Genomic DNA, 53,938 nt, shown 5'->3' with positions numbered 1-53,938 from the left:
ACCACGTGCGCCCGCACCGCTCCCTCCTGACCGCAGCCGCCCTCTCCGGGCTGCTCCTCGTCACCGCCTGCGGATCGGCCGACCCGGCGGGTTCCGGAAAGTCCGGCGGGCTCAACCCGCCCGACCTGAAGGCGCCGACCGCGCTCGGCAAGACCGAGGGCGAGGTCGATCTGATCGCCTGGGCCGGATACGTCGAGGACGGCTCCAACGACCCGAAGGTCGACTGGGTCAGCGCCTTCGAGAAGCAGACCGGCTGCCAGGTCAACACCAAGACGGCCGCGACCTCCGACGAGATGGTCTCGCTGATGAAGACCGGCGCGTACGACGCCGTCTCGGCCTCCGGCGACGCCTCCCTCCGCCTGATCGCCTCCGGCGACGCCGCCCCCGTGAACACCTCGCTCGTGCCGAACTACGCCGACGTGTTCGCCGGGCTCAAGAACAAGGAGTGGAACTCCGTCAAGGGCGTCGCCTACGGCATCCCGCACGGCCGCGGCGCCAACCTCCTCATGTACGACACGGACAAGGTGAAGCCCGCCCCCGACTCCTGGTCCGCCGTCTTCGACAAGGCCTCGGCGCACAGCGGCAGGGTCACCGCCTACGACTCCCCGATCTACCTCGCGGACGCGGCCCTGTACCTCAAGGCCACCAAGCCCGAGCTGGGGATCGAGAGCCCGTACGCCCTCGACCAGAAGCAGTTCGACGCCTCCGTCGCCCTGCTCAAGGAGCAGAACGCGCACATCGGCGAGTACTGGAGCGACTACCTCAAGGAGATCTCCGCCTTCAAGAGCGGCGACTCGGTCGTCGGCACCAGCTGGCAGGTGATCGCCAACCTCTCCCGGGCCGAGGGCGCGAAGGTCGAGGCGGTCCTGCCGAAGGAGGGCTCCACCGGCTGGTCCGACACCTGGATGGTCTCGGCGAAGGCCAAGCACCCCGCCTGCGCCTACAAGTGGCTCGACTGGATCGTCTCGCCGAAGACCAACGCGCAGGTCGCCGAGTACTTCGGCGAGGCCCCGGCCAACGCGAAGTCGTGCGCCGAGACCGCCGACAAGAACCACTGCGCCGTCTTCCACGCCGCCGACGAGGCGTACTGGAAGCGGGTCCACTTCTGGACCACGCCCATCGAGCAGTGCCTGGACGGGCGGACGGACACGCGCTGCGTCCCGTACGCCAAGTGGGTCCAGGCCTGGACCGAGATCAAGGGCTGACCCCGGCGCCATGACCGCACTCTCCCCCGGACTCTCCCCCGAGTCCGCGACCCGGGCCGCCGACCCCGGCCGGAGCGCCGTCCGGCGGTTCGCCGGGGCCCTGCACCGGCGGCCCCGGCTGCGCCTGGCGGCCCTGCTCACGGCCCCGCTGCTGTGGCTGGTCCTCGCCTACCTCGGCTCCCTCGCGGCGCTGTTCCTCTCCGCCTTCTGGTCGACCGACACCTTCACCTCCGAGGTCGTCCGGATCTGGACCTCGCAGAACTTCGAGGAGCTCGTCACCTCCCCCGTCTACCGGACGGTCGCCCTGCGCACGATCGGCGTCGCGGTCGCCGTGACCGCGCTCTGCGCCGTCATCGCCTTCCCGATCGCCTTCTACACCGCGCGGGTCGCGCGACCGCGCCGCCGGCCGCTCTTCGTGGTGGCGATGCTGATGCCGCTGTGGGCGGGCTACCTCGTGAAGGTGTACGCGTGGCGGCTGATCCTCTCCGAAGGGGGGCCGCTGGACTGGGCGCTGCGGCCGTTCGGTCTGAGCGGACCGGGGTACGGGCTCACGGCGACGGTGCTCGTCCTCACGTACCTGTGGTTGCCGTACATGGTGCTGCCGATCCACACCGCGCTCGCCCAGCTCCCCGACAGCCTGCTGCACGCCTCGGCGGACCTCGGAGCGAGGACCTGGCGGACGTTCGTCTCGGTGGTGCTGCCGCTGGTGTGGCCGGCGGTGGCCGCCGGGTCCGTCTTCACCTTCTCCCTCAGCCTCGGCGACTACATCACCGTGCAGATCGTCGGCGGCAAGACCCAGCTGATCGGCAACCTCGTCTACTCCAACGTCACCCTGAACCTGCCGCTGGCGGCCGCGCTCGGCACCGTGCCGGTCGCCGTCATCGTGGTGTACCTGCTCGCGGTGCGGCGCTCCGGTGCGCTGCGCAGCCTGTGACCGGCCGGAAGGACCGCGACCGATGAACCTCTCCCGACCCGCGCGGATCGCGCTGCGCACCGCCGCCGGTCTCGGCTTCGCGGCGATCTACCTGCCGCTGCTGCTCGTCCTGCTCGGCTCGCTCAACCCGGACCGCTCGGCGAGCTGGCCGCCGCCGGGTCTCACGCTCGACTGGTGGGCGGCGGCCTGGGACAACGAGGGCGCCCGCGCGGCGCTGTGGACCTCGGTCCGGGCCGGTGTCGCGGCGACGGCGGTCGCGCTCGTCCTGGGCACGCTCATCGCCTTCGCGGTGCAGCGGTACTCCTTCTTCGGACGCGAGGCCGTCTCCTTCGCGGTGGTGCTGCCGATCGCGCTGCCCGGCATCGTCACGGGCATCGCGCTCAACTCGGCCTTCGGGACGGTCCTGGAACCCCTCGGCGTGGGGCTCGGGATGTTCACGGTGGTCGTCGGCCACGCCACCTTCTGCATCGTGGTCGTCTTCAACAACGTGGTGGCGCGGCTGCGACGGCTGCCCGGCTCGTACGAGGAGGCGGCGATGGACCTCGGGGCGCACACCTTCCGCGTCTTCTGGGACATCACCTTCCCGCTGCTGCGCTCGGCACTGCTCGCGGGCGGGCTGCTCGCCTTCGCGCTGTCCTTCGACGAGATCGTGGTGACGACCTTCACGGCGGGACCCGGGGTGCAGACCCTGCCGGTGTGGATCTTCAACAACATGACCCGCCCCCAGCAGGCGCCCGTGGTGAACGTGGTGGCGGCGGCGCTCGTCCTGCTCTCGGTGGTCCCCATCTACGCGGCGCAGCGGCTCTCCTCGGACACGCAGGGCGGCGGGCGGGTGTGAGTGGCGGCGGGACAGCGGCGGATAGCGGGGCGGTTCCAGTCGCAGGCCGGGGACAGCGGCGGGTGGCGGGGCGGCGCAGGCGCAGGCCCGGGACAGCGACGGGTGGCGGGGCGGCGCAGGCGCAGGCGCAGGCCCGGGGCCGCGGCGGGGCGGTTCCAGGCGCGGGAGTGCCAGGACGGCGGCACCGCTCCTGTCCTGCTAGTTTTCCCGAATGCGGCTTTCGCCCCGTCTTGACATGCGTGCCCTCGCCCGGCGGGCCGCCGCGCTGCGGCCACGCCGGCGCGGCGGGGGCACCGTCACCGTGCCGGAGGCCGAGAGCGCCGGCCGCGAACGGCTGCGGGACCTGGCCGCGTTGCTGTGCGAGCTCGGCGCCGAACTGCTGCGCGCCGGGGACCGGACCGCCGAGGTGGAGCGGGTGCTGCACGACGTGGCCGCCCGCTACGGGATGCGGGTGCGCTCCTTCGTGGTCCCCACGGGCCTCTTCGTACGGGTCGGCGGCGGCCCCGACGGGCGGGGCGGCGAGCTGGACTTCGCCCCGGTCGAAGGCCCCGCCCTCCGCCTCGACCAGGTGGAGGCGCTGCAGTCGCTGGTCGAGCGGATGCGGACGGAGGAGGTGCCGTTCGAGGACGCGCGGCAGGCCCTGCGGGAGGTCAGGGAACGGCCCGAGCGCTTCAGCCCGGCCGCCACCGTCCTCGGGTACGTGCTCCTCACCGTCGGCCTCGGCGCGATGCGGCACGCGACCGTCCCGGCCGTCGTCGGGTACGCCGTGCTCGGTGCGGGCGTCGGTCTGCTGCGGCTCTTCGGCGACCGGCTCCCGTCGGCCCGCACCGCCCTGCCGGTGATCGCCGCGATCCTGGTCACGGCGGTCTCGCTGCGCTGGGCGGGACCGCTTCTGCACGAGAACCCCACCGTCCTGTACATCCCGCCGCTGATCGCCTTCCTGCCCGGTGCCGCACTGACCCTCGGCGCCATCGAACTCGCCACCGGAGCCGCGCTGTCGGGCATCGCGCGGCTCGCCGGGGCCGTGAACGTCCTGCTGCTCCTGGCCCTCGGCATCCTGGTCGGCACAGAACTCCTGCGGGCCCGTCCGGCGGGCGGGCCCTCGGCCGGGACACTCGGCGCCTGGGCCGCGTGGGCCGGGGTGCTGCTGCTCGGCTTCGGCTTCCTGCTGTACTTCTCCGCCCCGCCGCGCGTCACCGGCTGGCTCCTGGGCGCACTGCTCGTCGAACGTCTCGTGCAGTCGGTGGCATCGGAGTTCGCCGGGCCGACCTTCGGCGCCTTCGCGGCGGGCATGCTCCTACCGCCGATGGCGACCTGGATCGAGCGGCGGTCGCACACGCCGGACCAGGTCGTGTTCCTGCCGTGCTTCTGGCTCCTCGTGCCCGGCGCGGTCGGCCTCACCAGCGTCTCGGAGATCATCGTGCAGGGCGACACGGCGGGCGGTCTCGACAGCCTGGTGACGATGGTCATCACGGTGGCGTCGATCGCCCTGGGCGTCCTGGTGGGCGCCGGGCTCCAGCGGCGGCCCCTGCTGAGCCTCGGCGAACCCGCGCCCACGACGCCCCTGCCGGCCCCTGAGGACGCGGCGACGGAGCCGGCGGGGACGGAGCCCGGCCGCTGACCGGTCAGCGGGGCTGCTTCACCCATTCCAGGGTCACGCGCAGGCTGGCGTTCGCGGTGCCCTGCACGACGAGCGCGGTGAGCCTGCCGGCCTCCAGGCCGAGCTGGCAGCCGAACTCGACGGTCGCGCGGTCCGGGGCCGCCTGCTGGAGCGCCTCGCCGATGCGCCCCGCGAAGGAGGAGAGGGCCTCGGTGACCCCGGAGAGATCGGGGAGACGGTCGCCCAGCCCTTCGAGCTCGGTGCCGGGGCCGATGCTCCGTGTCTCCACGAAGATCGTCGCCTCCCCGGCCTCGACCTTGGTGATGTCCTGCATCGAAACTCCCTGGGGTCGGAGGGGCAGAGGGTCAGAGGGTCGGGCTGAGGCCGCCCGCGACAGACCTGACATCAGCGCCCGTGGCGTCGGTGATGCGGGTGGTGCCGGTGGTGCCGGTGGTGAGGGCACTGCCCCGGAGCCACTCGGGCCAGCCGAGGTTCCAGTCGCCGAAGCCGTTGTCGAAGGGCGTCATCGGCTCCCCGTACCCGTGGACGACCCGTACGAGGTCCCCCTCGCGCACCGTCCGGAAGAGCCAGGCGGCGTCCTCGGTGCTCATCCCCGTGCAGCCGTGGCTGACGTCCTCGCTGCCCTGGGAGTCGAGCGACCAGGGCGCGGCGTGCAGGTACTCGCCGCTCCACGTCACCCGGGTGGCCCAGCGGACCTTGAGGTCGTAGAAGTCCTTGCTGGCCTTGGTGATGCCGATGGAGTCGCCGCGCATGCGGACGAGGGGTTCCTTGCCGAGGACGACCTTGATGCCGCTCCGGGTGCGGTACCCGGCCTTGCCGGTGGTGACCGGGAGCGCGCGCAGGAGTTCCCCGTCGCGGAACACGGTCATCTCGTGCGCGGAGACGTCGGTGACGGCCTCGATCCTGGGCCCGGTGGTGAAGGTGAGGGGGCGTGAGGGGCCTCCGTACAGGCCGCCACCGATCCGGGCGCCGTCGAGCCCGCTGTGGACGCGGACCGTGGCGCGGGCGGGCCAGTACGTGCGGGGCCGGTAGTGGAGGGTGCTGTCGTCGACCCAGTGCCAGGCGCCCTCGACGTGGGGCTCGGCCCGGACGTCGAGCGCGCGTTCCACGGCGCGACGGGCGCCCTCCGGCACGGGTCGGCTGAGCTCGGCGGTGACCGGCCGGCCCACCCCGTACCTGCCGCCGTCCTCCGGTCCGAAGGTGACGGTGAGCCGCTCCCCGGCCGGGACCGGGGCGGTCCGGAAGTCGAGGCGGGCGCGGCGCGGGCTGCCGGGCCGCACCCCGTCGACGACGAGCCGGGCCGCGTAGCGGGCGCCGGCCGGCAGTGGGGCGGCGCTGGTCCACCGGGTGTGGTCCGCGCTCTGCGCTCCGGCGATCCGCCGGCCGCGCTGGTCGGTGACGGTGACGTCGGCGAGCGCTCCGGGGGTGCGGAGCACGAGCTCCACGGGCCCGGAGGCCTTCGGGTCCAGCGTGAACGGGCGGCCCGTCAGGACGCGGTCGCCGCCGAGCACGACGGCGTGGGCCGGGGCGGAGCACAGGCCGTCGGCGGCGGCGCAGCCGTCCACCGAGACGACGGCGCCGACGTCCAGGGCCGCGGCGCCCCACTGCTCGCGTTCGGCGTCCCGGTCCGGGGACTGGGCGGCCGTGCTGACGAGAACGGCACCGACGGCCAGGGAGAGCGCCCCCCACCCTCGTGCGTATCGGCGTGACGACACGTCGGACACCCTCCCCTTCTCCTTCGGTGGGGTCGGCGGACGGTGCCGACCCCCGCATCAAAACGGATGAGAGGAGGATCAGATGATCAAGGCGCCGGGCGTGGCGGCGGAGTCGGGGGCGAGACGACTCGAATGGGCCAGCGGAGCGGCCGGACGGGTCCGGCCCACGGTTCGAACGGGGCCGGCGGGCGGCTCGAACGCGTCAGCGGGGCGGCTCCGGGAGCTCCTCGCCCGTCTCCAGAAGGGACTTGAGGCTGGAGATCAGCGCGGGCCAGCCCTCGCCGATCAGGCCCTTGATGATGCCGCCGGGCTCCAGGCCACCGTGGGTGACCGTGAGCCTGACGGTGTCGCCGGACGGCTCGATCACGAAGGTCACACGGGAGCGCGGCTCACGGGCGAGGCGCTCGTACGCCTCCTGTTCGAGACGGACGGCGTCCGCCCAGTCCTTGGTGAAGGTGTGCCAGGTGTACGAGAGGAGGCGGCCGGGCCTGGCCTCGAGGACCACCTGATCCGGGTCCACGGTCCTGCGGCCGTTCTCGTCCCAGACCATCGACGCGCCCGGGGTCCACGTCGTCTCGAAGGACACGCCCCAGTAGCGGCGGGTGAGCTCCGGCTCGGTGAGGGCCTGCCACAGCTCATCGGGGGTGGTCCGGATGTAGGTGGTGTAGACGAACGTGTCACTGTCCATCGCGCTGCCCCTCGGATCTGCTCCCCCGCGGCCTGCCCCCCTCCAGCCTAGGCGGCCGCCGGACGGACGTGCCAGCGAAGGGCGGCCGTCCGGCGCCGACGCATGCCGCACCGGTTGAATAGGTGCGGAGGAAACTATTAAACGTGCTGCTAGCGTGTCCGGATGTCCCTCAAGCACGCCGTCCTCGCAGCTCTCCTGGAGGGCGAGGCCTCCGGATACGACCTGGCCAAGATCTTCGACGTGTCCGTCGCCAACTTCTGGGCCGCCACCCCGCAGCAGCTCTACCGCGAGCTGGAGCGGCTCGCCGATGCCGGTCTGATCACGGCCCGCGTGGTGGAGCAGGAACGGCGCCCCAACAAACGGATGTTCAGCCTCACGGAGCCGGGCCGGCAGGATCTGGTCGCCTACACGTCGGCGCCGCCGCGTCCCAGCGCCGTCCGTGACGAACTGCTGGTCCAGGTGCAGGCCTGCGACGAGGGCGACACCGAGGCCGTCCGTGGGTTCGTCGCCCAGCGGATGGAGACGGCCCGGGCGAAGCTGGCCCGATACGACCGGCTGCGGGAGTGGATGCTCGACGGACGGGACGAGGACACGTACCTGGGCGAGGCGGACCGCATCGGTCCCTACCTCACGCTGATGCGCGGGCGGTTCTTCGAGGAGGAGAACCTGCGCTGGGGCGAGCGGACCCTCGCGGTGCTCGACCGGCGCGCCGCCGCACGCGGAGCGGCCCCGGAGGCGGCACGCCGGGGGTGACGCCGGTCCTACCGTGCGGTAACGTCACCGGCCGGCCGCCGGAGCACCGGCGGCGCCACGGGAACGGATCGGGGCGGGCCTGAAATGAACGTCGGTGACCTCGTCGAGGACTTCACCCTTCCGGACGAGACGGGCGCCCCGCGCTCGCTGACCGGCCTGCTGACCGAAGGCCCGGTCGTCCTCTTCTTCTACCCGGCGGCCCTCACCCCGGGCTGCACGGCCGAGGCCTGTCACTTCCGTGACCTCGCCGCCGAGTTCCGCGCCGTCGGGGCCCTGCCGGTCGGCATCAGCTCCGACGCGGTGGAGCGGCAGCAGGAGTTCGCCGAGCGGCACTCGCTCGGCTACCCCCTGCTGTCCGACCCGGACGGCGCCATAAGGGAGCGGTTCGGTGTGAAGCGCGGGTTCTCGCTGGCGCCGACGAAGCGCGTCACCTTCGTGATCGGCAAGGACCGGCGGGTCCGGGAGGTCGTCCGCAGCGAACTGCGGATGAGCGCCCACGCGGACCGCGCCCTGGCTGCGCTGCGCGACGCCTGACCCGGGCGGAGCGCTCGGACACCGAACGGCCCGGTCCTGACGGCAGCGCGCCCGGACACGGAGCCCGGGCACGGGCCACGACGGACTCGCACGCGGCGCCGGCGGAGGGGCCGCCGGCCTCGCGGATCGCGTTCAGCCGCCCGCGCGGCCCAGACGTGCTCCACGAGCAGCGCGAGCGCGCACGAACCCGGTTCGAGCGTCTCGCCGCCTCGGCCGCGTCCTCCATCCGAACACGGCGACGTGGGGTTCGCACGCGCAGCCGTCACGAAGTGCGGGCGCCCGGGGGCTGGGTGAGACTCACTCCAACGCCGGGCCCTCCTCGGCCCGCGCGGGAACGGAGTGTGCAGGAATGGACGACTATCCCCTCCTCAACGTGTTCTGGACCATGATGTGGTTCTTCCTCTGGATCATGTGGCTCTTCCTGCTGTTCAAGGTGATCACCGACATCTTCCGGGACCACGACCTCAACGGCTGGGGCAAGGCGGGCTGGCTGATCTTCTGCATCGTGCTCCCCTACCTGGGCGTGCTGGTCTACGTGATCGCGCGCGGCAAGGGCATGAGCCGGCGGGACGTCAAGCAGGCCAAGGAGAGCGAGGCCGCGTTCCAGGACTACATCCGCAAGACCGCGGGAACGCAGGGCGGTGGCAGTGCCACCGAGGAGCTGGCCCGGCTCGCCGACCTCAAGGAGAAGGGCGCCATCTCGGCCGAGGAGTTCGAGAAGGCCAAGGCCAAGGTCCTGTCCTGAGACCGAGGAGGCGGCGGGCCGCGGGCCCGGAGAAGGGCGAGCGCGCTGACGGGCTCACGGGTTCCCTGCTGCGGGAGGTGGCGGCGGAACCCACGAGGCTCCCGGAGGCGCTCGCCTCCTTCGCCCTGCGCCACCTCGGGCCGGGAGCGGGGCCCGCCGTCGCACGCCTCCGCGCCTCTCATCCCGACGCCGACGAGGCGACTCTGCGGTCCCTCGTCATCAACCGCGGACGCCGCCGGGTCGTCGCGGAAGGCGCCTTCGTCGGGGGCCCGTTCCTCGTCTTCATCCCCGTCGCGTTCTGCGGGGCCCTCCTCTCCCAGGTGCGCACGGTGCTCGAACTCGCCGCCACCGAGGGACGGGACCCCGCGGATCCGGAGCGGGCGGCCGAACTCCTCGTCCTGCAGGGGGTGTACGAGGACACCGTGACGGCCCGGGCCGCTCTGGACACCCACGCCGCCGCACCCCGCGCCCGGCCAGGACGGGGACGGACCGCCACGCTCTGGGAGCTGGTCATGCGGATGGCACGGCTCCTGGGACTGCTCACGGCCTCCGGCGAAGAGCAGTCGAGCCGGGTCGCGCGCATCGGTCAGTGGGTACTCGTGGCCTGCGTGTTCCTGGTGGGCCTGGTGGCGCCGCTCGTCTGGCTGCCCTACATGGCCGTCTCGTACAACCGCGCCACGACACGCATGATGGACCGGGCCGTCGTCTTCTACGTCGGTTCGCGCGACCTGCGCGCACCCCGGCGCGTCCGTTTCGACCCGTCCATGGTCGCGGCGGGGCTGCGCGCGACCGCGTCGCTGCTGCTCCCGCTGGTCGGCCTGCTCGTGGTCGCCGCCACGGACACCCGCATCGCGGGCGGCCAGTGGCCGGTGGCCGGCATCGTGCTCACGGCCAGCTGCCTGCTCACGGGCGGCTGGTGGCTGTGGCGCCGCCATAGCCGGCGCCGCGAACCACCCTCTTAATGCGCATACGAAATACCTCTTTGATACGGTCGGATCGTGAGACTGACGAAGTTCACCGACCTGGCGCTGCGTGCCGTGATGCGCCTGGCGGTCACCGCACCGGAGGAGTCCGTCACCACCCGCGAGGTGGCGGAGTCGATGGACGTGCCTTACGCCCACATGGCGAAGGTGGTGACGCGACTCCAGCACCTCGACGTGGTCGAGGCACGGCGCGGCCGTGGCGGCGGGCTGGCCCTGACGGAACTGGGCCGGCGCTCTTCGGTGGGCTGGCTGGCCAGGACCCTGGAGGGCGAGGAGGAGGTCGTCGCCTGCGAGGGCGATCCGCCGTGCCCGCTGCGCACCGCGTGCCGACTGCGCGGAGCGCTGCGCGAGGCGCAGGAGGCCTTCTACCGCGTGCTCGACCCGCTGACCGTGACGGAGCTCGTGTCCTCACCGACCGGTCCGCTGCTCCTGACCCTCGGCCCGCGCCCCACGCACTCCCCCTGACCGCACCCGCCCCCTCCGAGGCATTCCCGCCCCCTTAAACACGAAGATCATCTACCAGATTGAGAGTTCCCATGCTGTCCGAGCAGGCCGTACCGGTCGTCCGCGCCACCCTGCCCGCCGTCGGCGGCGCCCTCGACGAGATCACCGAGCGTTTCTACGGGCGTCTCTTCGCCGCCCATCCGGAGCTCCTGCGTGACCTGTTCAACCGGGGCAACCAGGCCAACGGCGAGCAGCGAAAGGCGCTCGCCGGCTCGATAGCCGCCTTCGCCGTCGCCCTGCTGGAGAACCCCGACAGCCGTCCGGACGCGATGCTGGCGCGGATCGCGCACAAGCACGCCTCCCTCGGCGTCACCTCCGAGCAGTACAAGACCGTGCACGAGCACCTCTTCGCCGCGATCGTGGAGGTGCTCGGTGACGCCGTGACCCCCGAGGTCGCGCAGGCCTGGGACGAGGTCTACTGGCTGATGGCGAACGCCCTCATCGCCGTGGAGGCCCGCCTCTACCAGGAGGCCGGTGTCCCCGAGGGCGAGGTCTGGCGGGCCATGGAGATCACCGAACGGCGCGAGGAGACGGCCGACACGGCGTCCTTCACCCTGCGCCCCGCCGACGGGGCCCCCACGACACCCTTCCGGCCGGGCCAGTACGTGAGCGTCCGGGCCACCCTGCCCGACGGCGCCCGGCAGATCCGCCAGTACAGCCTGTCCGCCGCCCCCGGGCACCCGCAGTGGCGGATCACGGTGAAGCGGGTCGACGGCGATCCGGCGGGCGAGGTCTCCTCCTGGCTGCACGCCCAGGCCCGCGCGGGCGACACCGTGGAGGTCTCCGCCCCGTTCGGCGACCTGGTCCTGCCCGAGGGCGACGGCCCCCTGCTGCTCGCCTCCGCCGGCATCGGCAGCACCCCGATGCTGGCCATGCTCGACCACCTGGCCGCCACGGGGTCGACCCGCCCGGTGGTCGTGGTCCACGCCGACCGCGCCCCTTCCTCCCACGCGCACGCCGAGGAGCTGCGCCGCCTCGTGGACGCGCTGCCCCAGGGGACGATGCACCTCTGGTACGAGGAGCCGGCGGACTCCGACGCCCGCCCGGGCCGCGCGGACGTGACGCTCATCGACCTGCCGGCGGGCACCACGGCGTACCTGTGCGGACCGCTCCCCTTCCTGCGCGCGGTACGAGGCGACCTGCTCGGCCGGGGCACCGCCGCCGCCGACATCCACTACGAGGTGTTCGGCCCCGACCTGTGGCTCGGCGCCGAGGGCTGACCCACCCTCAGCGCTCCCTCCCCTCCCCCCGCTCAAGCCCTTCGATACCCAAGCATCATGGCGTCACAGGCACGGATATTGCATAGTGAGGTGCCATATCAACCTCGCAATCAGCGGGTTCGCAGGAAATGGACGGAAGCGATGGGATCGTTCGGAGCAGCAGGGGGCAGCCGGGGCGGGCAGCGGCCGGTGCGTGGGATCGCCCTCGACATCGGCAGCTCCCGGACCCGCGCCTGGGCGCCGGGAGCAGGCGTCTTCGCGGACGTGCCGAGCGGTCCGGTGCGGCGCGGCCGGGTGACCGACGCCGACTCCCAGCTTCGTCTCCTCCGGCGCCTGGCGGCCTCCGCCCCGGGTGACGGCGGGCACGACACCGTCGTGATGCTGACCCATCCGGTCCTGGCGGGGCCGGAGGAGCGGGCGGCGGCGAAGCGGATCGTGGACGCCCTCGGCCCGGTACGGGTCATCGCCGTGGACAGCGCCCGCGCTGCGGCCGCCTATGCCGCCCCGTCCGGCGGGGGCCCTCTGCTCGTCGTCGACCTCGGCGCCCAACTGACGGAGGTCACCCTCGTGGTGGACGGCCTCGTCGAGGACGCCCGGCTGGCCGAGGTGGGTCTCGACGACCTGCCGGCCTCGGGGAACGCGCCGGACGCGATCGCCGCGACGACCGCCGACATGGTGAGCGACATGTGGCGGCACGACGGCACCGGCGCCGTCCGCGGGGCGCTGCGCCGGGGCGTCCTGGTGACCGGCGGCGGGGCCCTGCGGCTCGACGTGACGGGACGCCTCGCGCACCTTCTGCGTGCCCGCCTGCGTCTGGCGAACGATCCCTCCACCAGCGTCGTCCGCGGCGCCGGCCTGATGCTGGCCTCGGCCCTCCGTCATCCGGCCGGCACCCTTCCGCGCGGCTGACGGAAGGGGTCAGCAGCCGGTCGACCAGATGTGGGAGTCGCCTCTGTCGTTGGCGGCGCCGTTGTAGCCGACCTCCTGCCCGGGGGCGAGACAGATGGTCATGCTGCCGCCCTGCCAGGCGTTCTCGTAGACCTGGACGTGGTCCTTGATCCCTGGTCCCGAGATGCCGTGGTTGGCCCAGGAGGAGTCGGTGTCGGCGATCCAGCTCTCCCACCAGCCGTCGTCCCCGCTCCAGTTGGCGCGCTGGCCGCCGAAGTTCACGTCCTGCCAGACGCAGAACTCGCCGGAGGGGCATTCGGCGGCCCGGGCGGCGGTGGCGAGCGCGAGGCCGGCGGTGACGGCGAGGAGTGCGGCGGCGGAGGTGGCGATGAGTCGCTTCACGAGGGGGTGGAGCCTTTCTGTGGGTGGGCGGACGCGGACAGTTCGACTGCCCGCCGCAGCGCGCGGTCGCGCAGCTGCCGGTAGGTGGTGAGCTCGTCGCGGCGGAGGGTGCGCACCGTGACCAGCTCCGCGGCCTCCAGCCGCGTGCGGATGGCGTCGAGTCCGGTCTCCCGCGCGCAGCGGGCGGCGACGACGGGGTCGGGGCGGTCGGAGCGGGGTGGGCCCGGTGGGCTCGCGCACCGGGTCCATCGGGCGAGCGCCGCCCGGTGGGCGGGGTCGGAGCGCATCCGGGCCTCGGCCTCGGCGCGAAGGTTGTCGACGGTGACCTGGGCCCGGAACCATTGACGCTGGTCGCCGTAGAGCCGGTGGCGGGCGGTGGCGAGGCAGCCGTCGTCGTTGGCGGTGACGGTGGCGCCCGTGGCGAGGGTGACGGAGAGTTCACGGGGTCCGGCGCCGAAGAGCGCCGCCTGGAAGGCGCGGTCCTCGTCCGGAGCGCGGGGCCGGGCCGCGAGGGTGAGGCCCCGGGCGTCGAGGCAGTCCACCACGAGGCGGTGCTCGGCCGCCTTCAGCAGCTCGTCCTGCGCCGCCCTGCTCGCCGGCACTCCCCAGGGCGCGGGCCCGGCGGGCCTGACCGTGGTGCAGCCCGCGAGGAGGAGCGAGGCGGTCGCGGCGAGCAGGGCGCGACGGGCGCGAGAGGTGGTGCGGGTCATGGGGTCCCCCCTTGGATCGTCCCTGGTCGGAGGCCGACGGGTGATCGTCTTCGTCGGCTGGGAAGATCACTGCCCGGGGTCCGGGCCACCATGCCGGGGCTCACTCGAACGAGTCGAACGCGCCGGGGTGCGCGCCCCTCAAGCGCCGTCCACGTGCCGTGCGGGAGGTGGGGGACGGGGAGGGAACGACAAAGCCCCGGTTGGACGGGGGATTCCAACCGGGGCCGATCGCCGTGACTGGCGAAGAGCGGTCACCTCTGGGGGGGGACCTTGGGGACCGGGCCCCTTCGCAGTCACATACGTATGAACGGTAAACCTTTCCCGAATGTTCCGAGGAATCCCGAGTGGGCGATGTGAGTCACCTCACCCGGTTTCGGCAGGTCCGCTCAGTCCCTCTCGGGACGGTAGACCTCGCCGGGCTCGGCCTTCCCGGGAGCGAGGAGCTCGGGCACCGTCACGAACGTGAAGCCGCGGCGCTTGAGCTCGTCGATGATCGAGGGCACGGCGGGCACGGTCCCGTCGTAGATGTCGTGGAGCAGGATGATCCCGTCACGGTGCGCGTTCTCCAGGACGCGCTGCCGTATGAGCGCCGAGTCGGTGGTGGAGTAGTCCTTCGCCGTGATGCTCCACAGGACCTGGGCGAGTCCGAGCTCGCGGCTGACGTCGGACACCGTGCCGTCGGTGCGGCCCTGCGGCGGGCGCATGAGGGTGGGCTTGCGGCCGATGATCTTCTCTATCGCGTTCTGGGTGCGGGACAGCTCGTCGCGGACCTCGGACTCGTCGAGGTCGGTCAGGATCCGGTGCGACCAGGTGTGGTTGGCGACCTCGTGCCCCTCGTCGGCGATGCGCCTGACGACGTCCGGGTAGCGGTCGACGTGCTTGCTGCCGAGGAGGAAGAAGGTGGCGGGCACCTGCTTCTCCTTGAGGACGTCGAGGAGGTGGGGGGTGTCCTTGCCCGGCCCCGCGTCGAAGGTCAGGGCTATGCACTTCACATTGGCGCAGTCCACGCGACGGGCCCCGTCGCCCCCCTTGTCGTCCGATCCGGCCTCCGCCCGGGCGTCCTGCGGGGTGAGGGGGTCGACTCCGCAGGCCCCCAGCGTCAGCATCAGTGACGCCGCGGCGAGGAGGGCGGTGGTCACCGTCCGCGTTCGGCCAGGCCTGGATCGGAACATGGTGAACCCGCTTTCCCCGTGATGTCTTCGGAACGGCAGCCATCACCGCTGGTCAGGGCGGTGCGCACAACCGGAAGGCACTCTACACACGGTGTATACGGGGAGTGTCGGCGGGGTCCAGGGACCGATCCCGGGAACACGAGGCACCCGGACGGCGCTGAGGAGTGTCGGCGGGATCACCGACCGAACCCGGGCACACGAGAACCCCGGGCGGCGCCCGTCAGCGCCACCCGGAGCCGCTGTGCGTCCCGGTCAGCGGGACGCGAGCAACAGTCGGGCCTCGGTCTCCTGGTCACCGGAGACGGCCTGCAGGGACTGGATGTCGAAGCCGGCGGCGAGCACCTTCTCGACCTCGTCGACGGCGTGGTAACCGCCGGTGAGTGTGGCTCCGACCGGGGCGGTCAGATGGGTGGGGACCGCCTCCTCGTGCCGCCCTCCGGCCGTGTCGAACGTGGCGGTCCAGACGGTGGGAGTCGGCCCGGTGGCCGCCTCTGGGCCCGGTGTCGCCATGTCCTCCCGCTGGTAGAACCGACCGAGGACGTCGAACACGGCCTGGGCGTCCTCCTTGCGGCAGTCGCTGAGATGCACGTTGACGTCGGTGTCGATGTTCAGGTCGTACACGTCGCTCATCTCCTCACGGCCCCCGGGCCGCTCGTGTGCCACGCGCTCCTCGGGCCGGGCGCTCGTCGTGCCACGTCTCCAGCATCCCTCTCGTGAGGCTGCCCCGCGAGATCCTTCGACGGTGGTCAGCGGCCTTCGGTGATCCGCTCGACGGTGTCGGCCTCCGAGGCGCTCTTGTCGGGCCGGTGCCGTACGACCCGGGCGAAGCGGAGCGTGACACCCGCCGGGTAGCGCGTCGACGCCTGCAGCCCGTCGTACGCGATCTCCACGACGAGTTCGGGCCGTACGCGCACGGTGAACCCGTCGTCCGACACCGCGAGTTCACCGAGCCGCTCCGTCTGCCAGCGCAGCATCTCGTCCGTGAGCCCCTTGAACGTCTTGCCGAGCATGACGAAGCCTCCGTCGGCGGTCCGCGCGCCGAGGTGGAGGTTGGAGAGCAGCCCGGTTCTGCGGCCGTGGCCTCGTTCCACGGCGAGCACGACCAGGTCGACCGTGTGAACGGGCTTCACCTTCAGCCAGCTGCGGCCCCTGCGACCGGCCGCGTAGGGCGCATCCAGCGCCTTGACGAGCACGCCCTCGTGGCCCCGGGCCAGGGTGTCCGCGTAGAACCGCTCGGCGGCCTCGGTCTGTGCGGGGTCGGCCGGATCGGTGACGACGGTCCGACGGACCCGCTGGGACTCCGGCAGCAGACGCGCGAGGACGGCGTGCCGCTCCGGGCCCGCCCGGTCGATCAAGCCCTCCCCCTCCACTGCAAGAACGTCGAAGAACACCGCCGTGAGAGGCAGGGCGGCCCGCGCACCGGCCACGTCGGCACGGGAGCCGACCCGGCCGGCGATCGACTGGAACGACACGGGCCGCCCCGTTCCGGGGTCGAGGGCGATCATCTCGCCGTCCAGGATGAACGCGTCGGCCGCGACGGCACGCACGGTCGCCACCACCTCGGGAAGGCGGTCGGTGATGTCGTCCAGCGAGCGGGTGTACGCCCGGACGTCGTCGCCGCGCCGGTGCACCTGTACGCGGATCCCGTCGAGCTTCTCCTCGACGGCGCAGGCCCCCAGGGCCGCGACGGCCTCGGCGACGGAGGCCGCCGTGTGCGCGAGCATGGGCTGCACGGGACTGCCGACCCGCAGGGTGAACCGGTCAAGTGCGTCGGCTCCGTCGGCCAGTACGGCTTGGGCGACCGGAGGGAGCGAGCCCTCCAGCATCACGGCCCGCCGGAGTTCACCGGCCGGCACTCCCGCGGCCCGGGCGACCCCCTCCAGGGCGACGGCGTCGAGAGCCCCCTGGCGCACCTCCCCCGCCAGCAACCGCAGCAGCAGCTCCTGTTCGTCGCGGGTGGCGGCGGCCAGCAGCTCATGGACGAGCCGAGTCCGCTCGGCACGGGCTCCGGCGCCGGACACGGCGGCGAGCTGCGCCATCGCCTCGTCGACCCGCCCGAGCGTGAGGGCGGGGCGTCCTGCGGGCGGAACAGCCGGCGGGACGACCTCCTTGAGGATGCTCCACCCGACCCCGATCCGCCCCTGCGGCAGCCGTCCGGAGAGATAGGCGATGACGAGCGGGCTCTCCTCCGGTCCGGCCTCGGCGAACAGCCCGGCCAACAGGGCGATCTTCCGCGAGCGCGCGGAGACGGCGGCGACCTCCCGGGACACTTCCGCCACACGCGCCAGCAGCATGGGCCCATCCTCCCCACACCCCGCTCCGACCGCACGTTGCACGTCCACTCGTCCGCACCTCAGAGGCGCACATCAGGGCCGCATGCCAGAGGCGCACGCCAGGCCCGGACGTCAGACCCGCACGTCAGAGCTGCACGCCAGGCCCGCACGTCAGGCCCGCACGTAAGGTCCACACATCAGACCCGCACGTAAGGTCCGCACGTAAGGTCCGCACGTCAGGGCTGCACGCCAGGCCCGCACGTCAGGGCCAGCCCGCGGGGCGCTTCGGTCGCCGGGGACGCGCCGCGCCCGTGACCTTCCTGCGACGGAAACGATCCAGGAGCCTGCCGCGCACCCTCACCGCCACCGCGCCCGCGGGAACGGCCACCGGAGCTGCGTGAACCACCGCCGGTTCGGCAGGAACCGCCGCCGGGGCGGCGAGCACCCGCACCAGTCCGGGCGGGACCCGCACCTCGCCGGCCGGATCCGGCTCCCGTACGCCACCCATCGGCACGTCCGGCGGCGCCGAACGCCTCGCCGACACCACAGGCACATCCGCACCGAATCCCGTCCCACGCACCTCACCGGGATGAGGTGCCTGGCGCTCCGCGCGGGCCTCGTCCAGGGCCAGGGCCAGGCTCAGGCGGTGCCAGAGGATCTCGTCCGGGTCGTCGGCCAGCGCCAGCCGTTCGGCGATCTCGCGCGCGACCGGCGACACCGGCATCCCGGGCGGGGGTGGCGGCCCCAGCCGGGCCAGGTGCGTGCGCTCGTACGGATCGTCGACGACCTCGGCGAGCTGGACCGGGTCCAGCAGGGAAGCGATGGCGGCGGCCCTCGCCCACGGATCCTCGGTGGCCCGGAGCAGCAGGCCGAGCCGCCGCGCCCGCCAGTTCCTGGGCCGCAGGTCCACGTGCGCGGCGAGACGCTCGCGGAGCTCCTGAGGCAGCCGCCCGGTGAGGAGGGCCGGACAGGTGAGGCCGAACTCGACGACCTCCTGCGCCAGATACATCCACACCACCATCCGGTAGCGGTTGAGCGAGAACCGCACCGGGCTCAGGTGTCCCGTCCTGGCCAGCCGGGCGAACCGGTCAGCGGTGATCCCGAGGAGGGCGGCCGCCTCCCCCGTCCCGACCGCGCGCACCCGCTCGCGCAGCCCGGCCGGAAAGTCCGGGGCGGCCCTGAGACGGTCGATCTCGGTCCGCTCGACCCGATCGATCCGCCGTCGCTCCCCCTCACCGGCCGGCACCGTCCTCACCAGGCCGAGCTGGACCGCGAGCCGGAACTCGTCACGCCTCAGTTCCAGCTCCTGCGCGGCCCTCCCCGGTGTCACCGTGCGCGCTCCTTCGTCCACCGCCATGCCGAGGCCCTCCCCCTGTGTCCGTGTTCTTCTCGGCTCGCGGGCCTCTCGGACCCACGAAGAAGAACGTAACGCAGAGTGACGACACCCGCACGACCTGTGGACAACGGCCTGTGGACAACCGTCCCGGCCGGCAGCGGCGTCAGAGCACGCCACCGCCCGGGATCCCGGGCTGTCGTGCCTCCACGCCCAGGTGTTCGCCGACCCGGTTGACCAGCAGGGTCATCTCGTACGCCACCTGGCCGACGTCCGCCTCCGCCGCGCTCAGGACGCACAGGCAGCTTCCTTCACCCGCCGCCGTCACGAAGAGCAGCGCGTCGTCGAACTCCACCATCGTCTGCCGTGCCCGGCCGGCCCTGAAGTGCCGGCCGGAGCCCCGTGCCAGGCTGTGCAGCCCTGAGGAGACCGCGGCGAGGTGCTCGGCGTCCTCACGGACGAGTCCGCTGCTCGCGCCCGTCACCAGGCCGTCGTTCGACAGCACCAGGGCGTGCCGTATGTATCCGACCCGCTGGGTCAGGTCGTCCAGGAGCCAGTCCAGTCCCTTGTCCAATGCCATCAGTGGTCCTCCCCCTAGCCGGTGCGTCCCCTCGGCCCGGACCCCTGCGGTCCGCAGGCCCGTCGTGGTCCGTACCGTCGTGGTCCGCGTATCGCCGCAAGCCTTACGCACTGTCGTGGACAGGGCAAGCACTGCACCATGCCCGCGCGTGCCGCAGGATGGGGCCATGGCGAAGATGACTGAGGATCAGTGGCGGGCCTTCGTGTCCGAAGGGACCCGTACGGGCAAACTGGCGACCGTGCGCGACGACGGCAGTCCGCATGTCGTACCGGTCTGGTTCCTGCTCGACGGCGACGACTTGGTGTTCAACACGGGCAAGGGCACGGTGAAGGGCCGCAACCTCGCCCGCGACGGCCGGGTGTCCCTGTGCGTCGACGACGACACCCCGCCCTTCGCCTACGTCTCGCTGCGCGGCCGCGCCGAAATCAGCGAGGAACCTGCCGAGTTGCGGCACTGGGCGGCCAGGATCGGCGGCCGTTACATGGGCGCGGACCGGGCGGAGGAGTTCGGGGAACGCAACGCGGTCCCAGGCGAACTCCTCGTCCGGGTAAGGATCGAGAAGGTGATCGCCGAAACGGGCGTCGCCGACTGAGACCCCGGCCGCGCCGCCTCGGGAGACTCCTCGTCACCGGCTGGACCCCGAAACCGCCGCCTCCGGCCCGGGCGCACCGTCTCCGGTCCCGGCCGCGCCGCCTCCCGCCCCCGGCCGCCCCTCAGCCGACCGAGTCCAGGAGCCGGGCGGTGTGCATGCGCCCGGCGTACTCGACCAGGCGGATCAGCACCTCCTTCCCCGAATCGCGGTCCCGCGCGTCGCACAGCACGACGGGCGTGCCGCGGTCCAGGTCGAGCGCCCGGGACACGTCGTGAGCCCCGTACGTACGCGCGCCCGTGAAGCAGTTGACCGCTACCACGAACGGGATCTTCCGGTGCTCGAAGTAGTCGACCGCCGGGAAACAGTCCTCCAGGCGGCGGGTGTCGGCGAGGACGACGGCCCCCAGGGCGCCCTGGGACAGCTCGTCCCAGAGGAACCAGAAGCGGTCCTGCCCGGGCGTGCCGAAGAGGTAGAGGGAGAGCCCGGAGCGGATCGTGATGCGTCCGAAGTCCATGGCGACGGTCGTGGTGGTCTTCTGGTCGACGCCCCCGGTGTCGTCGACCAGTTCGCCCGCCCTGCTGAGCTGTTCCTCCGTCCGCAGGGGCCGGATCTCGCTGACCGCGCCGACGAGGGTGGTCTTGCCCACCCCGAACCCGCCGGCGACCAGGATCTTCAGGGCGAGGGCGGAGGTGTCCGCGTCGTCGCCGGCGCCGCTGCTCTCAGAGCGCTCGTAGGCCATCGATTACTTCCCTCAGGATTCTTTCGTCAGGGAGCTGTGCGGGCGGAACGGGCCGGCTGACGCGCACGAAGCCCGATTCGAGGAGGTCACCGAGGAGGACCCGGACGACGCCGACCGGCAGGTCGGCGTCGGCGGCGAGTTCGGCCACCGACTGGGTCTCGGCCCGGCACAGCGTGAGCAGGGACCGGTGCTCGGGGCCGAGGAGCGCCTCCTCGCCGGGTCCGGGCGGCTCGTCGTCCACGACGACGAGGGCGATGAGGTCGAACCGTACGTTGCTGGGCCCCGGCTTGGTCCGTCCTCCGGTCATCGCGTACGGACGCACGAGCGGTCCGGCCTCCGCGTCGTACCACTGACTGCCCGGTACGGACGGGCCGTCGCCGCTGCTGTCGTCGTCCATGGTTCTCTCCGGGTCAGCCGGCGGCCGGCGGGGTCACCGTGAGCCGCGGCGGGGTGTGGAGGTGCTCGCCGACGCGCTTCACGAGTCGGGCCATCTCGTAGGCGATGAGCCCGATGTCCGCGCCGGCGGAGCTGAGGACGGCGAGGCAGGAGCCGTCGCCCGCAGCGGCGACGAAGAGGAAGCCGTCGTCCATCTCGACCATCGTCTGGTGGACCCCGCCGGTGTGGAACTGACGTCCGGCGCCCTTGGCGAGGCTGTGGAAACCGGAGGCGATGGCGGCCAGGTGCTCGGCGTCCTCACGGCTGAGCCCGCTGGAGGCGCCCACGGCGAGTCCGTCGTTCGAGAGCACCACGGTGTGGCGGACCTCGCGGACGCGCATGACGAGGTCGTCGAGGAGCCAGTCCAGTTCGCCGGACCGGTGGTGCGAGATCCGCTCGTGGTCGATCATGCGTCGTCTCCTTCGGAGCGAGGGTCGAGAGGGGCGGTGCCGTGGCCGGGGTCGTGGGCCGGGCCTGTGCCGAAGCCCGCGCCGAGGGGTCGCCTGGTTCCTGGGGCTGCGCCGCCGCCCCGCTGCCAGCCGTCCCGGTACGCCGCCATGCGGTCCCGGACCTGCTCCGGGGTTCGCGCGTCCGCCGTGCCGGGCGCGGCCGGTACGGTCACCGGCGTCGGAGCCGGTGCCTCGCGCAGCTGTGGGACGAGGCTCGCCTGCCGTATGCGGCGGGGCAGTTCGGTCGCGGCCTCGGCTTCGGCCTCGCCGTGACCGGGGGGTACGTCGGATCCCGCGGGTCCACCCTGGCGACCGGGGCCGCCGGAGCCCGCCCGGTCGGCGGGTGCGGCAGGCGGCTGCTGCCCCGGCGGCGTCGGTACGGAGAGACCTCGGCGACGCAGTTCGGTGACCCCGGCGGGCGTGGGTGCGGGTCCGGCACCCGGCCCGGTTACGGGCTCCGGCCCGGTTACGGGCTCCGGCCCGGTTACGGGCTCCGGCCCGGTTACGGGCTCCGGCCGGGTTACGGGCTCCGGCCGGGCGGCGATTGCGGGCACGACGGTCGGCCGCGTGAGCGACTGCGGGCCGGCGGGCGACTCCGGGCGGGCGGGCGGCGGGGACTGGGGCGGGACCGGGGGCCGCGCTCCGTCCGTCGGCCGGGGCTGGTTCCCGGGCCGCGCTTCCGTCGGCGACTGCGGAGCGGCCCGGTGCGCCGGCGCACCGAACACACCCGACACACCCGACACACCTGGCTGGCCCGGATTCCCCGGGAGCGCCGGGCCCGTCACGACGCCTGGGCCGACCTGGGGTGCGGGCTGTGGGACCTGGGGCCGGCCGAAACGGCGGGCCTCGGCGCGGTGCGCCTCCTCCCGCTCCCGCGCCGCCCGCTCGCCGGCGGAGTGCGGTGCCCCGCCGTTCCCGCCGGCGCTGCCCGAACCGGCCGCCGCGCGCGTACGGGGGTCCCCCACCCGCGGGGTTCCCTCGCGTGGCGTGTCGACGCCGCCCGGGGCCGTTCCGCGGCCGGGTGGCAGCGCGCCCTGCAGCACGTCGGTCGGGAGCAGGACGACGGCGGTCGTGCCGCCGTACGGGGAGGTCCGCAGGTGGACCTTGATGTCGTGGCGCGAAGAGAGGCGGCTGACCACGAACAGGCCGAGCCGGTCGCTGTCGAAGAGGTCGAGGGCCTCGGACTGCGCGATGCGGGCGTTCGCCTCGGCGAGGGTCTCCTTGCCCATGCCGAGCCCACGGTCCTCGATCTCCAGGGCGTAGCCGTTGCCGACGGGTTCGCCGCTGACCCGCACCTTGGTGTGGGGCGGGGAGAACTGGGTGGCGTTCTCGATGAGTTCGGCGAGGAGGTGGGTGAGGTCGGCGACGGCTCCGCCCACGACGGCCGTCTCGGGAAGCCGGCGTACCTCCACGCGCGCGTAGTCCTCGATCTCGGAGACGGCGGCGCGGACGACGTTGGTGAGGGGGACGGGCATGCGCCAGGCGCGGCCGGGCGCTGCTCCGGAGAGGATGATCAGGCTCTCGGCGTGGCGCCGCATGCGGGTGGTGAGGTGGTCGAGCCGGAAGAGGTCTCCGAGTTCGTTGGGGTCGTCGGCACGCCGCTCCATGCTGTCCAGGAGGTTGAGCTGCCGGTGGACGAGGACCTGGCTGCGGCGGGCGAGGTTGACGAAGACCCCGGAGATCCCGCTGGCGAGTTCGGCGCGTTCGACGGCGGCGGAGAGCGCCGCTCGGTGGACGGTGGTGAGGGCCTCGCCGACCTGGCCGATCTCGTCCTGGGAGACGGGCCCGGGCGGGGCCTCGGTCCGGACGTCGATCTCCTCGCCCGCGCGGAGCCGGCGCATGGCCGCGGGGAGTTTGCGGCGTGCGATGCCGAGGGCGGTGTTGCGGAGGCTGACGAGCTCGACGACGAGGCCGCGTCCGATGCGTACCGAGATGACGAGCGAGGCGGCGACGGCCACGAGGCCGAGTACGACCGCCGCGCCACCCGCGGTGAGTGCGCCGCCGGCGAAGGGGTCGGTGCGGTCGGCGGCCGCACCGCGCGCGTCGGTCTCGATCGCGGTCAGTCCACCGCGTACGGCGGCGAGGGTGTCGTCCCACTCGGCGGAGGTGACCGCCTGGGCGGCGGGGCGGCCCGGGGGCGCGGAGCTGACGCTGTCCTCGTCCCGGGTGAGGCGGGCGTGGTCTCCGCCGGCGGAGAGCCGGGCCCAGGCGGCGCGTCCGGCGGCGGGCAGGTCCGCGGTGGCCGAGGCGAGGAGGACGCGGCGGGTCTCGACGGCCCCGGAGAAGTCCCGGAGGCGGTCCGCGGTGAGCCGGCCGGTGAGGTGGGCGGAGGTGAGGAGGGCGTCCTCCCGGGACAGCATCTCGCCGGCCCGGCCGAATTCGAGGAGCACGCGCGCGGCGGACCCCTGCTCGGCGTCCTGGATGCCGGTGAGGGCGCCGGCGACGGCGAAGGCGGCGGAGATGGTGTCCGTGTACTCCGCGTAGACCTGGTCCCAGTCGGCGCGCCCGTCGACCGCGGCGGTACGGAGTCGGGCGAGGCCCTCGACCTTGCCGACGAAGGCGCTCACCCGGCCGCCCACGTCGCCGGGCAGGTCTCCGCTGTCGCCGACGGTGTGCGAACCGTCCAGGCGGAGCCGGTCGACGGCCTCGTCCGTCCGCCGGATCCGGTCCTTCAGCTCGCCGGCCCGGGTGGCTCCGGGCGCCGCGACCTGCCGTACGGCGGAGCGCCGTTCGGCCTGGAGGGCGGCGAGGGCCGCCGTCACGGGCTCGCGGATCTCGGCGTCGACGCGCTGGAGCTGGCGGAGCCTGGCGACGTCCTGCGCGGTGGTGACGGTGGCGAAGCCCCAGAGGGCGAGGAGCGACACGACCGGGACCATCAGGAGCGAGACGATCTTGGCGCGGACCGTGCGCGGGCGCAGTCCCTGGAACGCGGGGCGGACACCGTGCGCGTCGGGCACGCGCGCCCCAGCGGACCCCGCAGGGTCATGGGCGGCCGTGCCCATGCCCGGCGCCGAGGTACCCGCGCGGCCCGTGGTCGGGAACGCCTCGGGGGTCCGCTCCCCCGGCTCGTCGGCGGGCGGGCCCGCGTGTGCGCGCCGCCCGCGCGAGGCCGCCGGTTGCGGCGTGGCCGCCTCGGCGCCCTTGGTCTTGCGGGGAGTTCGCATGGCCTCCTCGTTCCGGCTGCGTCTGTCTCTGGTGCGGTGGGTCGTCCGTCAGGGGTCAGGTCAGGGACGTGCGGGGCGCTTCCGTGGCCCGGAAGCCGGGGGGTGCGACGTCGACGGCGCGCTCGTCGGGTTCGGTCAGGCGTCCGGCGGAGGCGTACGCGGCGCGTTCCCTGGCTGTCGGGGACAGCGCGACGAAGGCCGAGGTGATGAAGAGGTACGAACCGAGGCCGACGGCGAGCGGGAAGATGAACTGCATGAGCGACGCTCCCGGGAGGGCGGCGCCGGAGGGGACGACCTCGACCCGCACGGCGAACATGCCGGTGTAGTGCATGCTGCTGACGGCCGCGCCCATCACGAGCGAGGCGACGGCCACGGCCGCGGGCCGGTGGATGTTGAGCGCCGCCCAGAGCGCGGCCGTGGCGGCGACGACGGCGATCAGCACGGAGAGTCCGACGAGCAGTGGGTCGTACCGCACCTGGCCGTGGAGCCGGAGGGCGGCCATGCCCAGGTAGTGCATGCACGCCACGCCGATGCCCGTGGTCAGTCCGCCGATCAGGAGCGAGCGGACCCGGTCGCGTCCGTAGCCGACCGCGAAGACGCCGATGCCGACGACGGCCATCGCACCGACGAGGCTGAGGAGGGTGAGGGGAACGTCGTACCGGATGTCGGTGCCTCTCACGCCGAATCCGAGCATCGCGACGAAGTGCATCGTCCAGATGCCGGTGCCGATCGCGGAGGCGGCGGTGATCAGCCAGTTGCGACGCGACCGGCCGGTCGCGTCGAGGGCTCGTACGGTGCAGCGCAGCCCGAGGGCGGCGCCGATGCAGGCCATCGCGTACGACAGCACGGGTGTCAGCCAGCCGAAGGTGGCGTGGTCCAGGTGTCCCATGGCTCAGGGACGCTAGTGCGCATCGGGGGGCGCATCGGGGGCGCATTTCGAAAGCTGCTGGAATATGACAGAGAGATGATCCCGAACGATCACGCCGGACTCGAACGTGGACACAGAAGGTTCACCCCTCCGTGTGAGGAATCGTGTGCGGGTTCGTGCGCGATCATGAGTTCATGAGCGATGACCCCACACACGTACGAGAGTTCTTCGGCACCCGCGCCGCCGACTGGGACAGCCGGTTCCCCGACGACGGCCCCGCGTACGCCGCGGCCGTGGGCGACCTCGGCCTGCGCCCCGGCGACGCCGTGCTCGACGCCGGCTGCGGCACCGGCCGTGCGCTCCCGCCGCTCCGTGCCGCCGTCGGCCCCTCTGGCACCGTGCTCGGGGCCGATCTCACGCCCGAGATGATCGAGCAGGCCCTCGGCGCGGGACGTGGCGGTGAGACCGGCGGGACGCTGCTGCTCGCCGACGTCGGCCGGCTGCCGGTGCGCGACGGCGCCCTCGACGCCGTCTTCGGGGCCGGGCTGATCTCACACCTCGCGGAACCCGTCGACGGTCTGCGGGAACTCGCCCGAGTGGTACGGCCCGGGGGCCGCCTCGCGCTGTTCCACCCGATCGGACGGGCCGCCCTCGCGGCCCGTCACGGTCGGCAGATCACACCGGACGACCTGCGCGCCGAGCCCCGGCTTCGCCCCCTGCTCGCCGAGGCCGGCTGGCGGCTCGTCAGCTACGTCGACGAGGACACCCGCTATCTGGCCCTCGCCGTACGCGAGGGGTGAGGGCGCGGCCCCTCCGAGGCCCCGGGCCCCTCGACGGCGGTCCGGGGCTTCGGCGGCGTCGACCGGAGCGTGACCGGCCGCTTCAGCACGAGGGCGGTTCGCGGCGGGCGCGGGATCCTCGCGGGCTTCCGCGTCACCGAGGAGCGCTGCGGCATCGGCCTGCGGAAGGGCGGTGCCCTGCGCGCGCGGGTCCAGGCGGCGCCGGCGCGGATGGTCAGCGACGGTTCCTGGAACAAGACCGTCGAGAAGAACCTCCCGCTTCTGCGCACCGATCCGTCTCCGCTCACCGACTGATCACGCCTGGCACGTCACCACGCGCCCCCACACGCCCACCACGGATGCCAACGCACCCTTCTTTACCGGCACTTCACTGTCTACCGTGGACTTGCCGGGCAGTCGTGCCCGGGAAAGGCGGCGGGCCGTGGCACGAGTTCCGGAAAGACTGCGCAGACTCCTCCCCTCCAGCCGGAAGGCGCCCGGGGCCGCCGCGTCGGCGCCACCGCGCCCCCGGCAGGGGCACAACCTCTTCGAGGCGGCCGCCGAGTACGTGGCGGCCTGCGCCGAGGACGACCCCGCGCGGGCGGAGGAGGCGGCGAGCCGGGTCTCCCCCGGCATGCTCTCCTTCGGCGTGAACGAGCTGGCCTGCCGGGCGCTGATCACCCTCGCCCGGGAACGCGACCAGTCCCCGAGCACCGTGGCCCGCTCGCTGCTCGGACTGCGGGACCAGCCGGCGACCCGGCGGGCCGCCGACACGTGACGGAGGCGCCCCGAGGAGGCGTTTTCCCCCGGCGGAGACTCTCGACGCGCGGGTTACCCACTGGTTAAGGTGCGCCGACGACCAGATGGGGAGGATGCCGTGACCGGGACGGACCCGACCGCCGAGGCCGACGCCGACGCGCTGTTTGTACTGACCGCGGCGCTCCTGACGCCCGAGCGCTTCCCGAGCGTGCTCGGTGACGACTATCCGGCGGCCTGTGCCGCGCTGGGACTGCAGCCGTACGCCGAGGGGTACGGGCTCGTGTTCGGCCAGGACGGGAACGGAGCCCGCTGGACGGTCGTCGTCGACGACGTGTCGCTCGTCGCGGTGGCGATCTCCTCCTGGGACTGCGGCATGGCCTACGACCTCTCCCCGGACGAGCGCTCGGTGGTGGCCGGGCTGCCGGGCTGGCCGCTGCCCGTGGCGACGGTCGCGCCGGGCGTCCCGGCCCCGCACGACCCGGAACCGGAGGAAGGCGATCCCGCGCCCCTGGCCCCGCCCTCCGGCGGGGAGTGGGGCCCGGCCCAGCGCCGACTGGGCGCCGACGAGGTGGCGCTCCAGTGGGAGGCCTGGCGAGCCCGGGTGGCCGACGAGGGCGGTGACGCGGGCCCGGCGGCAGCTCGCCCGTCGCAGGGCGCGGGCCCCGTGGTGGCGAGCCCTTCGACGGCGGCTGGCCCGGCGACGTCCGGCACTTCGGAGGCGCCGGCCTCCTCCGATGACGACGCCCCCGCCTCGTACACCGGCGTCCAGAGGGTCCTGCACGAGCTGCGCGGCTATCTGGAGGAGCCCCCGCCGGTGGGGCGGGTGCGCTCGGCCTCCGGGATGCTGCGCGCGGACGGTCCCGGCTGGTCGCTCGTGGCCAGGACCGACGACATGGCGTTCGTCCTCCTCGACGAGATGCCGCGCGAGGTGCTGCCCGTGAAGCGGGGCCCCAGGCTGCCCGCCCTCCTCGAAGCGCTCGACGCGATGGCGGTACGGCCCTCCTGAAGGCCTTCCAAGGCCTCTCCTGAGGACCTCCGCCGGTCCCGCCGCCCGCCTCCGATCCCCCTGGGACGACATAGGACGACGGCCCGTGGTGTGGTTCCACACCATGGTCCGGCGGTGGTGGCGCGTCGCACGATGTGGCGCCGCACCCCCCTTTCCGTCGTCCCACCGGAGGCTCACCATGCGCCTGATCCCAGGCGTCTCCCTGCTCGCCGCGCTCGCCACCGGGGTCACCGTCCTCGGTCCCGCGAGCCCTGCCGGGGCCGACGCGCCGGCCGCCGCGCACTGCGCGCGCCAGGACCGTGTCCACGTGCCAGGTGCCGAACGTCACCAGTCCGCCTGTCTGGACGACCTGACGACCGCCGGGCTCGCCGGCACGCCGTACACCGACATGGCGGACCAGGCGGGGCTCGCCGCGAAGGGGACCCGCAACCCCTCGGGGGTGCCCGGCGTCCAGATCGACGGTGCCTTCCCCGACGACTCCCGTCTCAACGCCACCCACGGCTGGGCCCATGACGCGCAGTTCGTCATCCGGCTGCCCGACCACTGGAACGGCGGGCTCGTCGTCACCGGGTCCCCCGGCAGCCGCCGCCAGTACTCCACGGACGCGCTGATCTCCGACCAGGTGCTCGCCCGGGGCTTCGCCTACGCCGCGACCGACAAGGGCAACACCGGCCCGGACTTCTTCACCGACGGGCGGAAGCCGGGCGACGCGGTCGCCGAGTGGAACCGCCGGGTGACCGAGCTGACGCGGGCCGCGAAGAAGGTCGTGCGGCAGCGCTACGGCAAGGCGCCGGAGCACACGTACATGACGGGCATCTCCAACGCGGGCTACCTCACGCGCTGGCAGCTGGAGAACCGGCCGGAGCTGTACGACGGCGGGGTCGACTGGGAGGGCGTGCTGTGGACGACACGCGGCCCGAACCTCCTGACGAGCCTGCCGGTGACGGTGGCCAGGACCCAGGGTCTCGCCACCGACGAGGACCTGATCGCGGCGGGCTTCGCACCCGATTCGCGGTTCCTCTGGCCGTACCACGAGAAGGCCTACTGGGGCCTGACGCAGAAGCTCTTCCGGGCCGAGTTCGACCCCGCGTACGACCCGGCCTGCCCCGGCTCCACGGCCGGCGGGACGGTGGAGCAGATCTTCGCGCCCTGCGCCTCGGACGCCTCCTACGACTACGCCTCGCGGCCGGCGTCCGTACACCGCGCGGTCGCGAAGGTGGCGCTCACCGGGCGGATCGGCAAGCCGCTCATCACGCTTCACGGCGACCTCGACACCCTGCTGCCGGTCACCACGGACTCCGACGTGTACGCGCGGATGATCGACGGGCGGGGCCGGGGCGCCCTGCACCGCTACTACACGGTGCAGGACGGGACGCACACGGACGGCCTGTACGACACGTACCCGGACAAGCTGCGGCCGATCCTGCCGTGCTACCGCTCCGCGTTCGACGCCCTGACGCGCTGGGTCGAGGAGGGCACGGCGCCGCCCTCGGACCGGACGGTCGCGCGTCCCGCGAGCGGTGACGTGGTCAACTCCTGCGCCCTGGAGGGATGAGCGGGATCGCCGGGGCTACAGCTCCGAGGCGGCTCAGACCCGTTCCAGCGGGCGGTGCGGCCCGGCCGGGAGTTCGGCCCGGATCGGGTCTCCGGGCCGCACCTCCCCGCCGGTGAGCACGACGCCCATGATGCCCGCCTTGCGCACGACCTCGCCCTTCTCGTCGCGGCCGACGACCTGCTTCAGCAGTCCGTGCCGGAAGTCGTCGATCTGCGCGCAGGGGTTGCGCAGGCCGGTGACCTCGACGACGGCCTGCGCACCGAGGTGCAGGAGGGTGCCGGTGGGCAGGGCGAGCAGGTCGATCCCCCGGGTCGTGACGTTCTCGCCGAGATCGCCGGGGGCGACTTCGAAGCCCGCGCCGGCGACGTCGTCGAAGAGCTCGGCGTGGATGAGGTGGACCTGCCGCAGATTGGGCTGGGTGGGATCCTGGGCGACGCGGGAGCGGTGCTTCACCGTCACGCCCGCGTGGACGTCGCCCTCGACGCCGAGCCCGGCGAGGAGGGTGATGCCCTCCCTGTTGGGTTTGGTGAACGAGTACGTGCCGTTGCTGCTGACCGTGGTGACGGTGCCGCCGCTCATGGTGTGAGCTCCCCTTCTCTGTCGCTCCGGACGGCGGGTGCACCGCCGACCCGGAACGATGATCACATCGCGCCTCGCCCGTGCGACCCTACGCGGCGCCCTCGGAGCGCCGTACGCCCCCTGCGCGGCACCCTCTGAACCGTACGACCCCTACGCGGCGCCCTCGGAGCGGAGCGGCGCGCCCACCTCGTGGAGATGACCGAGGGCCTGGCGGTACGAGTCGACGAAGCCGGTCTCCGTGTACGGGACGCCAAGCGCCGCGCAGTGGGCCCGGACGGCGGGCTGGGCCAGGCGGAGGTTCGGGCGCGGCATGCTCGGGAAGAGGTGGTGCTCGACCTGGTAGTTGAGGCCGCCGAGGAACCAGTCGGTCAGGGCGCCGCCTCGGATGTTGCGCGAGGTGAGCACCTGCCGGCGCAGATGGCCCCAGCTGTCGCCGTCCTCGTGCTCGTCCGGCCGCTCCATGCCCTTGTGGTTGGGGGCGAAGGCCATGCCGAGGTGCACGCCGAGGAGCATCTGGTGGAGGAGGGCGAAGACGAGGGCCTGGGCGGGCGTCAGGAGCGTGAGGAGCAGGGTCGCGTAGCCGGCGAAGTGGGCGAGGAGGAGAGTGCCTTCGACGAGCCGCTCGCGCCGGGTGCGGCAGGGGCCGTCCTGGGCGAGCAGGGACTGGATTCCGTACACCTTGAGCGCGATGCCCTCCAGCGTGGTCAGCGGGAAGAACAGCCAGGCCTGGTGGCGGGTGAGGAACCCGCGCAGGCCCGCGCGGCCCGCCGTCTGGTGCTCGGCGAAGACGAGGATGTCGGCGGCTACGTCCGGGTCCTTGTCCAGGTGGTTGGGGTTGGCGTGGTGGCGGTTGTGCTTGTCGTTCCACCACTCCCGGCTCATCCCGAGGAGGAGGTTGGCGTGGACGAGCTGGAGGATCCGGCTCGTCCTGCGGTCGGCGGTGATCTGGGCGTGGCCGGCGTCGTGGCCGACGAAGGCGGCGCGGGCGGAGAACACCGCGAGGGGAACGGCGAGCAGGAGCGCCCACCAGGAGGGCCCGATCAGGGCGATTCCGGCCGCGACGGCGGCGATGCCGAGGAGGTTGACGACGATGCCCCGGGCGTACCAGCCGGGTCGGTGTTCGAGGAGGCCCTGCGCCCTGACCGTCCGCAGGAGCGGGCTGAACTCGCTGCCGCCCCGGGCGCGGGCGGGCGCCGCGAGGGGTGCGGCGGCCGGGGGCAGGACGGTGGCCTGGGACATGACGGGCTCCGGTTTCTGTCGGTCGGTGGGGTCGGTGGGCGCCTACCGAGAACCTACGGATCCGTGATCGTCCGGGGCCATGGCGTCACCACCCGTCCGCCGCCGGGGGCGCGCCGGGGGGCGGGGGTGGGGCGAACCCCACCCTCGTAGGGGATCGGGGGCGGGGTTCGCCCCACCCCTCCGCATGGACCCGGCGAGTGTGGCGCGGATCACTCGGCACGGGTGCGCGCCCTTAGGCTTCGCGAGGTATCCTCGGCGATTCGGTCACCAGGTAGTCAAATTTGAGGAATGTGTTGTCGCTCTCGCACGGATCCGATGAACCGGCCCGCGAACCCGCCCGGGAACCCTCCCGCGCACACGAACTCATCCGTCACTCCGCCGTCTTCCTCCCCGCCGATCCGCCCCGCGCCGGACGGCTCGCCTTCTGGTCCCCGGACGGCGAACCGCTGCCGGACGGAGAACCGCTGCGGGCCGGCGACCCGGCTGCCGCGGGCGTCACCGCGCTCACGGTCGTCGAGGGCGACGACCTCCAGGCCGTGACCGTCCCCGCCCACACCCTGTCCGTACGGGACGCCCTGCCACTGCTCGCCCGAGCCCGCTTCTCGGACGCCGCCTCCCCCGCCACCGCCTTCTGGGGTGCCGCCTCCCTCCTCGCCCTGGACCTCGTGGCACGCGGCCTGCTGCTGCCCGGCCTCACCCCCGCCGACCACGACGCCTGGCGCGTCGGGCCGCTCGGCCCCGGGGAGCTGGCCGAACTCCGCACGCTCGCCGCGTCGATGCCGCCCGCCGCGCACGCGGTACCCCTGCCCCCGCACGTCCCCGCGTCCGAGCCCGACGCCGTCACCCCGCCTCTCGACGAACCCCTGCTCCTGCCCGAACCCGAGGCGCTGCTCCGTGCCTTCGCCGACGCGGTGGCCGACACGCTGCCCCGTACCCCGGCGGCCCCGCTCGCGGCCGGCGGCCCCGCCTTCGCGGCCGACGAGCCGCGGACCGTTCCCGAGCAGCGGGCGTGGGCCGCCGACGTGGCGGCGGTGTACGACGCGGGCGTCAGGCTCTCGCTCCGCCTCGAACTGCCCGGCTTCACCTCGGAGTCCGTGGAGGCGCCCGCCTTCCGGGCGGTGCTCCAGCTGCACGGCGTGGCCGACCCGACCCTCGTCGCGGACGCGGCGGACGTGTGGGCGGGCTCGGGCCGCGCGGGCGCCTCGTTCGGCCCCCGGGCCCGGATGGACGCCCTCCTCGCCCTGCGGCGCGCCGCCCGTGCGTGGCCGCCGCTGTCCCCGCTCCTGTCGGCGGCCGTGCCCGACACCGTCGAACTCGCCGACGAGGAGCTCGCGGAGCTCCTCGGGCCGGCGGCCGAGGCCCTCGCCGCCTCGGGTGTCCAGGTCCACTGGCCGCGCGAGCTCGCCGACCGGCTCACCGCGCGCGCGGTGATCGGCCCGGCGGGGGCGGGGGCCGAAGCGGGTCCTGGTGGCGGAGCGGGTGCCGAAGCGAGTCCTGGTGGCGGGGCGGGTGCCGGGAGCGCCGGACTCCATGACGGTGCCGAGCCCGACACCGACTCTGACGTCGCCCGCGCCTCCGCTCTGCCCTCCTTCCTCGCCGCGAACTCGCTGCTCGCCTTCAACTGGCGCTTCGCCGTCGGCGACCACGAGCTGACCCGGGCCGAGCTCGACCGGCTCGCCGAGGCCGGCCGGCCCCTCGTACGGCTGCGCGACCGCTGGGTCCTCGTCGACCCCGCCGAGGTGCGCCGGGCCCGCGCCCAGCAGGACCGCAAGGTCACACCGGTGGACGCCCTCTCGGCCGTCCTCACCGGCACGACCGAGATCGACGGACGCCCCGTCGAGGTGGCCGCGACGGGCTGGCTGGAGCGTCTCCGGGAGAGGATCGCCCGGCCCGAGGGCGACCGGCCGGAGATCACGCAGCCCCCGGCACTCGCCGCCACCCTGCGCGACTACCAGCTGCGCGGGCTCGACTGGCTCCACCGGATGACCTCGCTCGGCCTCGGGGGCTGTCTGGCCGACGACATGGGCCTCGGCAAGACGATCACCGTCATCGCCCTGCATCTGCACCGGCAGGCCGACCCGGCCTCCGCCGGGCCCACCCTCGTCGTCTGCCCGACCTCGCTGATGGGCAACTGGCAGCGGGAGATCGAGAAGTTCGCGCCCGGCACCCCCGTGCGCCGCTTCCACGGTGCGGCACGCGACCTGGAGGAGCTCGCCGACGGCGGCTTCGTGCTCACCACCTACGGCACCATGCGACTGGACGCCGAGCGGCTCGCCGCCCGGCACTGGGGACTCGTCGTCGCGGACGAGGCACAGCACGTCAAGAACCCGTACTCCGCGACGGCCCGACAGCTGCGGACCATCGGCGCGCACGCGCGCGTGGCGCTGTCCGGCACGCCCGTGGAGAACAACCTGTCCGAGCTGTGGGCGATCCTCGACTGGACCACGCCGGGACTGCTCGGCGGTCTCGGCGCCTTCCGGACCCGGTTCGCCTCGGCCGTCGAGGGCGGAAGGGACCCGGCCGCCGCCACGCGGCTCGCCGCGCTCGTGCGTCCCTTCCTGCTGCGCCGGCGCAAGTCCGACCCCGGCATCGCCCCCGAGCTGCCGCCGAAGACCGAGACCGACCGGACCGTCTCCCTGACGCCGGAACAGACCGGTCTGTACGAGGCGGTGGTGCGGGAGACGCTGGCGGCGATCTCCGAGGCCGACGGCATGGCGCGCCGGGGCCTCGTCGTGAAGCTCCTGACGGGCCTCAAGCAGATCTGCAACCACCCCGCCCAGTACCTCAAGGAGGAGCGGCCGACGATCGAGGGCCGCTCGGGCAAGCTGGAACTGCTGGACGAGCTCCTCGACACGATCCTCGCCGAAGGCGCCTGCACCCTGGTCTTCACCCAGTACGTGGGGATGGCCCGGCTCCTGGAGGCGCACCTCGCGGCCCGGGGCGTGCGCACGCAGTTCCTGCACGGCGGCACTCCCGTCGCCGAGCGGGAGGCGATGGTCGCGCGCTTCCAGGCCGGGGAGGTCCCGGTCTTCCTGCTCTCCCTGAAGGCCGCGGGTACGGGGCTGAACCTGACCCGCGCCGAGCACGTCGTGCACTACGACCGCTGGTGGAACCCGGCGGTGGAGGCACAGGCCACCGACCGCGCGTACCGGATCGGGCAGGACAGGCCGGTTCAGGTCCACCGGCTGATCGCCGAGGGCACGATCGAGGACAGGATCGCCGCGATGCTCGACCGCAAGCGCGAGCTGGCGGACAGCGTCCTCGGGACGGGCGGGGACACCCCGCCCGAACTGACCGAACTGACCGACGCCGAACTGGCGGAGCTGGTGCGACTGCGAGGGGACGGACGATGAGCGGATACGGACAGGAGCGCGGCCACCGGCACGGTCACGGGGACGAGGAGCGGACGTTCGAGGCGCTGCCTCCGGCGCACGGCGGCGGTTTCACCCGTACCTGGTGGGGACAGGCGTGGCTGAAGGCCCTGGAGGACTCGGCGCTCGACCTCCAGCAGCTCAAGGCAGGACGGCGGCACGCGCGCGCGGGGGCGGTGGGAGCCGTCTCGGTGCGGCCCGGCCGGATCACCGCGATGGTCAAGGACCGTGACGGCACGTCGTACCGCGGTGACGTACTGGTGCGGGAGTTCTCGGAGGAGGAGTGGGAACGGCTCCTCGACCTCGCCGTGGACAGCGCGGGGCACATCGCGGCGCTCCTCGACCGCGAGATGCCGCCGCACCTGGTGGAGGACGCGGCAGCGGCGGGACTGGACCTGCTGCCGGGCGTCGGGGATCTCGAAGCGGAGTGCGGCTGCGAGGCCTGGGACCACTGTCCGCACACGACGGCGCTCTGCTACCAGGTCGCCCGCCTCCTCGACGAGGACCCGTTCGTCCTCCTCCTGATGCGGGGCCGCGGCGAACGCACGCTCCTGGAGCAGTTGCAGACGCGCAGTGCCGCGCGGGCCGCCGCGCCGACCGCGCGTGGCGGGGACGGGACGGGCGGCGCGCCGGACGGCCGACCGGAGGGGCCCGGCGGTATGCCCGGCGTGTCGGCGGAGGAGGTGTTCGCCGCGGGGTTCCTCGTACCGCCGCTGCCCGACCCGCCGGTCGCACAGCCGGCGCCGGGCCGGTCGCCGTCCCTGGACACCGACACCCCGCCGGAGCCGGGGGTCGACCCGGCGGCCCTCGAGTTCCTCGCGACGGACGCGGCGGCACGCGCGCAGCGGCTGCTCGGCACGTTGCTGGGGGGCGGCGGCGTGTGCGACGCCACGACGGAGGCGGTGGAGGCGCCGCTGACGGTCGCTCAGGACGCGGTCCGGCTCGCGGCGGGCGCTCCCGCGCCCTGGGTCGCGGCGCGGCTCGCGTCCGGTTCGGGCAGGTCGCGCGGGGAACTGGACCTGGCCACGCGCGCGTGGCGGTTCGGGGGCGCCGCCGCCCTCGCCGTACTGGACGAGGAGTGGACGCCGGATGCCGGGGCTGTCGACCGGGCCGGGGTCCGGCTCGCCGAGGCCTGGGCCGACGGCGAGCGCCCGGTGCTGCGACGCGCGGGCGGCGCGCGGTGGACGGTCGTGGGCGCGGAGGCGCAGCTGAGGCTGGGTGAGGATGGACGCTGGTGGCCGTTCGTGAAGGCCGGGGCGCGCTGGTCCCCGGCCGGTCCGGCGGACCGTGACCCGGCGGCGGCCCTGGCGACGGCGTTCGCCGTCGGTGCTACTGGAGCCGGTGGCTGAGCGTGCCGGTGGTGGTCGCCAGGCTGCAGGCGACGGTGTCCGCGCCGAGGAGGTGGCTCGTCCGGTACGGGTACTGGACGAAGGTCGTCCAGCGCGTGCCGAGCGGCTGCCGGGCGGCCTTGCGGCGGAGCGGTTCGCGGCAGAGGAGGGTGGCCGCCTCGCGTACCGCCTGATCGGTGGCAAAGGTGCCGGCCAGGCGGAGCCGCGCGATCAGTTCGGCGTGGTGCGGCGTGTCGCAGCGCTGTCGGAGGGCGGTGCCCGGCGCGTCGCGGTCGATGTCGAAGCACTCGCCCACGCGCAGCGCCTCGAAGGAGACCGGCCGCACGCTGCTGCGGTCACCCGTCGGGAGGCCGGAGGGGGTGGTGCCGGTCGAGGGCGTGCCGCCCGCGGGGCCGGTGCTCCCGGACCGGTGCGGCGTCGGTGACGTGCTGTCCTGCGGCCGGCCCGCGCCGTCCTCGGGCGCCGTGGGCGTCGGCGTGGCGCCCGTGGTCGAGGAGTGCGCGGGTATCCCCGGGCTCGACGTGCCGGCCGTTCCCGCTCCGTCGGCGGGGGTGGGGGCTGCCGGTCCCGTGCCGTCGGCGGGGGTGGGAGCGGCCGGTCCCGTTCCGCTGGTGACGACGGGGGACGGCACACCGGCCGGGTCCCCGCCCGTTCGCCCGTCGGCGAGTCCGCTGCCCTCCGCGCCGCCCCGGGCCGTCAGGAACGCGCCCGCCACCAGGGCGGCCGTCAGCAGCGGGACGAGCGGCACGCCGAACCAGCGTGCGCGCCGCGCCGCGGGCCCGGGCCGGGGCGCACCGAGCCGTACGAAGCGGGCCGACCACACCGACTCGGCGCCGGGTGCGGTCGCACCGGGGCCGGGCGGGAGCGGTGAGGGGCTCGCGCGATCGGGTTCGGGCGCTCCGGGTGTGTCGGACGCGCCCGGACGGCCGGGCTCGGGCGGAGGGGTGTCCGTGAGCGGGATGTCGGTCGGCGGGTGGGGCACAGGGACCAGGTTCGCCTTTCGACGGCGGCGGTGCCAGCGTTCACCGGCCACCGGGCGCGGCAGGTACGGAATCGTGACCATCGCCGACCGTGCGCGCCTCCGCCACCGCCGCGCCCCCGTCACCTGCCGCCCGGTCACCGCTGCCTACAGGCCGAGCTGGCGCTCCGCGCCCTCGACCGTCTGGGCGAGGAGCACGGCGATGGTCATGGGGCCGACACCGCCGGGGACCGGGGTGATGAGGGAGGCGCGCTCTGCGGCCGAGGCGAAGTCGACGTCGCCGACGTTGCCCGGGTTGTAGCCGGCGTCGATGACGACGGCGCCCGGCTTGATGTCCTCGCCCTTGATGAAGTTCGGCTTGCCGACGGCGGCGACGAGGATGTCGGCCTCACGGACGACGGAGGAGAGGTCCTTGGTGCGGGAGTGGCAGTAGGTGACGGTGGCGTCGCGGCCGAGGAGGAGCAGGCCGGCGGGCTTGCCGAGGATGGCGCTGCGGCCGACGACGACCGCGCGCTTGCCGCTGAGCTCGACGTCGTACGCGTCGAGGAGGCGCATGATGCCGCCGGGCGTGCAGGAGACGAAGCCGGGCAGGCCGAAGCCCATGGCGGCGAAGGAGGCCATCGTGACGCCGTCGACGTCCTTCTCGGGGGCGATGGCCTCGAAGGCGGCGCGCTCGTCGATGTGCGGGCCGACCGGGTGCTGCAGCAGGATGCCGTGGACCTCGCGGTCCTCGGACAGGGCGGTGATGGCGGCGACGAGTTCCTCGGTCGTCGTCTCGGCGGGCAGCTCGACGTGCTTGGAGCGGATTCCGGCCTTCGCGCAGCGGTTCTGCTTCATCTTGACGTACGTGACGGAGGCCGGGTCCGCGCCGACCAGGACGGTCGCGAGGCACGGGGTCACGCCGGTGCGGCGGGTGATCTCGGCGGCTCGGGCGGCGGTCCCCTCGACCGTGCGGCGGGCGAGGGCCGTGCCGTCCATGAGGGTGGCGGTGCTGGTGGACATGGCAACTCCTGGGCGTCGTGTCTGACCGGTTTGTCGCCCAGGCGCACGGCATCGGCACGGTGGCGCCGCCGGGGCGCGCTCCGCCGGGCCGCTCCCCGGTGGTGATCCACCTCAAGCGCCAGTCACGGCCCGGAGCCCACTCTACGTGAGGGGTCGGGGGCCGGTCCCGGACAGGGTGCATATGCCGGGGTGAGGCAGAGCTTGTCGGCGGCACCCGCGCGCACCACGATGAGCGCGACGGGCCGGGACGACCTCGACGAGGAGGCCGAGTTGAGCGATGCGTGGGTGGCCGCGGAGCCACGGACGGGACGGACGCCGGCGGTGGACCGGGGAGCCGGGTCCGGCCCGGGGCCCCGGTCAGGCCCGGACCCGGAGGAGGAGCGTCCTACCCGGCGCGCTCGTCCCCTGGTGGCCGACTCCTGGCGCCGATCCGTACGCGCGCGCGTGAGCCCCGACGGGGCGGCGCGGGTGGAACTGGACGACGACGAGCTGGCCGCGTACCGGGAGGACCATCCCCTCGCCGGGGCGATGCCGGTGATCCGGGAGCTGATGGGCGCGTACGCGACGGACGGGGAGCACCTCCTGGCGGTCTGCGACGCCGCCGGGCGGATGCTGTGGGTCGAGGGGCATCCGGGCACCCTGCGCGCGGCCGGGAGGATGAACTTCGTGGCCGGGGCCCGCTGGTCGGAAGCGGCCGCCGGGACGAACGCACCCGGAACCGCCCTGGCCGTCGACCGTCCCGTCCAAGTGGTCTCCTCGGAGCACTTCCGGCGTCCGGTGCGGGCATGGACCTGCGCCGCGGCGCCCGTCCACGACCCGCGCAGCGGGCGGGTGCTCGGCGCGGTCGACATCACCGGCGGGGAGGGGCTCGCGCACCCGCACAGCCTCGGCTTCGTCCAGGCGGTGGCGCGCGCGGCCGAGTCGCAGCTGGCGCTGCTCGGTCCGGCCCCGGAGCCGGGACGGCTGAGGCTGTCGGCGCTGGGCCGGGACGAGGCGGTGCTCTCGGTGGGCGGGCGGAGGCTGCGGCTGAGCCGCCGCCACAGCGAGATCCTGGTGGTCCTCGCCCACCGCCCGGAGGGAGTGGGCGGCGACGAACTCCTGACGCTGCTGTACGAGGACGAGTCGGTGACCCCGGTGACGCTGCGGGCGGAGCTGTCACGGCTGCGCGCGCTGGTCGGGCCCGACGTGCTGAGGTCGCGGCCGTACCGGCTGGCCGGGGGGGTGGACGCGGACTTCGCGACGGTCGACCGGAGGCTGGCCTCGGGGGCCGTCGCGGCGGCTGCCGGGGACTACGCGGGCCCGCTGCTCCCGGCGTCGGCCGCGCCCGGGGTCGTACGGCTGCGGGAGCGGCTCGCGGGCCGGCTGCGGGCCGCTCTGGTGGACCGCGGCGATCCGGGGCTGCTCGCGGACTGGGCGTACAGCACGTGGGGCGAGGACGACGTGGTGGTCTGGCGGGCGTTGTGCGGGGCCGTACCGGCTAACCGGCTTCCTCCCGTACGGGCGAGGCTGGACTCCCTGGAGGCGGAACTGTCCGCCGGTGCAACGGGCTTGCAACGTACGGGTCCGCACACTCGGGCGTGAGCGCCGGCCAGGACGGCCGGCGCGTCCCAGGGAGGCCAAGCCCATGACCCGTTACGCCGCACCCGGTACCGAGGGCGCGCTCATGTCGTACCAGGCCCGCTACGACCACTGGATCGGCGGCGAGTACGTCGCCCCGGCGACCGGCCGCTACTTCGAGAACCCCAGTCCGATCGACGGCCGCCCCTTCACGGAGGTCGCGCGCGGCACCGCCGAGGACGTGGAGCGCGCCCTCGACGCGGCGCACGCGGCGGCCCCGGCGTGGGGGCGGACGGCTCCGGCGGACCGGGCGGCGGTCCTGCTGCGCATCGCGGACCGCATGGAGAGCAACCTGGAGGCGCTCGCGGTCGCGGAGACCTGGGACAACGGCAAGCCGGTCCGGGAGACGCTGGCCGCGGACATCCCGCTCGCGATCGACCACTTCCGCTACTTCGCGGGGGCGCTGCGGGCCCAGGAGGGCGCGCTGAGCGAGATCGACGACGACACGGTGGCGTACCACTTCCACGAGCCGCTGGGCGTGGTCGCGCAGATCATCCCGTGGAACTTCCCGATCCTCATGGCGGTCTGGAAGCTGGCCCCGGCGCTGGCCGCGGGCAACGCGGTGATCCTCAAGCCGGCCGAACAGACGCCGGCCTCGGTGCACTTCTGGCTGAGCCTGGTCGCGGACCTGCTGCCGCCCGGCGTCCTGAACGTCGTGAACGGCTTCGGCGAGGAGGCCGGCAAGCCGCTGGCGTCCAGTCCGCGGGTCGCGAAGATCGCGTTCACGGGCGAGACGTCGACGGGCCGGCTGATCATGGGGTACGCCTCGCAGAACCTCAAGCCGGTCACCCTCGAACTCGGCGGCAAGTCCCCCAACATCTTCTTCGACGACGTGTGGGCGGCGGACGACGACTTCCGGGACAAGGCCCTCGAAGGCTTCACGATGTTCGCCCTCAACCAGGGCGAGGTGTGCACCTGCCCCTCCCGCGCCCTCGTCCAGCGCGGCCACTACGCCGACTTCCTGGAGGCGGCGGTCGCCCGCACGGAGAAGATCGTCCCGGGCCACCCCCTGGACACGGACACGATGATCGGCGCCCAGGCCTCCGCCGAACAGCTCCGGAAGATCGTCTCGTACCTGGAGATCGGCCAGAAGGAGGGCGCCAAGATCCTGACGGGCGGCCAGATCGTGGAGCACGGAGGCGAGTTGGCGGGCGGCTACTACGTCCAGCCGACGATCTTCGAGGGCGACAACCGCATGCGGATCTTCCAGGAGGAGATCTTCGGCCCGGTGGTGGCGGTGACCTCCTTCACCGACTTCGACGACGCGATCCGCACGGCCAACGACACGCTCTACGGCCTCGGCGCGGGCGTCTGGACCCGCGACACCAACACGGCCTACCGCGCGGGCCGCGCGATCCAGGCGGGCCGCGTCTGGACGAACTGCTACCACGCCTACCCGGCCCACGCTGCTTTCGGAGGAGTGAAGCAGTCAGGCATCGGCCGAGAGACCCACAAGATGATGCTGGACCACTACCAGTCGACCAAGAACCTCCTGGTCAGCTACTCGCCCAAGAAGCTCGGCCTCTTTTGAGGCGTCAAGTCGGTTTCCTCGGAAAGGATTGCCCCGCCCCCCGGAACCAGTTCCGAACAGATACTGATCGGCGCAGGGCCGTCACAGTAGGGCCTGTGAAATACGGACGGAGGTTGCCGCGGACGAGCCTGGTCAACAGCAGGGCGGCGAGCAGGCCGCCCATGACCAGCGGCAGGGCTCCGGCGGCCAGTCCGGCGCCGCGCGGGTCGTCGGCCGGCAGCGGGATGAGGTCGCGGGCGGCGACTGCGGTGCCGGGTCCCTGTGCCTGGCTGAGGCCGGTCGCGATGCTGTTCAGGGTCTGGACGACGGCGGTGCTTCCGGCTGATGCGGTGATGACCTGTGGAGTGCCGGAGCTCAGGTCGATCGCCCCGTACACCTTGCGGTCGCGGATCAGTTGTTCGGCGGCGGCGCTGTCGGCGACCTCGAAGCCGTCGGGAAGCCGTTGGTCGAGCATGGACGTGGTCCGCTTGACGGCGGGAGCGGGCCCGGCGACGGCGATCGGCACGTCATGCACCGATGAGCGTACCGACGGCCAGGCGAAGGCGGTGAGCAGCAGGCTGATGCTCACCGTGAGCAAGGCGACTGCCCTGGCCACGATCGGCCAGGGTGAGGGCGACGCGTTGGCTGCGAGCGCGGCCTGAGTGGACATGCTTCTCCTGCGGAGGAGGGAGTTCATCGCCGGGTGAGCGGAGTTTCGGACTCGAGCGGGGCAGCTCTGCCGGATTGCGGACGTAGCAGAAACCGCTGACGCGGGCCTTCTCGAGACGGACCGCCAGGACGCCGTCGAGTTCGCCGGTCAGGCAGGGGATGAGGGCCGGACCTTGATCCGTGCGGCCTTCCGGCCGCCCACGTACTTCGGCTTTGCCTGCCCTTCGTCGTCGACCATCTGCAAGATCCCGTCCCGCCGCCCGAGGCTGATGTGGTTGCCCACGTACTCCAGCTTGGTGTTCGCGATCTCGCGGCCTGTCAGGCGTCCCACGATCGCGTCCGTAGCCTGTCGGCCGGTGTAGCCGGCCGAAGCGCAGGACATCGCCAGCGGCCGGCCGTTGTCGCCGATGACGTAGACGCTGTCGCCGGCGGCGTAGACGTTCGGGTGCGAGACCGACCGCATGGTGCGATCGACGACGATCTGGCCATTCTCGGTGACCTCCAGCCCGCTCACGGCGGCGATGGGGCTGACCGCGAACCCAGCCGTCCACACGGTCGCGTCGGACGCCAGGACGGTGCCGTCGGCGCACAGTACCCGCGCGGCTTCGACGGCTTCGACCTCGGTGTGCTCCAGCACGGTGATGCCCAGCCGGTCGCAGGCCTGCCGCAGGTGACTGCGGGCCCCGGTCGAAAGCCGGGCTCCCAGCTCGCCGCGGGCAACCAGCGTCACCGACAGGCCGGCCCGGGACTCGGCGATCTCGGTGGCGGTCTCGATACCGGTCAACCCGTCGCCGACGACCAGCACACTCCCACCTTCGTCCCGCTTGCTCAGGCTGTCCAGGCGCTCACGCAGACGCAGCGCCGAGGGCCGGCTGGCCACGTCGAAGGCGTGCTCGGCCACGCCGGGGACGCCGTGGTCAGCGCCGTGGCTGCCGAGCGCGTAGAGAATCGTGTCGTAGCCGAGCTCGCCGCCGCCGGCGTCGGCCACGACGACGACCTGGCGCTCTGGGTCGACGGCGGTGACACGGGCCAGGCGCAGCCGTACCGCCGTGCCCGCGAAGACGTCGGCGAGCTGCGGAGCGTCGATCTCCTGTCAGTTCGCTTGCTTCCGGTGACTTGAGCGGAACAGGGCCCCGATTCCTGACAAGAGCTGGATGTGATGCGGGTCACAGGCTGACAGGGCTATTGCGAGGCCCGCTCGGGGGTCGGGCGCGCGGTCGATGAAGCCCGGAAGCCCCTCAGCGTGTTTACGCGCGCAATCGGTCCGCGGAGCCGGCGGATGTGCGGGGGGCGGAGCACGGCGGCAACCGGTCCCCGATCGAGCCCGACGTCCCCTCCGCCTGCGCCGCCTGCGCCGCCATGGCCGAGCTGGGCATCGAAATCCCCGACCAGAAGCCCAAAGTGTCCACCACACCTACCGCCAGCCCATCACCACGGCCGGATCCGGTCGCGGAGACGACCGGTGCGAACCGCCCACGCCACGGCGACGGCCAGCGCCGCGGCAAGGTACGCGATCGTGCCTGCACCAGGGGCGGCGCGGGTTGTGAGGTAGGAGGCCGCGCCGGCGACGGCGACGCCGAGCCACTCCCAGCGGCCGTCGAGGGCCACGAGGGCGACGAGGAGCAGGGCGTACCAGGAGTAGCCCGGGGTGGTCAGGAGGAAGGCGGTTCCAGTGACGAGGAGCGCTCCGCTCCAGGGGCGTTCGGGGTCACCCCGACGGATCACGTACAGGCTTACGGCAAGCATCCCCGCGATCATGGCGGGCAGCGCCCAGGAGCCGGGCAGGACCAGGCACAGGAGTGCGTAGCGGTTTCCGGAGGAGGCGTCCTGGTAGCCCTCCTCCTCGGCGTATCCGCCCAAGTAGCCCAGGACGGAGGAGTGGGAAAGGAGGACGTACGGGAGGTAGAGCGCGGCCAGAACCATGGCGACGGGCAGGATGGCGGCCGCAGCCTCCCGTGGGCGGCGTACGCCAGACAGTGTGCCGGGGAGCAGGACGGCCGGCAGGAGTTTGACGGCGGTGGCAAGGCCCAGGAGAGCGCCGCCCCCCAGACGGTGGCGGGCCGTCAGACCGAGCGCGGCGACGGCCAGGAGTACGGCGAGGGTGTCGGCGTGGGCGTTGTTGACCGCTTCGACGGGGACGGCCGGGCACCAGGCCCAGTAGGCGGCGGTGCGCGGGTCGCCGCGATCGCGGAGCATGCGGAGCAGCAGGAGGGTGGTGGCCACGGCGAGGATGGCGCCGCCGGTCTGGAGCCCTTTATGGCGTGCTCCGTCCGGGGAGACGGTGTGCACGAGGAGGAAGTAGAGCTCGCCGACCGGAGGGTAGATGGTGTGCACCCCGGGGCGGTTGATCCGGGTGCAGACACCATCGGAGACCGAAGAGAGGTCCGGGCCGCCGCAGGTGGGCCCGGTGGGGAAGAGCCAGGTGTCGCGGAGCGGGACGAGTGCGGGGTCGGCCGGGGCGTGGTCGTACGGGGAGATGCCCGCGGCCTGCACGCGCCCGTCCCAGGCGTAGCGGAAGGAGTCGGTGCTCGTGCTCGGCGGGGCGAGCAGCCCGGTCGCGGCCACGGCGATGCTCCCCGCGAGGACGAGGGCGGCGGTGTGCCGGGCGGGCGCGCGGCGCAGGGCCAGGATGGCTGCCGCGAACAGGACCCAACAGGCGGCGTACCGCCAGGACAGGCCGGCCGGGTCGGTGAAGTAGCCGTCGTTGCGGATGGTCAGGGCGGTCGCTGCGGTGAGTACGGCCAGCAGGACGGACGCGGCCGCCGTCGCCCGGCGCGTGGTGATCGGTGCTGTGGCGTTGGCTGTGGTGGGCGGGTGGGTCACGCCGCCACCCTGGCAGCCGGCAGGGCCACGGGGAGCACGGCGCGGCAGGGCGTCCGCGTTTCGTAAGGTGTCGGAGCGGTCTGCGCAGCCGGTCTGCGCGGTTGCATGGGGCCATGGGATCTCGATTCGGCCGGCGCCTGAGACTGCCGGCCTTCCAGCTGCCGTCACCGAGTACACCGCGGGTGCGGCTGTCCACGCTCCGGCCGCCCGGCTTCTCGGGGCGATTGCACGACGCGCGGACCTCCACGGCGGTGGGACGCTGGCTGGGTATGGCGTTCGCCGTGTGCTTCCTGACCGGGCTGGTCAGCCATTTCCTGCAAAAGCCGCCGGGGTGGCTGGCCGATTATCTGCCCGCGCGGCCCGTGTGGGGCTACCGGCTGACACAGGGCCTGCACGTCGGAGCCGGGCTCGCCGCGATCGTGCTGCTGCTGGCGAAACTGTGGGCCGTCTACCCCCGGCTCTTCGTGTGGCCGCCGGTGCGGTCAGTGCGGCACGGGCTGGAGCGGCTCTCCGTGGCAGTGCTCGTGGCCTCGGCCGTCTTCCAGGTGTTCACCGGACTGCTCAACATCGCCGAGTGGTATCCGTGGCCGTTCTCGTTCGTGCCCGTCCACTACGCCGTGGCCTGGATCGCCGCGGGGTCCGTCCTGCTCCACCTCGCGGTCAAGGCCCCGGACATCCGCGCCCATTGGAGCCGGCGGTCCGTCGCCACCCTCGCGCTGCCCGACGAGGAGCGGGACGGCCCGGACCGGCGGGCGCTGCTGCTCGGGGTGGGGGCGGCCGTGGGGGCGGTGACCGTGACGACGGTCGGTCAGTCCTTCACCCCGCTGGCGTCCCTCGATCTGCTGGCACCCCGTCACCCGGGCTACGGGCCGCAGGGACTGCCGGTCAACCGCACGGCGGCCGCAGCGGGGGTGAGCGGTTCCGCCGTACAGGACTGGCACCTGGAGGTGCTCGGGCCGAGGCCTTACCAGCTGTCCCTCGCAGAGCTTGGAGCGCTGCCACAAGCCGAAGCCCGGCTGCCGATCGCATGCGTGGAGGGCTGGAGCGTGGACGCCCGGTGGAGCGGGGTGCGGATCCGTGACCTGCTGGGGAGGGCCGGGGCCGCGCACGGCTCCGGGCTGCGGGTGGTGTCGCTGGAGGTGGCCGGGGCGTACCGGGTGATGGAGATGGGCCGGGAGTACGTCGAGGACCCGCTGACCATGCTGGCGCTCCGGCTGAACGGCGAGGTGCTGTCGATGGACCACGGATACCCCGCGCGGATCATCGCGCCGAACCGGCCCGGTGTGCTGCAGACCAAGTGGGTCACCCGGCTGGAGGTGCTGTGAGGTCTTCGGTGTTCGGGTCCGTTTCCGCGATGCGGTGGGTCCTGGGTGGGCTCGGCGTGTTCCTGATCGGGATCGGCGCGTGGCATCTGGCAGCGCAGCCCGACCCGTACGACGCGCTGGTGTGGCTGGCGGGCGCCCTGGTGCTGCACGACGGGGTGCTCGCGCCGCTGGTGCTCGCTGTCGGTCTGCTGGTGGCGGCGGTGCCGGGCCGGCGGGTGGTGCGCGGGGCGCTGATCGTCTGCGGGGTGCTGGTGCTGGTCACCCTGCCGCTGCTGCTCCGGCCGGGTGCGCCGCCGAATCCCTCGGCGCTCCCCCTTCCCTATGCGCGCAATCTGCTGGTCGTCCTGGCCCTTGTAACGGCGGCCGCCGTGGCTCTGGCGGTCCTGCCGCGGCTGTGGCGGCGGGCGCGGCGGACGCGGTCCCACTGTCAGGCCCCGCGCCGGGACTGAGGTCCGGGAGCGGGGGCGAGTTCGGCGAAGTGCCGGCCGACGGCCGACCAGGTGTGGCCGATCCGCCAGCCGGCGGTCCCGGCATGGCGGGCCAGGGCCTCGGGCCCGACCCGGGCCCAGGAGAAGGCTGTACCGAGTGCGCCGTGCCCGTCGTCGAGCCGTACCTCGCAGCGCTCGTCCACGTCGAGCGGTGCGGCCTCCGCGATCAGTCGTCCGCCGGGGGCCAGCAGATCGGCGGTCCGGCGCAGCAGGGCTGCGGGGTCACCGCCGATGCCGATGTTGCCGTCGATGAGCAGGGCGGTGTTCCAGCGTCCCTCCCCGGGCAAGCGCTCGAACACCGACCGGCACAGGGCGATGCCGCCCCGGCGCACGGTGCTGGTCACGGCCGCCGGGCTCACGTCGATGCCGAGCGCCTGGTGGCCTCGTCCGGCCAGCGCGGCCACGAGCCGGCCCGGGCCGCAGCCGATGTCGAGGACGGCACCGCGGCACCGGGCGAGCACGCTCCTGTCGGCGGCATCCGCGTCGGCGCACCAGCGTTCGACTTCCAGGGGCAGCAGCCAGCCGTCCGCGCGGCGCAGGAAGAGCGGGCCCCGCCCGGCTCGCAGGGCCCGGGAGTACGGGTCGTCCCGCCAAGCAGGCCCTGGGGCCGTACGGGCGTGCGGGACGGCGGACGCGGTCATCGCGCCGCCCGTGCACCGGCGGTGAGGCGCTGGTGCAGCACCGCGAAGCGTCCCGCCGGGGGCTGGGCCGCCACCTCGGAGGCGTCGGCTGCCGTGTCGACGTCCCGCAGGCACGGCAGCAGGCCGGTCCGCAGCCCGGCCGCGCGCAGGCGTGCGTACTGCACGGCCCCGGTCTCCGGTACGGACATGGGGATGCCGAGCAGCAGGGCGGGGTCGGGTTCGGCGAGGCCCAGGGCCCAGAAGCCGCCGTCGGCGGCCGGGCCGAACCAGGCGTCGTACCGGTCGAAGGCGAGGGCGGGCGCCAGGAGGTCGGGGGTGACCTGTGGGGTGTCCATGCCGATGAGCAGGGCCGGGCCGGTGCAGGCGGCGAAGGCGGCGGCGAGGCGCTCGTCGAGGCCGCCGACGCACTGGGGCAGGACGTCGAAGCCGGGCGGCAGCCACGGGCCGGGGTCCCCTTCGAGTACCAGGACGTGCCGGTCAGCAGGGGTCGCGACCACGGCGTCGAGGGTGTCGGCCAGCGCCGCCTCGGCGAGGGCGGCCGCCTCGTCAGGGGTGAAGGGAGGGATGAGACGGGTCTTCACCCGGCCGGGGCGGGGCTGTTTGGCGATCACGAGCAGGGTCGTCATCGTGTACCTCCGTGGACGGTCGCGTGCGGGGGTTCGGCGAGGACGGCGCGCATGTCGCGGACCGCGTGCCAGGTGCCCCGCCAGGTCCCGGTGACCTTGGACTTCCCGGCCCGGGGCAGGTACGGCACGTCCTCCTCCCGGACCCGCCACCCGGCGTCTGCGGCCCGGACGACCATCTGAAGCGGGTAGCCGGAGCGCCGGTCGGTGAGGTCCAGGGCGAGGAGGGCCTCGCGCCGCATCGCCCGCAGCGGCCCGAGGTCGTGCAAGCGCAGCCCGGTGCGACGGCGCAGCATCCGGGACAGGGCCAGGTTCCCGGCGCGGGCGTGCGGCGGCCAGGCACCTCGGGCCTGGGGCCGGCGGCGGCCGAGGACGAGGTCTGCCTCGTTCGCTGCGACGGCCCGGACGAACCCGGTCAGCAGGCCGGGGTCGAGTGAGGCGTCGCAGTCGCAGAAGCAGACGAACTCGGCACCGGCGGCCAGCAGCCCGGCGTGGCAGGCGGCGCCGAAACCGCGCCGGAACTCCGGCACGACGGTCGCGCCGAGAGAGCGGGCGATGTCGGCGGAGCCGTCGGTGGACCCGTTGTCCACGACCAGGGCCCGCCAGCCGGCGGGGATGCGGGCGAGGACCCAGGGCAGCGCCTCGGCCTCGTTCAGACAGGGAAGGACGACGTCCACGGTGACGTCCAGGGGGCAATCGGTCACGCCTGCCACCGTAGGAACTCTTCGCGGACATAGCGGACATCGACTCCTTACGAAACACGGACGTCGGCCGTACGGGTACCTCGCGCGAGGACAGCGTCAGGCCGCAGGTGCGAGGCTGGGCGCCATGAGCACGCCCCTGTCACCCGCCCGGATCCTCGTCGTCGACGACGACCCGACCGTCGCCGAGGTCGTCACCGGCTACCTTCACCGAGCCGGCCACACCGTCGCACATGCCGCCGACGGCCCCGCCGCCCTGGACCGGGCCGCCCGGGAACGCCCCGACCTGGTCGTCCTCGACCTGATGCTGCCGGGCGTCGACGGACTGGAGGTGTGCCGCCAGCTGCACGCCGAACGCCCCGTACCCGTGATCATGCTGACGGCACGTGGGGACGAGGACGACCGGATCGCGGGCCTGGAGCTGGGCGCGGACGACTACGTCACCAAGCCGTTCAGCCCCCGCGAACTCGTCCTACGGGTCGAGTCCGTCCTGCGCCGCAGCCGCGCCACGGCGCCGGCGGAGCAGCGGCGCGCGGTCCTGCACGGGGCCGGCATCCGGCTCGATCCCGAGACCCGCCTCGCCACCAGGGACGGCGCGGAACTCACGCTCACCCTGCGGGAGTTCGACCTGCTCGCGCACTTCCTCGCCCACCCCGGCAAGGCACACGGCCGGGAGCAGCTGATGCGGGACGTGTGGGGCTGGGACTTCGGGGACCTGTCCACCGTCACCGTCCACGTCCGCCGGCTGCGGGCCAAGATCGAGGACGATCCGGCGGCGCCCCGGCTCATCCGGACCGTCTGGGGTGTCGGCTACCGCTTCGACGTGCCCGCCGAGGGGGACCCGCGGTGAAGGACGTCCTGCTGATCGCCCTGTTCGCCTTCGGCGGCGCCGCCTGCGCGGGCGTCCTGGGAGCCGTGGCGCTGCGCTTGGTCCGACACCGGTCGGTCGCCGTGTCCCTGGCCGTCGTCGGCGCCGTCACGGTCACCGCCATGCTCGCCGGCACCCTCGCCGTGGCGTGGGCGATGTTCCTCTCACCGCACGACCTGACCGTCGTCACCCTCGTCGTGGCCATGGCCGCAGCCGTTTCCCTGGCCACCGCCCTGCTGCTGGGCCGTTGGGTCGTCGCCCGCAGCCGCGACCTCACCCGGGCCGCCCGCGACTTCGGCAAGGACGGCAGCTTCGCCGCCCCGCCTGCCAGGGCCACCGCGGAACTGGCCGAGCTCGGCCGCGAACTTGCCGCCACCAGCGCCAGACTCTCTGCCTCCCGGGAACGCGAACGCGCCCTGGAAACCTCCCGCCGGGAGCTGGTCGCCTGGATGTCCCACGACCTGCGCACCCCCCTCGCCGGGCTGCGGGCCATGGCCGAGGCCCTCGAGGACGGGGTGGCCGCCGATCCCGGCCGCTATCACCGCCAGATCCGTACGGAGGTCGAGCGCCTCGACTCCATGGTCGGCGACCTCTTCGAGCTCTCCCGCATCCATGCCGGAGCGCTGGAGCTGAGCCCCAGCCGGTTCTCCCTGCGCGACCTGGCCGCCGACGCCCTGCTGGGCGCCGGCCCCGTGGCCCGAGAGCGCGGGGTGCGGCTGTTCGGTGAGGACATCGCCCACGTGCCGGTGGACGTCGACGGGAAGGAAATGACCCGGGTCCTGGCCAACCTCCTCGTCAACGCCATCCGTCACACCCCGGCCGACGGCACCGTCGCCGTAGCCGTCGACCGTCGCGCGGACGCCGCCGTGCTGTCCGTCACCGACGGCTGCGGCGGCATCCCGGAAGAGGACCTGCCGAGGGTCTTCGACACCGGCTGGCGCGGCAGCCCGGCCCGTACTCCCCCGGCCGGTGCCGGGCTCGGGCTGGCGATCGTACGCGGCATCGTCGAAGCCCACGCCGGACGGGCCGAGGTCCGCAACGTGCCGGGCGGCTGCCGCTTCGAGGTGACCCTTCCGCTCGCCGCCACGACGGCCGGCTGACCGCCGGGGCGGCCCGGGTTCGGCCGACGGCGCACGCCGGGAACTGCGCGGGCAGCGCATGCCGTGTGCCCCCGCCCGGACTCTCGACCCCGCGGGAGGGTCCCCCGATCCAGCCGGACGGGGCCCGCACGGCCGGAGGACCGGCCGACGTCACACCGCTCCCGCAGGGGCCCGTTGTGCGGCCCGGGCGAAGTCGGCCATGCCTTCGGCGAAGCCGATGGTCGGACGCCATGCCAGGTCACGGCGCAGCCGGGAGGAGTCGGCCGTGATGTGCCGTACGTCGCCGAGCCTGAACTCGCCCGTCACCACCGGCTCCGGGCCGCCGTGGGCCGCAGCGAGCGCCGCCGCCATCTCCCCCACCGTGTGCGGTTCCCCGCTGCCGACGTTGTAGGCGGTGTGCCCACCCGCCGCTGTGTCCCCGAGTACGGCCAGCGCGGCCGCGTTCGCCCGCGCGACGTCCCGGACGTGGACGAAGTCCCGCCGCTGGCCACCGTCCTCGAACACCCGCGGAGCTTCACCGCGAGCCAGCGCGGACCGGAATAACGACGCCACCCCCGCGTACGGGGTGTCGCGGGGCATCCCGGGCCCGTAGACGTTGTGGTAGCGCAGCGAGACCGCGCGTCCACCTGCTGCCCGTGCCCAGGCGGCGGCCAGATGCTCCTGGGCCAGCTTGGTCGTCGCGTACACGTTGCGCGGGTCGGCGGGCGCGTCCTCGGAGACCAGGCCCGGCACCAGATCGGCCCCACAGCACGGGCAGCGCGGCTCGAACCGGCAGGACTCCAGGTCCTCCACGGCCCGCGGCCCCGGCCGGACCGGCCCGTGGGCCGGACACTCGTAGCGCCCCTCCCCGTACACCACCATCGACCCCGCCTGCAAGAGACGCCGTACCCCGGCCTCGGCCATGGTGGCCAGAAGGACCGCCGTGCCCAGGTCGTTGCACGACACGTAGGCGGGCGCGTCCGCGAAGTCCTTCCCGAGGCCCACCATCGCCGCCTGGTGACACACCGCATCGATGCCGCGCAGCGCGCGGCTCACGGCGTCCGCGTCCCGGACGTCACCCCGTACGAACTCGGCGTCCGGCAGGTCGGGGGCGGTGGGATGGGCAGCGGGGAGCAGTGCGTCGAAGAGCACAGGTTCGTGCCCTTCGGCCGCCAGTGAAGCAACCACGTGTGAGCCGATGAACCCGGCTCCTCCTGTGACGAGTACTCGCATGGCGGGCACGCTACGGACTCCGGCCCGGTGGCGAACGTTCCCGCACCGAGCCGTAAGGGTTCCGTCATCGTTCCACGGGATCAGCGCCGGACGCCCTGTCGCGCCGTGGTGTCAGCCCGATGCGGTCACTCCGAGATGGTGATCGCGCCGATCGGCGGGGGCGGAGTCTTCTCGGCCTTCTCGACGGCGAGTCGGCGCAGCATCGCGCCGAGGTCCATGCCGGTGGCGGAGCCCAGCGGTTCCATGCCCTGGGCCACGTTGTCCGTGACCGTGCGGGAGAGCTTCGATGCTCCGTCGGCGGATATGACGGCCAGACCACACCAGCATCACCGCCGGCCTCCGCCATATCTCCTACGAGCCCTTCACTCGCCCCCTCGACCTCCTCGACATCCCGTGACCAGGACAGATGCAAGATCATCAGGACTTTGGCCTGGAGCATCTCGACATCGCCGGCTGCCCGGAGATCGCGTCGGGGGAACGGGCGACGCTCGGTCGCATTACTTGTCGTAGGCGGACGGCGATGACCCTGCGTTGGTTCCAGATGTCGCCATCGACCGCCACCAGTCAGCGCCAGCCATCATCTCCCTGAGCTGGGTGTCGGTGAGGTCAGGATGAGCCTCGGCGGCGTGCGCCTTGACATGCCCGAACAGCTCCTCGTCATCCGCGCCGGTGAAATCGATCCTGCCGTGCGACGGATCTATGCAGTGGAATCCGCGCATTGCTCCTCCTTCACGAAGCTTCATTTGATTCTAGGCCGCGATGGCGTTAACGCGCGCACCCGGGGACATTCCCGCACGCTCGCCCATGCATTGCGCCTCCCTTCCTCCATCCCAGGCCCATTACCCAGGGCTGATTCTCCTGATGATCTTGCACCTGTCCTGGTCACGGGATGAAGACTTTGAATCAGCCCTGACCGTTGCTCACCCAGTCGATAGGAGGCCCGATGATCGGCGTGCTCGTGAAATGCTCGGCCTTCGCTTCAAGAGCGTCAAGCTCGACGAAGACGGCGGCCAGGCGCGGAACTTCTACGTGTGGGATGACGAGGAGAAGGCCCGCGCCTTCTTCGCGGAGGAGATCATCGACAAGGTGACGGGGATTCATGGCGTCCCGCCCGAAGTCGAATACCTCGATATCGTGGGGTTCGTCGACAACCCTGGCACCTGATCCTCAAGGAGGCGGCGGATGCCTCTCTCACTGCGTATGCGGGCGCACTCGCGGCGTTGAGCGGCCAGGACGTTGGCGTGGCGGGCGTTTTTGTTGCGCCGACGCCGGTCGGAGTGCAGGGCCCGGGTCTGGACGGTGTGGGTGAAGTTCGCGCCTCGACGCAGGCCATGCGCGACCACATGGAGCCCTGCTCGTGTCGTCCGGGACGACGGCGACCTGGACGTCCCGGTCTGGGCAACTGCGAGCGCCCGGTCGCCAGTGGCGGCAGCGTACGCGCAGGCCGGCGTGGAGCTGTGCAGACAACCGATGAGGACCGTCACGACGGCGCCACGCCAAGCGAACGGGTCGGTCGACCAGTCAGAATCTGGTTCGACTGGTCGGCGTCGCCGTGGTCCCGGGCGAGACCGGACGGCGGCATGGCGCGAATGTACGGCACGACCGGCATCGTGCCGCACGAACATCACGTCACGCGAGACACCTCTAAGCCTTGACTGGTGCGGCCGACCTGGCCGCCCACTCGATCTTCGCCCAGTGGGTCGCCCTGGCCTCGTGGTCGATCTGCTTCTCGTGTTCGGCGCGCAATCCGGTCCGGCCGTCGATGCCCTCGCGCAGGATGTCGGCGTGCCCGGCGTGCCGGACGGACTCGCTGAGGACATGGACCATGACGGCGAACAGGTTGGTGTTCGGAGCAGGCTCCGGCCACCACGGCACATGGCCGGGGGTATCGAGAGGAAGCACGTCGATCGTCGCGTCCGAGTGCTCCCACGTGCGCCGGTAGAACCCTATGATCTGGTCGCGGCTCTCGCCCTCAGCCGCCCACAGGTCGCTGCCGTCGGAGTCCTGCCACCGGCACAGCGGTTCCGGGGAGGGGCGGTCGAAGACCTCGCCGAAGTACCTGGCCTCGACGGTGGCCACGTGTTTGACCAGGCCGAGGAGGTTGGTCCCGGTCGCCGTCAGGGGCCTGCGGGCGTCGTACTCGGAGAGGCCGTCGAGTTTCCAGAGCAGCGCCTCGCGGTCCCGCCGCAGCCTGCTGTGCAGGTTGTCCTTCGCGAATTCATCGATCATCTGCATGAGCCTTTCCATGGGCTGTTCGTAGTCTCAAGATCCCGTACGTGGTCAGCAACGGCTGGCGGAACCAAGGGCCTGTCAGAGAGCCGTGGGGGTGGGGGTCGGGTGCGTGACGGCTCGCGGCCGTCCCGACCTGCGACGGTCAGCGCGCAGGAGGCTTCACGCA

The 53,938-nt window shown here is 73.3% G+C and carries 55 protein-coding genes, 2 pseudogenes and 1 riboswitch (1 of these 58 only partly in view); of the genes and pseudogenes, 26 read left to right on the top strand and 31 right to left on the bottom strand.

Going from position 1 to position 53,938, the window contains the following annotated elements; genetic code table 11:
* Positions 1-5: 5 nt before the first annotated feature.
* The 4 genes from ACN9MM_RS37235 to ACN9MM_RS37220 all read left to right on the top strand — a co-directional run bounded on the left by ACN9MM_RS37235 (position 6) and on the right by ACN9MM_RS37220 (position 4,598).
* Positions 6-1,205, top strand: coding sequence for an ABC transporter substrate-binding protein (locus ACN9MM_RS37235; protein ID WP_426368211.1), 1,200 nt, complete (start codon positions 6-8; stop codon positions 1,203-1,205).
* Positions 1,206-1,215: 10 nt separating this feature from the next.
* Positions 1,216-2,139: an ABC transporter permease gene (locus tag ACN9MM_RS37230; RefSeq protein ID WP_426368210.1), complete on the top strand. Its 924-nt coding sequence runs from the start codon at positions 1,216-1,218 to the stop codon at positions 2,137-2,139.
* Positions 2,140-2,161: 22 nt separating this feature from the next.
* Positions 2,162-2,977, top strand: coding sequence for an ABC transporter permease (locus tag ACN9MM_RS37225; RefSeq protein WP_426368209.1), 816 nt, complete (start codon positions 2,162-2,164; stop codon positions 2,975-2,977).
* A gap of 235 nt (positions 2,978-3,212) precedes the next feature.
* Entirely contained in the window at positions 3,213-4,598 is a 1,386-nt protein-coding gene (locus ACN9MM_RS37220; protein ID WP_426368208.1) for a threonine/serine ThrE exporter family protein, read from the top strand.
* A 4-nt stretch (positions 4,599-4,602) separates the two neighbouring features.
* On the opposite strand, the gene ACN9MM_RS37215 is transcribed toward ACN9MM_RS37220, so the two are convergent.
* From ACN9MM_RS37215 to ACN9MM_RS37205, 3 genes are all read right to left on the bottom strand, one after another.
* Positions 4,603-4,911, bottom strand: coding sequence for a CU044_2847 family protein (locus tag ACN9MM_RS37215; protein WP_426368206.1), 309 nt, complete (start codon positions 4,909-4,911; stop codon positions 4,603-4,605).
* A 31-nt stretch (positions 4,912-4,942) separates the two neighbouring features.
* Positions 4,943-6,313, bottom strand: coding sequence for an Ig-like domain-containing protein (locus tag ACN9MM_RS37210; protein ID WP_426368205.1), 1,371 nt, complete (start codon positions 6,311-6,313; stop codon positions 4,943-4,945).
* 202 nt (positions 6,314-6,515) lie between these two features.
* Complete coding sequence (locus tag ACN9MM_RS37205; RefSeq protein ID WP_426368204.1) at positions 6,516-7,001, bottom strand: SRPBCC family protein; 486 nt, start codon at positions 6,999-7,001, stop codon at positions 6,516-6,518.
* Between the two features lie 162 nt (positions 7,002-7,163).
* On the opposite strand from ACN9MM_RS37205, the gene ACN9MM_RS37200 reads away from it, so the two are divergent.
* The 7 genes from ACN9MM_RS37200 (at position 7,164) to ACN9MM_RS37170 (ending at position 12,649) form a co-directional block, all read left to right on the top strand.
* The gene (locus ACN9MM_RS37200; RefSeq protein ID WP_426368203.1) at positions 7,164-7,754 is read left to right on the top strand and encodes a PadR family transcriptional regulator; all 591 of its coding nucleotides are present in this window, start codon (positions 7,164-7,166) and stop codon (positions 7,752-7,754) included.
* Positions 7,755-7,838: 84 nt separating this feature from the next.
* Complete coding sequence (locus ACN9MM_RS37195; protein ID WP_426368202.1) at positions 7,839-8,288, top strand: peroxiredoxin; 450 nt, start codon at positions 7,839-7,841, stop codon at positions 8,286-8,288.
* A gap of 349 nt (positions 8,289-8,637) precedes the next feature.
* Entirely contained in the window at positions 8,638-9,033 is a 396-nt protein-coding gene (locus ACN9MM_RS37190) for an SHOCT domain-containing protein (protein WP_426368201.1), read from the top strand.
* 77 nt (positions 9,034-9,110) lie between these two features.
* Positions 9,111-9,995, top strand: a complete 885-nt coding sequence (locus tag ACN9MM_RS37185; RefSeq protein ID WP_426368200.1) for a hypothetical protein — start codon at positions 9,111-9,113, stop codon at positions 9,993-9,995.
* Between the two features lie 36 nt (positions 9,996-10,031).
* On the top strand, positions 10,032-10,481 hold the full coding sequence (locus tag ACN9MM_RS37180) for an RrF2 family transcriptional regulator (protein ID WP_426368199.1): 450 nt from the start codon (positions 10,032-10,034) through the stop codon (positions 10,479-10,481).
* A gap of 71 nt (positions 10,482-10,552) precedes the next feature.
* The gene (locus ACN9MM_RS37175; RefSeq protein ID WP_426368198.1) at positions 10,553-11,740 is read left to right on the top strand and encodes a globin domain-containing protein; all 1,188 of its coding nucleotides are present in this window, start codon (positions 10,553-10,555) and stop codon (positions 11,738-11,740) included.
* 141 nt (positions 11,741-11,881) lie between these two features.
* Positions 11,882-12,649, top strand: a complete 768-nt coding sequence (locus ACN9MM_RS37170; RefSeq protein ID WP_426368197.1) for a rod shape-determining protein — start codon at positions 11,882-11,884, stop codon at positions 12,647-12,649.
* A 9-nt stretch (positions 12,650-12,658) separates the two neighbouring features.
* Here the strand turns inward: ACN9MM_RS37170 and ACN9MM_RS37165 are convergent, their stop codons facing one another.
* The 7 genes from ACN9MM_RS37165 to ACN9MM_RS37135 form a co-directional block, all read right to left on the bottom strand.
* On the bottom strand, positions 12,659-13,030 hold the full coding sequence (locus ACN9MM_RS37165) for a peptidase inhibitor family I36 protein (protein WP_426368196.1): 372 nt from the start codon (positions 13,028-13,030) through the stop codon (positions 12,659-12,661).
* Positions 13,027-13,740: a hypothetical protein gene (locus ACN9MM_RS37160; RefSeq protein WP_426368195.1), complete on the bottom strand. Its 714-nt coding sequence runs from the start codon at positions 13,738-13,740 to the stop codon at positions 13,027-13,029. The genes ACN9MM_RS37165 and ACN9MM_RS37160 overlap by 4 nt, the downstream gene beginning before the upstream one ends.
* Positions 13,741-14,126: 386 nt before the next feature.
* Entirely contained in the window at positions 14,127-14,912 is a 786-nt protein-coding gene (locus ACN9MM_RS37155; RefSeq protein ID WP_426368193.1) for a polysaccharide deacetylase family protein, read from the bottom strand.
* 252 nt (positions 14,913-15,164) lie between these two features.
* Positions 15,165-15,575, bottom strand: coding sequence for a hypothetical protein (locus tag ACN9MM_RS37150; protein ID WP_426368192.1), 411 nt, complete (start codon positions 15,573-15,575; stop codon positions 15,165-15,167).
* A gap of 83 nt (positions 15,576-15,658) precedes the next feature.
* On the bottom strand, positions 15,659-17,206 hold the full coding sequence (locus ACN9MM_RS37145) for an ATP-dependent DNA ligase (RefSeq protein WP_426368191.1): 1,548 nt from the start codon (positions 17,204-17,206) through the stop codon (positions 15,659-15,661).
* 241 nt (positions 17,207-17,447) lie between these two features.
* On the bottom strand, positions 17,448-18,542 hold the full coding sequence (locus ACN9MM_RS37140; protein WP_426368190.1) for a DUF6397 family protein: 1,095 nt from the start codon (positions 18,540-18,542) through the stop codon (positions 17,448-17,450).
* 142 nt (positions 18,543-18,684) lie between these two features.
* A complete protein-coding gene (locus ACN9MM_RS37135) occupies positions 18,685-19,098 on the bottom strand; it encodes a roadblock/LC7 domain-containing protein (RefSeq protein WP_189801137.1) in 414 nt (137 codons plus the stop codon).
* Positions 19,099-19,264: 166 nt separating this feature from the next.
* On the opposite strand from ACN9MM_RS37135, the gene ACN9MM_RS37130 reads away from it, so the two are divergent.
* The gene (locus ACN9MM_RS37130) at positions 19,265-19,690 is read left to right on the top strand and encodes a PPOX class F420-dependent oxidoreductase (protein WP_426368189.1); all 426 of its coding nucleotides are present in this window, start codon (positions 19,265-19,267) and stop codon (positions 19,688-19,690) included.
* Between the two features lie 121 nt (positions 19,691-19,811).
* Here ACN9MM_RS37130 and ACN9MM_RS37125 read toward each other — a convergent pair whose 3' ends face one another.
* From ACN9MM_RS37125 to ACN9MM_RS37105, 5 genes are read right to left on the bottom strand one after another with little or no spacing between them, the layout of a single operon-like run.
* Positions 19,812-20,429 (bottom strand): GTP-binding protein, encoded by a 618-nt coding sequence (locus ACN9MM_RS37125; protein ID WP_383787911.1) that lies wholly within the window; start codon positions 20,427-20,429, stop codon positions 19,812-19,814.
* A complete protein-coding gene (locus tag ACN9MM_RS37120) occupies positions 20,410-20,826 on the bottom strand; it encodes a DUF742 domain-containing protein (protein WP_426368188.1) in 417 nt (138 codons plus the stop codon). Before ACN9MM_RS37120 ends, ACN9MM_RS37125 begins: the two co-directional genes overlap by 20 nt.
* A gap of 13 nt (positions 20,827-20,839) precedes the next feature.
* A complete protein-coding gene (locus tag ACN9MM_RS37115; RefSeq protein ID WP_426368187.1) occupies positions 20,840-21,274 on the bottom strand; it encodes a roadblock/LC7 domain-containing protein in 435 nt (144 codons plus the stop codon).
* Complete coding sequence (locus ACN9MM_RS37110) at positions 21,271-24,477, bottom strand: nitrate- and nitrite sensing domain-containing protein (protein ID WP_426368186.1); 3,207 nt, start codon at positions 24,475-24,477, stop codon at positions 21,271-21,273. The genes ACN9MM_RS37115 and ACN9MM_RS37110 overlap by 4 nt, the downstream gene beginning before the upstream one ends.
* 55 nt (positions 24,478-24,532) lie before the next feature.
* Positions 24,533-25,366 carry an MHYT domain-containing protein gene (locus ACN9MM_RS37105; RefSeq protein ID WP_426368185.1) on the bottom strand — a complete coding sequence of 278 codons (834 nt, stop codon included), beginning with the start codon at positions 25,364-25,366 and terminating at the stop codon, positions 24,533-24,535.
* A gap of 173 nt (positions 25,367-25,539) precedes the next feature.
* Between ACN9MM_RS37105 and ACN9MM_RS37100 the strand changes: the two genes are divergently transcribed.
* The 5 genes from ACN9MM_RS37100 (at position 25,540) to ACN9MM_RS37080 (ending at position 29,444) form a co-directional block, all read left to right on the top strand.
* Positions 25,540-26,145: a class I SAM-dependent methyltransferase gene (locus tag ACN9MM_RS37100; RefSeq protein ID WP_426368183.1), complete on the top strand. Its 606-nt coding sequence runs from the start codon at positions 25,540-25,542 to the stop codon at positions 26,143-26,145.
* 69 nt (positions 26,146-26,214) lie between these two features.
* Positions 26,215-26,439 carry a hypothetical protein gene (locus ACN9MM_RS37095; RefSeq protein WP_426368182.1) on the top strand — a complete coding sequence of 75 codons (225 nt, stop codon included), beginning with the start codon at positions 26,215-26,217 and terminating at the stop codon, positions 26,437-26,439.
* Between the two features lie 127 nt (positions 26,440-26,566).
* Positions 26,567-26,902 carry a hypothetical protein gene (locus ACN9MM_RS37090; protein WP_426368180.1) on the top strand — a complete coding sequence of 112 codons (336 nt, stop codon included), beginning with the start codon at positions 26,567-26,569 and terminating at the stop codon, positions 26,900-26,902.
* 99 nt (positions 26,903-27,001) lie between these two features.
* Positions 27,002-27,889 (top strand): hypothetical protein, encoded by an 888-nt coding sequence (locus tag ACN9MM_RS37085; RefSeq protein ID WP_426368179.1) that lies wholly within the window; start codon positions 27,002-27,004, stop codon positions 27,887-27,889.
* 178 nt (positions 27,890-28,067) lie between these two features.
* Positions 28,068-29,444: a tannase/feruloyl esterase family alpha/beta hydrolase gene (locus ACN9MM_RS37080; protein ID WP_426368178.1), complete on the top strand. Its 1,377-nt coding sequence runs from the start codon at positions 28,068-28,070 to the stop codon at positions 29,442-29,444.
* A 33-nt stretch (positions 29,445-29,477) separates the two neighbouring features.
* Here the strand turns inward: ACN9MM_RS37080 and ACN9MM_RS37075 are convergent, their stop codons facing one another.
* On the bottom strand, positions 29,478-30,023 hold the full coding sequence (locus tag ACN9MM_RS37075; RefSeq protein WP_426368177.1) for an MOSC domain-containing protein: 546 nt from the start codon (positions 30,021-30,023) through the stop codon (positions 29,478-29,480).
* A 150-nt stretch (positions 30,024-30,173) separates the two neighbouring features.
* A complete protein-coding gene (locus tag ACN9MM_RS37070; RefSeq protein ID WP_426368176.1) occupies positions 30,174-31,262 on the bottom strand; it encodes a fatty acid desaturase family protein in 1,089 nt (362 codons plus the stop codon).
* 290 nt (positions 31,263-31,552) lie between these two features.
* Here ACN9MM_RS37070 and ACN9MM_RS37065 point away from each other — a divergent pair, with 290 nt between their 5' ends.
* Positions 31,553-34,615, top strand: coding sequence for an SNF2-related protein (locus ACN9MM_RS37065; protein ID WP_426368930.1), 3,063 nt, complete (start codon positions 31,553-31,555; stop codon positions 34,613-34,615).
* Positions 34,612-35,982: an SWF or SNF family helicase gene (locus ACN9MM_RS37060; RefSeq protein ID WP_426368175.1), complete on the top strand. Its 1,371-nt coding sequence runs from the start codon at positions 34,612-34,614 to the stop codon at positions 35,980-35,982. Before ACN9MM_RS37065 ends, ACN9MM_RS37060 begins: the two co-directional genes overlap by 4 nt.
* Here the strand turns inward: ACN9MM_RS37060 and ACN9MM_RS37055 are convergent.
* Together ACN9MM_RS37055 and ACN9MM_RS37050 are read right to left on the bottom strand one after the other, a co-directional pair.
* Entirely contained in the window at positions 35,963-36,964 is a 1,002-nt protein-coding gene (locus ACN9MM_RS37055) for a hypothetical protein (protein WP_426368174.1), read from the bottom strand. The two genes, ACN9MM_RS37060 and ACN9MM_RS37055, sit on opposite strands and share 20 nt — an antisense overlap.
* A 144-nt stretch (positions 36,965-37,108) precedes the next feature.
* Positions 37,109-37,963, bottom strand: coding sequence for a bifunctional 5,10-methylenetetrahydrofolate dehydrogenase/5,10-methenyltetrahydrofolate cyclohydrolase (locus tag ACN9MM_RS37050; protein ID WP_426368173.1), 855 nt, complete (start codon positions 37,961-37,963; stop codon positions 37,109-37,111).
* A gap of 28 nt (positions 37,964-37,991) precedes the next feature.
* A riboswitch (ZMP/ZTP riboswitch) is annotated at positions 37,992-38,099 on the bottom strand.
* A gap of 134 nt (positions 38,100-38,233) precedes the next feature.
* Between ACN9MM_RS37050 and ACN9MM_RS37045 the strand changes: the two genes are divergently transcribed.
* Entirely contained in the window at positions 38,234-39,544 is a 1,311-nt protein-coding gene (locus ACN9MM_RS37045) for a GAF domain-containing protein (protein WP_426368929.1), read from the top strand.
* Between the two features lie 43 nt (positions 39,545-39,587).
* Positions 39,588-41,111 (top strand): acetaldehyde dehydrogenase ExaC, encoded by a 1,524-nt coding sequence (gene exaC, locus ACN9MM_RS37040; RefSeq protein ID WP_426368172.1) that lies wholly within the window; start codon positions 39,588-39,590, stop codon positions 41,109-41,111.
* 4 nt (positions 41,112-41,115) lie between these two features.
* On the opposite strand, the gene ACN9MM_RS37035 is transcribed toward exaC, so the two are convergent.
* The 3 genes and pseudogenes from ACN9MM_RS37035 to ACN9MM_RS37025 form a co-directional block, all read right to left on the bottom strand.
* Positions 41,116-41,760, bottom strand: coding sequence for a hypothetical protein (locus ACN9MM_RS37035; RefSeq protein WP_426368171.1), 645 nt, complete (start codon positions 41,758-41,760; stop codon positions 41,116-41,118).
* Positions 41,761-41,931: 171 nt separating this feature from the next.
* Positions 41,932-42,849, bottom strand: a pseudogene (locus ACN9MM_RS37030) (NAD(P)/FAD-dependent oxidoreductase); the annotation flags it as partial.
* Between the two features lie 338 nt (positions 42,850-43,187).
* Positions 43,188-44,582, bottom strand: a complete 1,395-nt coding sequence (locus ACN9MM_RS37025) for a glycosyltransferase 87 family protein (protein WP_426368170.1) — start codon at positions 44,580-44,582, stop codon at positions 43,188-43,190.
* Positions 44,583-44,851: 269 nt separating this feature from the next.
* Here ACN9MM_RS37025 and ACN9MM_RS37020 point away from each other — a divergent pair, with 269 nt between their 5' ends.
* Together ACN9MM_RS37020 and ACN9MM_RS37015 are read left to right on the top strand one after the other, a co-directional pair.
* Complete coding sequence (locus ACN9MM_RS37020; protein ID WP_426368169.1) at positions 44,852-45,907, top strand: molybdopterin-dependent oxidoreductase; 1,056 nt, start codon at positions 44,852-44,854, stop codon at positions 45,905-45,907.
* Positions 45,908-45,963: 56 nt separating this feature from the next.
* The gene (locus tag ACN9MM_RS37015) at positions 45,964-46,356 is read left to right on the top strand and encodes a hypothetical protein (RefSeq protein ID WP_426368168.1); all 393 of its coding nucleotides are present in this window, start codon (positions 45,964-45,966) and stop codon (positions 46,354-46,356) included.
* Here ACN9MM_RS37015 and ACN9MM_RS37010 read toward each other — a convergent pair.
* From ACN9MM_RS37010 to ACN9MM_RS37000, 3 genes are read right to left on the bottom strand one after another with little or no spacing between them, the layout of a single operon-like run.
* The gene (locus ACN9MM_RS37010; RefSeq protein ID WP_426368167.1) at positions 46,335-47,036 is read right to left on the bottom strand and encodes a class I SAM-dependent methyltransferase; all 702 of its coding nucleotides are present in this window, start codon (positions 47,034-47,036) and stop codon (positions 46,335-46,337) included. The genes ACN9MM_RS37015 and ACN9MM_RS37010 overlap by 22 nt on opposite strands.
* Positions 47,033-47,662, bottom strand: coding sequence for a TIGR04282 family arsenosugar biosynthesis glycosyltransferase (locus ACN9MM_RS37005; protein ID WP_426368166.1), 630 nt, complete (start codon positions 47,660-47,662; stop codon positions 47,033-47,035). Before ACN9MM_RS37005 ends, ACN9MM_RS37010 begins: the two co-directional genes overlap by 4 nt.
* A complete protein-coding gene (locus ACN9MM_RS37000; RefSeq protein ID WP_426368165.1) occupies positions 47,659-48,363 on the bottom strand; it encodes a glycosyltransferase family 2 protein in 705 nt (234 codons plus the stop codon). The genes ACN9MM_RS37005 and ACN9MM_RS37000 overlap by 4 nt, the downstream gene beginning before the upstream one ends.
* Before the next feature lie 124 nt (positions 48,364-48,487).
* On the opposite strand from ACN9MM_RS37000, the gene ACN9MM_RS36995 reads away from it, so the two are divergent.
* Together ACN9MM_RS36995 and ACN9MM_RS36990 are read left to right on the top strand one after the other, a co-directional pair.
* Positions 48,488-49,210 (top strand): response regulator transcription factor, encoded by a 723-nt coding sequence (locus tag ACN9MM_RS36995; protein ID WP_426368163.1) that lies wholly within the window; start codon positions 48,488-48,490, stop codon positions 49,208-49,210.
* Positions 49,207-50,328, top strand: a complete 1,122-nt coding sequence (locus tag ACN9MM_RS36990; RefSeq protein ID WP_426368162.1) for a sensor histidine kinase — start codon at positions 49,207-49,209, stop codon at positions 50,326-50,328. The genes ACN9MM_RS36995 and ACN9MM_RS36990 overlap by 4 nt, the downstream gene beginning before the upstream one ends.
* A gap of 150 nt (positions 50,329-50,478) precedes the next feature.
* On the opposite strand, the gene ACN9MM_RS36985 is transcribed toward ACN9MM_RS36990, so the two are convergent.
* The 3 genes from ACN9MM_RS36985 to ACN9MM_RS36975 form a co-directional block, all read right to left on the bottom strand.
* Positions 50,479-51,540, bottom strand: coding sequence for an NAD-dependent epimerase/dehydratase family protein (locus ACN9MM_RS36985; protein ID WP_426368161.1), 1,062 nt, complete (start codon positions 51,538-51,540; stop codon positions 50,479-50,481).
* 125 nt (positions 51,541-51,665) lie between these two features.
* Positions 51,666-51,797 carry a hypothetical protein gene (locus tag ACN9MM_RS36980; protein ID WP_426368160.1) on the bottom strand — a complete coding sequence of 44 codons (132 nt, stop codon included), beginning with the start codon at positions 51,795-51,797 and terminating at the stop codon, positions 51,666-51,668.
* Between the two features lie 240 nt (positions 51,798-52,037).
* Entirely contained in the window at positions 52,038-52,259 is a 222-nt protein-coding gene (locus ACN9MM_RS36975) for a hypothetical protein (protein WP_426368159.1), read from the bottom strand.
* A gap of 142 nt (positions 52,260-52,401) precedes the next feature.
* Here ACN9MM_RS36975 and ACN9MM_RS36970 point away from each other — a divergent pair, with 142 nt between their 5' ends.
* Positions 52,402-52,704 carry a hypothetical protein gene (locus ACN9MM_RS36970; protein ID WP_426368158.1) on the top strand — a complete coding sequence of 101 codons (303 nt, stop codon included), beginning with the start codon at positions 52,402-52,404 and terminating at the stop codon, positions 52,702-52,704.
* Here ACN9MM_RS36970 and ACN9MM_RS36965 read toward each other — a convergent pair.
* From ACN9MM_RS36965 to ACN9MM_RS36955, 3 genes and pseudogenes are all read right to left on the bottom strand, one after another.
* Positions 52,638-52,844: pseudogene (locus tag ACN9MM_RS36965) on the bottom strand (hypothetical protein); the annotation flags it as partial. The gene ACN9MM_RS36970 and the pseudogene ACN9MM_RS36965 sit on opposite strands and share 67 nt — an antisense overlap.
* Before the next feature lie 340 nt (positions 52,845-53,184).
* A complete protein-coding gene (locus tag ACN9MM_RS36960; RefSeq protein ID WP_426368928.1) occupies positions 53,185-53,769 on the bottom strand; it encodes a DinB family protein in 585 nt (194 codons plus the stop codon).
* 162 nt (positions 53,770-53,931) lie between these two features.
* Positions 53,932-53,938 carry the 3' portion of an MFS transporter gene (locus tag ACN9MM_RS36955; protein WP_426368157.1) on the bottom strand. The gene runs 1,292 nt beyond the window's last position, so only the last 7 of its 1,299 coding nucleotides appear in the window; its start codon lies beyond the right edge, outside the window; the stop codon is at positions 53,932-53,934.

This window comes from Streptomyces sp. E-08 (assembly GCF_049913095.1).
Taxonomy (GTDB): Bacteria; Actinomycetota; Actinomycetes; order Streptomycetales; family Streptomycetaceae; genus Streptomyces.
Note: the sequence above shows the minus strand (reverse complement) of the source record. Positions and strands in the feature narration are given on the sequence as shown.

What these genes read in the sequence shown, in the direction of transcription:
- ACN9MM_RS37230 (WP_426368210.1), top strand. Translation starts at nt 1,216, where the DNA reads ATGACCGCACTCTCCCCCGGACTCTCCCCCGAGTCCGCGACCCGGGCC.
- ACN9MM_RS37225 (WP_426368209.1), top strand. Translation starts at nt 2,162, where the DNA reads ATGAACCTCTCCCGACCCGCGCGGATCGCGCTGCGCACCGCCGCCGGT.
- ACN9MM_RS37220 (WP_426368208.1), top strand. Translation starts at nt 3,213, where the DNA reads ATGCGTGCCCTCGCCCGGCGGGCCGCCGCGCTGCGGCCACGCCGGCGC.
- ACN9MM_RS37215 (WP_426368206.1), bottom strand. Translation starts at nt 4,911, where the DNA reads ATGCAGGACATCACCAAGGTCGAGGCCGGGGAGGCGACGATCTTCGTG.
- ACN9MM_RS37205 (WP_426368204.1), bottom strand. Translation starts at nt 7,001, where the DNA reads ATGGACAGTGACACGTTCGTCTACACCACCTACATCCGGACCACCCCC.
- ACN9MM_RS37200 (WP_426368203.1), top strand. Translation starts at nt 7,164, where the DNA reads ATGTCCCTCAAGCACGCCGTCCTCGCAGCTCTCCTGGAGGGCGAGGCC.
- ACN9MM_RS37195 (WP_426368202.1), top strand. Translation starts at nt 7,839, where the DNA reads ATGAACGTCGGTGACCTCGTCGAGGACTTCACCCTTCCGGACGAGACG.
- ACN9MM_RS37190 (WP_426368201.1), top strand. Translation starts at nt 8,638, where the DNA reads ATGGACGACTATCCCCTCCTCAACGTGTTCTGGACCATGATGTGGTTC.
- ACN9MM_RS37175 (WP_426368198.1), top strand. Translation starts at nt 10,553, where the DNA reads ATGCTGTCCGAGCAGGCCGTACCGGTCGTCCGCGCCACCCTGCCCGCC.
- ACN9MM_RS37170 (WP_426368197.1), top strand. Translation starts at nt 11,882, where the DNA reads ATGGGATCGTTCGGAGCAGCAGGGGGCAGCCGGGGCGGGCAGCGGCCG.
- ACN9MM_RS37160 (WP_426368195.1), bottom strand. Translation starts at nt 13,740, where the DNA reads ATGACCCGCACCACCTCTCGCGCCCGTCGCGCCCTGCTCGCCGCGACC.
- ACN9MM_RS37155 (WP_426368193.1), bottom strand. Translation starts at nt 14,912, where the DNA reads ATGTTCCGATCCAGGCCTGGCCGAACGCGGACGGTGACCACCGCCCTC.
- ACN9MM_RS37145 (WP_426368191.1), bottom strand. Translation starts at nt 17,206, where the DNA reads ATGCTGCTGGCGCGTGTGGCGGAAGTGTCCCGGGAGGTCGCCGCCGTC.
- ACN9MM_RS37140 (WP_426368190.1), bottom strand. Translation starts at nt 18,542, where the DNA reads ATGGCGGTGGACGAAGGAGCGCGCACGGTGACACCGGGGAGGGCCGCG.
- ACN9MM_RS37135 (WP_189801137.1), bottom strand. Translation starts at nt 19,098, where the DNA reads ATGGCATTGGACAAGGGACTGGACTGGCTCCTGGACGACCTGACCCAG.
- ACN9MM_RS37130 (WP_426368189.1), top strand. Translation starts at nt 19,265, where the DNA reads ATGGCGAAGATGACTGAGGATCAGTGGCGGGCCTTCGTGTCCGAAGGG.
- ACN9MM_RS37125 (WP_383787911.1), bottom strand. Translation starts at nt 20,429, where the DNA reads ATGGCCTACGAGCGCTCTGAGAGCAGCGGCGCCGGCGACGACGCGGAC.
- ACN9MM_RS37120 (WP_426368188.1), bottom strand. Translation starts at nt 20,826, where the DNA reads ATGGACGACGACAGCAGCGGCGACGGCCCGTCCGTACCGGGCAGTCAG.
- ACN9MM_RS37115 (WP_426368187.1), bottom strand. Translation starts at nt 21,274, where the DNA reads ATGATCGACCACGAGCGGATCTCGCACCACCGGTCCGGCGAACTGGAC.
- ACN9MM_RS37110 (WP_426368186.1), bottom strand. Translation starts at nt 24,477, where the DNA reads ATGCGAACTCCCCGCAAGACCAAGGGCGCCGAGGCGGCCACGCCGCAA.
- ACN9MM_RS37105 (WP_426368185.1), bottom strand. Translation starts at nt 25,366, where the DNA reads ATGGGACACCTGGACCACGCCACCTTCGGCTGGCTGACACCCGTGCTG.
- ACN9MM_RS37100 (WP_426368183.1), top strand. Translation starts at nt 25,540, where the DNA reads ATGAGCGATGACCCCACACACGTACGAGAGTTCTTCGGCACCCGCGCC.
- ACN9MM_RS37080 (WP_426368178.1), top strand. Translation starts at nt 28,068, where the DNA reads ATGCGCCTGATCCCAGGCGTCTCCCTGCTCGCCGCGCTCGCCACCGGG.
- ACN9MM_RS37075 (WP_426368177.1), bottom strand. Translation starts at nt 30,023, where the DNA reads ATGAGCGGCGGCACCGTCACCACGGTCAGCAGCAACGGCACGTACTCG.
- ACN9MM_RS37070 (WP_426368176.1), bottom strand. Translation starts at nt 31,262, where the DNA reads ATGTCCCAGGCCACCGTCCTGCCCCCGGCCGCCGCACCCCTCGCGGCG.
- ACN9MM_RS37060 (WP_426368175.1), top strand. Translation starts at nt 34,612, where the DNA reads ATGAGCGGATACGGACAGGAGCGCGGCCACCGGCACGGTCACGGGGAC.
- ACN9MM_RS37050 (WP_426368173.1), bottom strand. Translation starts at nt 37,963, where the DNA reads ATGTCCACCAGCACCGCCACCCTCATGGACGGCACGGCCCTCGCCCGC.
- exaC (WP_426368172.1), top strand. Translation starts at nt 39,588, where the DNA reads ATGACCCGTTACGCCGCACCCGGTACCGAGGGCGCGCTCATGTCGTAC.
- ACN9MM_RS37035 (WP_426368171.1), bottom strand. Translation starts at nt 41,760, where the DNA reads ATGTCCACTCAGGCCGCGCTCGCAGCCAACGCGTCGCCCTCACCCTGG.
- ACN9MM_RS37020 (WP_426368169.1), top strand. Translation starts at nt 44,852, where the DNA reads ATGGCGTTCGCCGTGTGCTTCCTGACCGGGCTGGTCAGCCATTTCCTG.
- ACN9MM_RS37010 (WP_426368167.1), bottom strand. Translation starts at nt 47,036, where the DNA reads ATGACCGCGTCCGCCGTCCCGCACGCCCGTACGGCCCCAGGGCCTGCT.
- ACN9MM_RS37005 (WP_426368166.1), bottom strand. Translation starts at nt 47,662, where the DNA reads ATGACGACCCTGCTCGTGATCGCCAAACAGCCCCGCCCCGGCCGGGTG.
- ACN9MM_RS36995 (WP_426368163.1), top strand. Translation starts at nt 48,488, where the DNA reads ATGAGCACGCCCCTGTCACCCGCCCGGATCCTCGTCGTCGACGACGAC.
- ACN9MM_RS36985 (WP_426368161.1), bottom strand. Translation starts at nt 51,540, where the DNA reads ATGCGAGTACTCGTCACAGGAGGAGCCGGGTTCATCGGCTCACACGTG.
- ACN9MM_RS36975 (WP_426368159.1), bottom strand. Translation starts at nt 52,259, where the DNA reads ATGCGCGGATTCCACTGCATAGATCCGTCGCACGGCAGGATCGATTTC.
- ACN9MM_RS36970 (WP_426368158.1), top strand. Translation starts at nt 52,402, where the DNA reads ATGATCTTGCACCTGTCCTGGTCACGGGATGAAGACTTTGAATCAGCC.
- ACN9MM_RS36960 (WP_426368928.1), bottom strand. Translation starts at nt 53,769, where the DNA reads ATGATCGATGAATTCGCGAAGGACAACCTGCACAGCAGGCTGCGGCGG.